The organism is Massilia luteola, from assembly GCF_034420155.1.
GTDB lineage: Bacteria > Pseudomonadota > Gammaproteobacteria > Burkholderiales > Burkholderiaceae_D > Telluria > Telluria luteola.
Genome location: NZ_JAXOFN010000042.1, coordinates 1 through 54,610, shown reverse-complemented (window position 1 = coordinate 54,610; position 54,610 = coordinate 1). Strand labels below are relative to the sequence as shown.

Annotated in this window: 46 protein-coding genes and 1 other RNA gene; 25 read left to right on the top strand and 22 right to left on the bottom strand. The window is 65.2% G+C overall.

The genetic code is table 11. The features are described from left to right. Nucleotides 1-575: 575 nt before the first annotated feature. Nucleotides 576-2,555 (bottom strand): antiviral reverse transcriptase Drt3b, encoded by a 1,980-nt coding sequence (gene drt3b, locus U9J41_RS26640; protein WP_322405196.1) that lies wholly within the window; start codon nt 2,553-2,555, stop codon nt 576-578. Beyond that, complete coding sequence (gene drt3a / locus U9J41_RS26635; protein WP_322405195.1) at nt 2,548-3,783, bottom strand: antiviral reverse transcriptase Drt3a; 1,236 nt, start codon at nt 3,781-3,783, stop codon at nt 2,548-2,550. The genes drt3b and drt3a overlap by 8 nt, the downstream gene beginning before the upstream one ends. Nucleotides 3,784-4,470: 687 nt before the next feature. Here drt3a and U9J41_RS26630 point away from each other — a divergent pair. The 5 genes from U9J41_RS26630 to U9J41_RS26610 all read left to right on the top strand — a co-directional run bounded on the left by U9J41_RS26630 (nt 4,471) and on the right by U9J41_RS26610 (nt 9,476). Further along, complete coding sequence (locus U9J41_RS26630; protein WP_322405194.1) at nt 4,471-6,582, top strand: M3 family metallopeptidase; 2,112 nt, start codon at nt 4,471-4,473, stop codon at nt 6,580-6,582. A 38-nt stretch (nt 6,583-6,620) separates the two neighbouring features. Further along, nucleotides 6,621-7,283, top strand: a complete 663-nt coding sequence (locus U9J41_RS26625; protein ID WP_322405193.1) for a glutaredoxin family protein — start codon at nt 6,621-6,623, stop codon at nt 7,281-7,283. A gap of 175 nt (nt 7,284-7,458) precedes the next feature. Next, the gene (locus U9J41_RS26620; protein WP_322405192.1) at nt 7,459-7,884 is read left to right on the top strand and encodes a DNA polymerase III subunit chi; all 426 of its coding nucleotides are present in this window, start codon (nt 7,459-7,461) and stop codon (nt 7,882-7,884) included. After that, the gene (locus U9J41_RS26615) at nt 7,881-8,246 is read left to right on the top strand and encodes a hypothetical protein (protein WP_322405191.1); all 366 of its coding nucleotides are present in this window, start codon (nt 7,881-7,883) and stop codon (nt 8,244-8,246) included. The genes U9J41_RS26620 and U9J41_RS26615 overlap by 4 nt, the downstream gene beginning before the upstream one ends. A gap of 93 nt (nt 8,247-8,339) precedes the next feature. Continuing rightward, nucleotides 8,340-9,476 carry a branched-chain amino acid ABC transporter substrate-binding protein gene (locus tag U9J41_RS26610; RefSeq protein WP_322405190.1) on the top strand — a complete coding sequence of 379 codons (1,137 nt, stop codon included), beginning with the start codon at nt 8,340-8,342 and terminating at the stop codon, nt 9,474-9,476. A 117-nt stretch (nt 9,477-9,593) separates the two neighbouring features. Here U9J41_RS26610 and U9J41_RS26605 read toward each other — a convergent pair whose 3' ends face one another. Continuing rightward, nucleotides 9,594-9,908, bottom strand: coding sequence for a c-type cytochrome (locus U9J41_RS26605; protein ID WP_056446143.1), 315 nt, complete (start codon nt 9,906-9,908; stop codon nt 9,594-9,596). Nucleotides 9,909-10,082: 174 nt separating this feature from the next. Here U9J41_RS26605 and U9J41_RS26600 point away from each other — a divergent pair, with 174 nt between their 5' ends. Next, nucleotides 10,083-10,307: a TIGR04438 family Trp-rich protein gene (locus U9J41_RS26600; protein WP_322405189.1), complete on the top strand. Its 225-nt coding sequence runs from the start codon at nt 10,083-10,085 to the stop codon at nt 10,305-10,307. A 220-nt stretch (nt 10,308-10,527) separates the two neighbouring features. Here the strand turns inward: U9J41_RS26600 and ilvD are convergent, their stop codons facing one another. Next, nucleotides 10,528-12,213, bottom strand: coding sequence for a dihydroxy-acid dehydratase (gene ilvD / locus U9J41_RS26595; protein ID WP_322405188.1), 1,686 nt, complete (start codon nt 12,211-12,213; stop codon nt 10,528-10,530). A 117-nt stretch (nt 12,214-12,330) separates the two neighbouring features. Here ilvD and U9J41_RS26590 point away from each other — a divergent pair, with 117 nt between their 5' ends. Together U9J41_RS26590 and lgt are read left to right on the top strand one after the other, a co-directional pair. Beyond that, nucleotides 12,331-13,218 carry a LysR family transcriptional regulator gene (locus U9J41_RS26590; RefSeq protein ID WP_322405187.1) on the top strand — a complete coding sequence of 296 codons (888 nt, stop codon included), beginning with the start codon at nt 12,331-12,333 and terminating at the stop codon, nt 13,216-13,218. A 1-nt stretch (nt 13,219) separates the two neighbouring features. After that, nucleotides 13,220-14,032 (top strand): prolipoprotein diacylglyceryl transferase, encoded by an 813-nt coding sequence (lgt, locus tag U9J41_RS26585; protein ID WP_322405186.1) that lies wholly within the window; start codon nt 13,220-13,222, stop codon nt 14,030-14,032. 94 nt (nt 14,033-14,126) lie between these two features. Here the strand turns inward: lgt and U9J41_RS26580 are convergent, their stop codons facing one another. From U9J41_RS26580 to U9J41_RS26565, 4 genes are all read right to left on the bottom strand, one after another. Beyond that, entirely contained in the window at nt 14,127-14,603 is a 477-nt protein-coding gene (locus U9J41_RS26580; RefSeq protein ID WP_322405185.1) for an EVE domain-containing protein, read from the bottom strand. A gap of 69 nt (nt 14,604-14,672) precedes the next feature. Further along, nucleotides 14,673-14,853, bottom strand: a non-coding RNA gene (ssrS, locus tag U9J41_RS26575) — 6S RNA. A gap of 44 nt (nt 14,854-14,897) precedes the next feature. Next, nucleotides 14,898-15,209: a cell division protein ZapA gene (locus U9J41_RS26570; RefSeq protein ID WP_322405184.1), complete on the bottom strand. Its 312-nt coding sequence runs from the start codon at nt 15,207-15,209 to the stop codon at nt 14,898-14,900. Beyond that, nucleotides 15,206-15,433, bottom strand: a complete 228-nt coding sequence (locus U9J41_RS26565) for a hypothetical protein (protein WP_322405183.1) — start codon at nt 15,431-15,433, stop codon at nt 15,206-15,208. Before U9J41_RS26565 ends, U9J41_RS26570 begins: the two co-directional genes overlap by 4 nt. 389 nt (nt 15,434-15,822) lie before the next feature. Here U9J41_RS26565 and groES point away from each other — a divergent pair, with 389 nt between their 5' ends. The 8 genes from groES to U9J41_RS26525 all read left to right on the top strand — a co-directional run bounded on the left by groES (nt 15,823) and on the right by U9J41_RS26525 (nt 21,780). Continuing rightward, on the top strand, nt 15,823-16,113 hold the full coding sequence (gene groES, locus U9J41_RS26560) for a co-chaperone GroES (RefSeq protein WP_036169735.1): 291 nt from the start codon (nt 15,823-15,825) through the stop codon (nt 16,111-16,113). A 38-nt stretch (nt 16,114-16,151) separates the two neighbouring features. Beyond that, nucleotides 16,152-17,798, top strand: coding sequence for a chaperonin GroEL (groL, locus tag U9J41_RS26555; protein WP_056446161.1), 1,647 nt, complete (start codon nt 16,152-16,154; stop codon nt 17,796-17,798). Nucleotides 17,799-17,918: 120 nt separating this feature from the next. Continuing rightward, complete coding sequence (locus U9J41_RS26550; protein ID WP_322405182.1) at nt 17,919-18,416, top strand: hypothetical protein; 498 nt, start codon at nt 17,919-17,921, stop codon at nt 18,414-18,416. A 2-nt stretch (nt 18,417-18,418) separates the two neighbouring features. Further along, complete coding sequence (locus U9J41_RS26545; protein ID WP_322405181.1) at nt 18,419-18,631, top strand: hypothetical protein; 213 nt, start codon at nt 18,419-18,421, stop codon at nt 18,629-18,631. Then, nucleotides 18,628-18,858 (top strand): M13-type metalloendopeptidase, encoded by a 231-nt coding sequence (locus tag U9J41_RS26540; protein ID WP_322405180.1) that lies wholly within the window; start codon nt 18,628-18,630, stop codon nt 18,856-18,858. The genes U9J41_RS26545 and U9J41_RS26540 overlap by 4 nt, the downstream gene beginning before the upstream one ends. A 69-nt stretch (nt 18,859-18,927) precedes the next feature. Beyond that, on the top strand, nt 18,928-19,350 hold the full coding sequence (locus U9J41_RS26535; RefSeq protein WP_322405179.1) for a hypothetical protein: 423 nt from the start codon (nt 18,928-18,930) through the stop codon (nt 19,348-19,350). Nucleotides 19,351-19,512: 162 nt separating this feature from the next. Then, nucleotides 19,513-21,213: a methyl-accepting chemotaxis protein gene (locus U9J41_RS26530; RefSeq protein WP_322405178.1), complete on the top strand. Its 1,701-nt coding sequence runs from the start codon at nt 19,513-19,515 to the stop codon at nt 21,211-21,213. A 117-nt stretch (nt 21,214-21,330) separates the two neighbouring features. Then, complete coding sequence (locus U9J41_RS26525; protein ID WP_322405177.1) at nt 21,331-21,780, top strand: hypothetical protein; 450 nt, start codon at nt 21,331-21,333, stop codon at nt 21,778-21,780. 157 nt (nt 21,781-21,937) lie between these two features. Here the strand turns inward: U9J41_RS26525 and U9J41_RS26520 are convergent, their stop codons facing one another. Beyond that, complete coding sequence (locus U9J41_RS26520; protein WP_322405176.1) at nt 21,938-22,732, bottom strand: AraC family transcriptional regulator; 795 nt, start codon at nt 22,730-22,732, stop codon at nt 21,938-21,940. 81 nt (nt 22,733-22,813) lie between these two features. Here U9J41_RS26520 and U9J41_RS26515 point away from each other — a divergent pair, with 81 nt between their 5' ends. After that, nucleotides 22,814-24,025 carry an MFS transporter gene (locus tag U9J41_RS26515; protein ID WP_322405198.1) on the top strand — a complete coding sequence of 404 codons (1,212 nt, stop codon included), beginning with the start codon at nt 22,814-22,816 and terminating at the stop codon, nt 24,023-24,025. A gap of 284 nt (nt 24,026-24,309) precedes the next feature. Here U9J41_RS26515 and glk read toward each other — a convergent pair whose 3' ends face one another. Together glk and U9J41_RS26505 are read right to left on the bottom strand one after the other, a co-directional pair. Further along, nucleotides 24,310-26,196, bottom strand: a complete 1,887-nt coding sequence (gene glk, locus U9J41_RS26510) for a glucokinase (RefSeq protein WP_322405175.1) — start codon at nt 26,194-26,196, stop codon at nt 24,310-24,312. Nucleotide 26,197: 1 nt separating this feature from the next. Next, complete coding sequence (locus tag U9J41_RS26505) at nt 26,198-27,841, bottom strand: alpha-amylase family glycosyl hydrolase (protein WP_322405174.1); 1,644 nt, start codon at nt 27,839-27,841, stop codon at nt 26,198-26,200. A gap of 202 nt (nt 27,842-28,043) precedes the next feature. On the opposite strand from U9J41_RS26505, the gene U9J41_RS26500 reads away from it, so the two are divergent. Further along, nucleotides 28,044-30,770, top strand: coding sequence for an alpha-1,6-glucosidase domain-containing protein (locus U9J41_RS26500; protein WP_322405173.1), 2,727 nt, complete (start codon nt 28,044-28,046; stop codon nt 30,768-30,770). A 237-nt stretch (nt 30,771-31,007) separates the two neighbouring features. On the opposite strand, the gene U9J41_RS26495 is transcribed toward U9J41_RS26500, so the two are convergent. Continuing rightward, nucleotides 31,008-31,931 carry a LysR family transcriptional regulator gene (locus U9J41_RS26495; protein WP_322405172.1) on the bottom strand — a complete coding sequence of 308 codons (924 nt, stop codon included), beginning with the start codon at nt 31,929-31,931 and terminating at the stop codon, nt 31,008-31,010. A 110-nt stretch (nt 31,932-32,041) separates the two neighbouring features. Between U9J41_RS26495 and leuC the strand changes: the two genes are divergently transcribed. The 5 genes from leuC (at nt 32,042) to U9J41_RS26470 (ending at nt 37,846) form a co-directional block, all read left to right on the top strand. Beyond that, complete coding sequence (gene leuC / locus U9J41_RS26490; RefSeq protein ID WP_322405171.1) at nt 32,042-33,454, top strand: 3-isopropylmalate dehydratase large subunit; 1,413 nt, start codon at nt 32,042-32,044, stop codon at nt 33,452-33,454. Then, on the top strand, nt 33,447-34,100 hold the full coding sequence (leuD, locus tag U9J41_RS26485; protein ID WP_322405170.1) for a 3-isopropylmalate dehydratase small subunit: 654 nt from the start codon (nt 33,447-33,449) through the stop codon (nt 34,098-34,100). Before leuC ends, leuD begins: the two co-directional genes overlap by 8 nt. Nucleotides 34,101-34,130: 30 nt before the next feature. After that, the gene (locus U9J41_RS26480; protein ID WP_322405169.1) at nt 34,131-35,453 is read left to right on the top strand and encodes a 2-hydroxycarboxylate transporter family protein; all 1,323 of its coding nucleotides are present in this window, start codon (nt 34,131-34,133) and stop codon (nt 35,451-35,453) included. Between the two features lie 35 nt (nt 35,454-35,488). Next, nucleotides 35,489-36,250 (top strand): sulfite exporter TauE/SafE family protein, encoded by a 762-nt coding sequence (locus tag U9J41_RS26475; RefSeq protein WP_322405168.1) that lies wholly within the window; start codon nt 35,489-35,491, stop codon nt 36,248-36,250. Nucleotides 36,251-36,328: 78 nt separating this feature from the next. Next, nucleotides 36,329-37,846, top strand: coding sequence for a pectinesterase family protein (locus U9J41_RS26470; protein ID WP_322405167.1), 1,518 nt, complete (start codon nt 36,329-36,331; stop codon nt 37,844-37,846). Nucleotides 37,847-37,893: 47 nt separating this feature from the next. Here the strand turns inward: U9J41_RS26470 and U9J41_RS26465 are convergent, their stop codons facing one another. The 5 genes from U9J41_RS26465 to U9J41_RS26445 form a co-directional block, all read right to left on the bottom strand. Continuing rightward, complete coding sequence (locus U9J41_RS26465) at nt 37,894-38,220, bottom strand: YciI family protein (RefSeq protein WP_322405166.1); 327 nt, start codon at nt 38,218-38,220, stop codon at nt 37,894-37,896. 84 nt (nt 38,221-38,304) lie between these two features. Continuing rightward, the gene (locus U9J41_RS26460) at nt 38,305-38,961 is read right to left on the bottom strand and encodes a YceI family protein (protein ID WP_322405165.1); all 657 of its coding nucleotides are present in this window, start codon (nt 38,959-38,961) and stop codon (nt 38,305-38,307) included. Then, nucleotides 38,958-39,785 carry a DMT family transporter gene (locus U9J41_RS26455; protein ID WP_322405197.1) on the bottom strand — a complete coding sequence of 276 codons (828 nt, stop codon included), beginning with the start codon at nt 39,783-39,785 and terminating at the stop codon, nt 38,958-38,960. Before U9J41_RS26455 ends, U9J41_RS26460 begins: the two co-directional genes overlap by 4 nt. A gap of 55 nt (nt 39,786-39,840) precedes the next feature. After that, nucleotides 39,841-41,706, bottom strand: a complete 1,866-nt coding sequence (locus tag U9J41_RS26450; RefSeq protein WP_322405164.1) for a glucokinase — start codon at nt 41,704-41,706, stop codon at nt 39,841-39,843. 119 nt (nt 41,707-41,825) lie between these two features. Continuing rightward, entirely contained in the window at nt 41,826-43,166 is a 1,341-nt protein-coding gene (locus U9J41_RS26445) for an MFS transporter (RefSeq protein ID WP_322405163.1), read from the bottom strand. A gap of 166 nt (nt 43,167-43,332) precedes the next feature. On the opposite strand from U9J41_RS26445, the gene U9J41_RS26440 reads away from it, so the two are divergent. Further along, nucleotides 43,333-45,459, top strand: coding sequence for an ATP-binding protein (locus U9J41_RS26440; protein WP_322405162.1), 2,127 nt, complete (start codon nt 43,333-43,335; stop codon nt 45,457-45,459). After that, entirely contained in the window at nt 45,456-46,055 is a 600-nt protein-coding gene (locus U9J41_RS26435; RefSeq protein ID WP_322405161.1) for a response regulator transcription factor, read from the top strand. The genes U9J41_RS26440 and U9J41_RS26435 overlap by 4 nt, the downstream gene beginning before the upstream one ends. 96 nt (nt 46,056-46,151) lie before the next feature. Here U9J41_RS26435 and U9J41_RS26430 read toward each other — a convergent pair whose 3' ends face one another. The 5 genes from U9J41_RS26430 to U9J41_RS26410 all read right to left on the bottom strand — a co-directional run bounded on the left by U9J41_RS26430 (nt 46,152) and on the right by U9J41_RS26410 (nt 54,544). Continuing rightward, on the bottom strand, nt 46,152-47,834 hold the full coding sequence (locus U9J41_RS26430; protein WP_322405160.1) for an alpha-amylase family glycosyl hydrolase: 1,683 nt from the start codon (nt 47,832-47,834) through the stop codon (nt 46,152-46,154). A 125-nt stretch (nt 47,835-47,959) separates the two neighbouring features. Continuing rightward, nucleotides 47,960-49,612 (bottom strand): alpha-D-glucose phosphate-specific phosphoglucomutase, encoded by a 1,653-nt coding sequence (locus tag U9J41_RS26425; protein WP_322405159.1) that lies wholly within the window; start codon nt 49,610-49,612, stop codon nt 47,960-47,962. Nucleotides 49,613-49,684: 72 nt separating this feature from the next. Then, on the bottom strand, nt 49,685-51,019 hold the full coding sequence (locus U9J41_RS26420; RefSeq protein ID WP_322405158.1) for an MFS transporter: 1,335 nt from the start codon (nt 51,017-51,019) through the stop codon (nt 49,685-49,687). A 241-nt stretch (nt 51,020-51,260) separates the two neighbouring features. Continuing rightward, a complete protein-coding gene (locus U9J41_RS26415; protein WP_322405157.1) occupies nt 51,261-53,057 on the bottom strand; it encodes a DEAD/DEAH box helicase in 1,797 nt (598 codons plus the stop codon). 161 nt (nt 53,058-53,218) lie between these two features. Beyond that, nucleotides 53,219-54,544, bottom strand: a complete 1,326-nt coding sequence (locus U9J41_RS26410) for an ISNCY family transposase (RefSeq protein ID WP_322402055.1) — start codon at nt 54,542-54,544, stop codon at nt 53,219-53,221. Between the last annotated feature and the right edge of the window lie 66 nt (nt 54,545-54,610).

The window sequence follows — 54,610 nt, the reverse complement described above, 5'->3', positions numbered from 1 at the left end:
CCGGCGATTTACGGTCACCGACACCCGACGTGCGTCCTGAGTGCCGGAAGGCAAAAGAAATACTGCCGACTTGCTGAACAATTGCCTGTGGCCGGGCCAAAAACATCTTTCGAGGTGCCAAGCAACCCGGCCAGCGATCTCGTCGACTTTCGCGCGCGAAAGTGAATTAATCAGCGGCTCCCTAGGGGGATCTGGCACTCCATCGGCATCGCGCAAATTTCGTCGTGGATCGCAGCGAGCCTGGCGCACGACTCGGTCCACCTGCCTTAAGTTCAGCGGATTGTGCAGTCGAGCTGGACGGAAATAATGGAATTGGTTAGCTGCAGTTGTGGCTCGATTGCGAAACAAGCCGCTTTTCTTAGAGCCTAAGAGGTTGCAGAAGCGTAGTTTTAGCATAGTTGAGAGACCGCCTCACTCTAAGTGTGTGCGAACAGACTGCATCCGCTCTCCAATAAGCCAGCGCTTGAACTCCGCATAATGCAGCCGAAGTCCCCGCGCGTCGATATTAAAGTAGTTGCGGAGATGTTCATCCGCTGGAGAGGTTCTTGGCGGCCCCTCCAACGTATAGTAACGGCTCAGTACGCTCTTTTCAACTCTTTTCTCTCAAGCGCATTCAAAAGATCGATCTCGTTCCAATTAACGAACCACGGACGACTAGCACAGGTGCCTACGAATTTATGTATGTCGGCATTTGAGGGAATAGCCAACGGGCTGCATAGCGCAGCATACCGCCGGACCCATTTTGCCTTGCGCTGCTCCTCGATGTATGGACAACTGATTACATCCAAGAAGAGACATGCGAGCTCGGAGTGAACCTCGATTTCAGAGAGATCCGAGAAGTGATTTTCAATTTGCTCAATTACAAGCTTTTTTAGTTCCGAATACTGCGGAAAATCGCGAATATAGAAAAGGCACGAAATTATGTCAAAATATGAAAACCGGTCCGAGCCAAGAAACACGCGACTAACAAGATCTGGCGGCAATAGATAGCCTGCGCCCGACTCGCTTAACGCCAATAAGATATTTACACTTTCTAATCGAATTAGATTTTCAAGCTTGCTATTTCTGGAAAATATTCCAACCTCAAACAATTCAACGCCTAGCTCGTACATCCTTTGCTTTATTGTTTCGGCTTGCTCCTTCAAATGCTTATTTGCAAACCGAATCGTTAGTATTATCGATGCACATAATTTGTATGATGCGCTAACCGAGGGAGATGCCGTATAGAAAAAGAATAGGATTTCTATAATTACGCTCAGTGCAGACTTGTAGTTATCAGAGTCTTCGGTCTGCACTTCAGCTATACTAATTATTCGCTTAATGCGCTCAAAGAAAGCCCCTATGATATACGAAGACACATCATCATAATCAACTGAATTGATGACGCAAACTGATTTCACCGAATCGATAAAGCTTCGCGATAATTTTATCTCTTTGAAAATCTGAGATGGCAGTAAAAAATATTCATCGTCAGATTTTCGCAAAAATTTATCAAAAAAATCATTGATTAGCGCATTTACATCGCTTATTACTTGAGATTTCTTCGTAAAAAAAGGTCGCAAGTACGTTGTTGTTTTTGATTTGTTTACCTGAAGATTGAATTTTTGAAGCTCAGCTGTATAGACTTCAAAAACTTTTTGAGCCGTTTCGTCGTTATTAGCGAAAATATAGATATCATCAACGTAGCGTCTCACCTCGAACTCTGCTTTCTGTTCGATGAGAGTGTCAGAAACGAAATGGCGGGCAACTTGCGCATCGATACGTTGGAATATTATTTCTGCAAATATTCGACTAATTTCCGGACCAATTACTATGCCGTTCGTTTCGTTGTAATTTGATTTCTGCATCAACTCGTCGAAGTCATTGCCGAACGTGGAGAATAAAACCGCCGATATATTCTTTTTAATAAAGGCTTTTTCCTTGGTTGCCCAGGTTATGGAGTGCGTATAAATGCTATCAAAACACTTTGATACGTCCATTGTCCATAGGCGTGACCAGCGTTTTTCAAGTTTAAGAAAGTCATCAGAGTTAAAAAATTTATGTAATCGATCTACTCCGCTATATGCGAAAAATGACGATGAATGTTTGTTGTACAATTCGCCATTACTATCTTGAACTCCACCGTGTTTGTATTGGTTTACGTTAGCCAAGGAGCTCTTTTGAAAGAAACTACTTGCTACTCGGTGCGGTGCCCGGAGGGAGACGGCGTTATTTTCGCAAAAATACGTGATCAGCTTTTCATAGCGTTCATAAAAATTCATCATACGCCACTGCGCAATTGGATGGGTAAGTGCAAGGCGGCGATACTCCAGCGACGTTTTTCTTATTTTATACAGATAAGGGATCGTATAATTCTTGGAAGTTTTTCCCGCCCCCTCAACCAAGCGAGAAAAAACTAATTTATACACTTGATCGGTGCTCGTACGCGCTTCTTTGCTTCGCAGATAGAAGCCGTCATTTGAAAAAATCACAGGTGTCTCATAGGGTATAGTTTCCGTTATTAAGACGCGAAGATAATCTTGTTTGTCTACGGAAATCGATTTTGGCTTAAGCATACTTCCAGCACTCCTGAATATTTTTTAGCTTGGCTCCGGTGTAATGCATAAACACTTTTCCGTGAAAACCTTTTGAAAAGGAAAAAGAGGCAAGGCGTTTACGCTCTGCCGGCGTCGAATTTAGCTTGAACGCCTGAAAGATTGGTCCGCGCCCTGATGTGATGGCGTAATGCAAGAAACGGTCTAGTTCGCTCAAGCCGCAACTTGGACTGGATGGCTGAATCAAATGGTAATTAAAAAAAATTCCTGCAAGTCTTTGACGGCCACGGTCACGATCAGCCAAAGCCAAATTTCCACATAGAAATTGCACGCGAGAAATTAAATCAGCCATATTTTTCGTTTTACAATAATCTTTGATTGCAAGCACGAGCCGTGTCTTTATTTTCTTTAATTTCCCATCGGATATGCCGAGATTAACTTGGCGGCATGTGTTGACGGCGCCTGGATCCTGAACATCAAACTTATAGCCTAAAAATTCGACCGAGAATTTGAACGTTGATGCTTTCGTCGCCTTCGGAACTGTAATAATCTCTTGCTTTTTCCTGCTCAGCTTAAGCCCATCAGGGAGCAAACTGGAAATTAATTTCGTGAACGATGATTGGCACTCGACTGCACTTGTAACTATGACTATGTCGTCGACATATCTTGCATAAAAAAACACGTTGTCCATATGCTTTATGTTTGTGTCAAATTCAGCCATCATTAATTCCGACAAGGTGGAACTTATTGCAAGTCCACGCGGTATTCCCGTTCCGCCCGATGCCGAAAAATGTTTAAATAGATCACGTAGCACCCTTTTTGTTGCGAGGCTTAATATATGGATATCGTCAACGTTTTTTAAAACATGGGAAATGGAAAATGATTCAAAAAAACTTTTCACATCCAGGCGATAAATCCGGTATGAAACTGCTTCCGCTGCAATTCGTGACAAATTGGTAACAATAGAGGTCCTTGCAGGATTCTTAATTTTTCTGAAATGGCGGATATTATTATTTATTTTTCGAATCAAAAGTTCGTCATGGAACTCTGGGAAGGAGTATATATTTTTCCCTTTTAATTTCGATATTTTCAATGGGGGGATATCCCAACCGCCCTTTTCACCAACGGCTACTGCGCGATCAAGTATCGCTGCGCGACAGGCATCATCTCTTAAGTCGAAAACTTGATGAAAATCGCTCCGACGAAGGGCCTTATAAAGAGATTTGCTGTGAATAGATTGATCGTACATTGCTGGCCCTGTATAGCTCGCTTATTAGTCGTTAACCTGTGTATTTGAGGTCACTCTTGTTGCGTAAGCCATCATATGTGACTAGCTGTCAATAGGCAACTTGTTATTAGCCCAGAAGTGAGCGCGCGATGAGGTCGAGGCGAAACTGTCGTGCATGCTATGTTGGTGACAATTGGGGGATTTTCTTTGGCTTGGATTTCCAGATCGATAATGGCGCTGCGGCAGGCTCAAAGAGTCGAAGTTCAACAAGGATCGCTAAGGGCACATCGAAAAACCTCGGCTGTGGCATGATGCCGCTTCCACGAGGTCATTGACAACGTAGCCATGATGAGATCAACCCTATTCGCAGACCAGAAATACGAAGCCAAACGAAACAAAGCTTGGCGATAGGCTGCAGGTGCTAGACTGGGGTGTCGACGTCGCTACGCTGGCGGCCGCGGTCGCTAAATAAAGAAGAAATCTTGTGGAATTCCGAGAAAACCCTTTTGTGAATGTTTAACGCGATGCCGTATCAAAACCATGCGCGACCACGAAGGGCATAGACGGTCGAGCGCTGTGCCCGTTGTACATGGCCAAGGTCTGCACGCGCTGGAGAAAATCCGCACCCGAACACAGCGCAGCGAAGTCGCCGCACGCGAAGTGGCCGGCCCGGTTAAGATATCGATGAACGCATACGTAAGGGATATCATGACGACCAATAGCAGTAGCAACCCCAGCAATCCCCTCCTCGACTTCTCGGGCCTGCCCCGCTTCGACCTGATCCGCCCTGAACACGTGACGCCCGCGATCGAGCAACTGATCGCGCAAGCGCGCGACGCCGTGCGCCAGGCCGAAGCGCCGGCCGCGGGCCCCGTCACGTGGGACAACTTCGTCGTCCCGCTCGAGGAAGCGACGGAACGCCTCGGCCGTGCCTGGGGCATCGTCAACCACCTGAACCACGTGATGGACACGCCCGAGCTGCGTGCCACCTACAACGAGAACCAGCCGAAGATCACCGAGTTCTGGACGGAGCTGGGCCAGAACGAGGCGCTGTTCGACAAATACAAGCAGCTGCGCGCGAGCGGCGACTTCGCGAACCTGGCCCCGGCCCGCAAGCGGATCGTCGAGAACGCCCTGCGCGACTTCCGCCTCGGCGGCGCCGAGCTGCCGGACAAGCAGAAGGAACGCTTCGCCGAGATCCAGGAAGAGCAGGCCAGATTGTCGACGCGCTTCTCGGAAAACGTGCTGGATGCGACCAACGACTACACACTGCTCGTCGCCGACGAAGCCGACCTGTTCGGCCTGCCGGACGACGTCAAGGCGGCCGCGCGCGCGGCGGCCGAGCGCGACGGCAAGACGGGCTGGCAATTCAGCCTGCACTTCCCGTCCTACTTCCCGATCCTGCAATTCGCCGACAAGCGCGCGCTGCGCGAGCAGATCTACCGCGCCAACGCCACCAAGGCGTCCGAGATGGGCGTCGTGTTCTCCGAGCTGGAAAAGTGGGACAACACGGGCAACATCGCCCAGCTGTTGAAACTGCGCGACGAGGAAGCGAAGCTGCTCGACTTCCAGAGCTTCGCGCATGTCTCGCTCGAACCGAAGATGGCGGAAACGCCGGAACACGTGATCGAGTTCCTGGAAGACCTCGCGCGCCGCGCCCGTCCGTACGCCGAGAAGGATCTGGCCGAGCTGCGCGCGTTCGCGCAAGAGGAACTGGGCATCGCCGACATGCAGGCCTGGGACGTGGCATACGCATCGGAAAAACTGCGCGAGAAGCGCTATGCGTTCTCCGCGCAGGAAGTGAAGGAATACTTCCCGGAGCCGAAGGTCGTCGCCGGCCTGTTCGGCCTGATCGCGAAACTGTTCGACGTGACGATCGCGCCGGACGACGCGCCCGTCTGGCATCCGGACGTGCGCTTCTATCGCATCGAAAAGAACGGTCACTCAGGTTCTCAACTTGTCGGGCAGTTCTACCTGGACCTGTACGCGCGTCCCGGCAAGGGCCAAGGCGCGTGGATGGACGACGCGCGCGGCCGCAGGCTCACCACGGGCGGCATCGTGCAGACGCCGATCGCCTACCTGACCTGCAACTTCACGCCGCCGGCTGAAGTCGACGGCAAGCTGCAGCCTTCGCTGTTCACGCACGACGAAGTGACGACGCTGTTCCACGAATTCGGCCACGGCCTGCATCACATGCTGACGGAAGTGGACGAGCTGTCCGTGTCCGGCATCTCGGGCGTGGAATGGGATGCCGTCGAGCTGCCGTCTCAGTTCATGGAAAACTTCTGCTGGGAGTGGGACGTCCTGCAAGGCATGACGGCGCACGTGAAGACGGGCGAGCCGCTGCCGCGCGCGCTGTACGACAAGATGCTCGCGGCGAAGAACTTCCAGTCCGGCATGCAGACGCTGCGCCAGGTCGAGTTCTCGCTGATCGACATGCACCTGCACTACGACTTCGACCCGACCAGCCAGAAGACCGTGCAGGACCTCGTCGACGAAGTCCGCAGCAAGTTCTCCGTGCTGATCCCGCCGTCGTTCAACCGCTTCCAGCATTCGTTCGGCCACATCTTCTCGGGCGGTTATGCGGCCGGCTATTACAGCTACAAGTGGGCCGAGGTGCTGTCGGCGGACGCGTATGCCGCGTTCGAGGAAGCCGTCGAGGCGGGCGGCGGATCGCTGCTCGACGAAACGGGAAAACGCTTCCACCGCGAGATCCTGGCCGTGGGCGGCTCGCGTCCGGCGCTCGAATCGTTCAAGGCCTTCCGCGGCCGCGAACCCACGATCGACGCGCTGCTGCGTCACAACGGCATGCAAGCCTGACGGGGCACGCGCCGCGCGGCGCCGGAATGGGAATGGCGATGAAACGGACATACGGAGCACATCGGGCGGGACGGCAGGTCGCCGTGCTTGCCCTCGGCGCGCTCATCGCCATCGGCGCCGCCGCGCAGGACCGGATCTACAAGTGGAAGGACGCGCAAGGCAGCGTCCACTACAGCGACACGCCGCCGCCGAAGGGGCAGGCGCAGGTGCTGCGCCCCGACAGCCGGCCGGCGGCAGCGCCGGCGCTGCCGTACGAACTGGCGCGCGCCGCGCAGAACCACCCGGTAACGCTGTACACGACGGCGCGCTGCGGCGCCTGCGACCAGGGCCGCGCCCTGCTGCGGTCGCGCGGCATCCCGTTCGCGGAAAAGACGGTGAACACGGCCGAAGACCAGCAGCAGTTGCACCGCATGGGCGGCAAGGACGAGCTGCCGCTGCTCGTCGTCGGCCGCCGCCAGGTGACCGGTTTTTCAGGCGACGCGTGGAACGAAGCGCTCGATTCGGCGTCTTATCCACGCAAGACGATGCTGCCGCCGGGTTACCGGACCGGTACCGTCGAAGCGGCGGCCCCGGCGAGCCTGCCGGCACCGCCGCCCCGCGCGCCGGCGCCGGCCGCGCCGGACGCGGCGGCCGCGCAGGCGGAACGGCAACAGCCCAGGCAGCCGCCGCCGAAAAAGACGCCACCGGATTTCCAGTTTTGAGCGCGATTTCAGTTTTGAGCGCGATATCGGACGGTTACGCTATGCTTCTCCTGCCGCTCACCCAAGCACGTCGCCCCCGCGAAGGCGGGAGCCCAATTTTGCGCAGCCGACGACGCCTGCGAACTTGGGTTCCCGCCTGCGCGGGAACGACGGATTTATTACACTCCGACCGACCATGACCCGGATCGACTTCCACACCAACATCCCCGACAAGCTCACCTACGTCTGCCGCCTCGCGCGCAAGGCGTATGCGGCGCACGCGAAGCTCGTCCTGCTGGCCGACGGCCCGGCCCAGGCCGACGCCCTGAACGAGGCGCTGTGGACGCTGTCCGGGACCGACTTCATCCCGCACGTGATGGCCGGCGATCCGCTCGCGGTCGAGACGCCGGTGATCGTCACGTTCGACGAACAGGTCGAACTGCCGCACCGCGACATGCTGGTGAACCTCACGCACCGCACGCCGGCCGGCTTCGAACGGTTCGCGCGCGTATTCGAAATCATCTCGACCGACGAGGAAGACGCCGCGGCCGGCCGCGCGCGCTACGTCGCGTACAAGAAGCTGTCCTATCCGTTGACGCACTTCGTGGCGGGCCAGTCATGAGCGACATTCCCTTCAACGACGAAAGCATCCCGGTCCTGACCGAGGTCGTGGCCGAGACGGCACCGGCACCGGCCGCCGACGTACCGGCCGACGCCGACACCGCGGCCCCCGAGCCCCGTGAGCTCGACGACGACGCCTGGCGCACGCTCGAGGAACGCATCGTCGCGCGCGTGCTCGACCGCTTGCAGGACCGCGTCGAGCTGGTGCTGGAAGACCAGGTCCGCAGCAGCATGGCGCCCGTACTGGACCACGTGGTGACGCGGCTGGCGACGGAATTGCGCGACGGCCTGCAGCTGACCGTCGAGCAGGTCGTCGCGCGCGCGGTCGCGCAGGAACTGGCGCATCTGCGCACGCGCGGCTGAGCACATCGCACGTCTCTCCGCCGGAACGCTTTGCGCGAACGGCAAATTAGGGTAACTTTGCCGTGCGCACATAACATCCTTCCTGGAGAGAACATGCAGGTCACTACGAAACTCATCCCCTTCGCCATCGCCCTCGCCTTCGCGGGCACGGCCGGCGCGCAGCAGGTCGTCAAGATCGGCCACGTGGCGCCGATCTCCGGCCCCAGCGCCCACCTCGGCAAGGACAACGAGAACGCCGCGCGCATGGCGATCGACGAACTCAATGCGAAGGGCTTCACGCTGAACGGCCAGAAGGCCACGCTGCAGCTGATTTCCGAAGACGACGGCGCCGATCCCAAGCAGGGCACGGCGGTGGCGCAGAAGCTCGTCGACGCCAAGGTCAATGGCGTGATCGGCCACCTGAACTCCGGCACCACCGTGCCCGCGTCGAAGATCTACAACGACGCCGGCATCGTGCAGATCTCGCCCGCCACGACGGCACCCGTCTACACGCGCCAGCACTTCCCGGGCGCGTTCCGCGTCGTCGCCAGCGACGCCAAGCTGGGCAGCGCGCTGAGCAAGTACGCGATCGATTCCCTGCACGCGAAAAACATCGCCGTCATCGACGACCGCACGACGTACGGCCAGGGCGTGGCCGACGAATTCGTGAAGGGCCTGAAAAAGCCGGGCATCAAGGTCGTCGCCCGCGAATTCACAAGCGCGACCGCCACCGACTACACCGCGATCCTCACGTCGATCAAGGGCAAGAAGCCGGACCTGATCTTCTTCGGCGGCATGGATTCCGTCGCGGGTCCGATGCTCAAGCAGATGAAGGCCCTCGGCATCAATGCCGTGTTCATGGGCGGCGACGGCATGTGCACGGACGCGCTGGGCCGCCTCGCCGGCGACGGCCTCGGCGAAGGCCATGTGTATTGCGCGGAAGCGGGCGGCGTCAAGGGCCCGCAAGAGAAAGTGATGGACGACTTCCGCGCCCGCTACAAGAAGAAGTTCAACATGGATGTGCAGCTGTACGCGCCGTACGTCTACGATTCCGTGATGGTGATGGCGAAGGCCATGCAGGACGCCAGGTCGGCCGATCCGGCCAAGTACCTGCCGGTCCTCAAGCACATCAAGTACGAGGGCGTGACCGGGACGATCCAGTTCGATGCCAACGGCGACATCAAGGACGGCGCGCTGACCCTGTTCACCTACAAGGGCGGCAAGCGGACGAAGCTGGACGTCATCCGCTGATTTCGTTTCGCATGAAAAAACGCGCCGTGATCGGCGCGTTTTTTTTGGTACGTGGGTTGGCACTCCGTGTCCACGCGAACGTCACGCGTGGGCTCGGGGAGCCCACCCTACGAGAAATCACTTCTGCGACAGGACCCACTTGACCAGGGTATGGGCTTCCGCTTCGGTGACCTGCGGGTTGGCCGGCATCGGGACCGGACCCCAGACACCCGAACCGCCCTTCATGACTTTCGAGACCAGCTTGCCTTCGGCATCTTTCTGGCCTGCGTATTTGGCGGCGACGTCCTTGTAGGCCGGGCCGACCAGCTTGGATTGCACGGAGTGGCAAGCCATGCAATTCTTCGCTTTCGCCAGGGCGGCCGCGTCTTGCGCGAAGGCGCTGGTCGATGCGACGGCTGCGACTGCAACAAACAACATCAGGGAACGTTTCATCAGCTATTCTCCAGTTGGGGCGTTTCTAATAATTCGATTCTATCGTGTTTCCCGGTCGGGAACGGCAGGGACATAATCAGTAACGGATGATACAGATTGTCGTTGACCAGATGGCAGGAATCCGTTGCTTCACGGCACCACTGTTGTAAGATGGCCGTTCGAAAGGAATACCGTATGCCCCTGATCCTGCTGATCCTCGTCCTCGTCGTCCTGCGCTTCTTCGAGGTCTGGCGCTTTGCCGAACTGTCCTGGTGGTGGATCGTCGGCCTGATGGCGGTCGCCTTCGTCTGGTTCGAATTCATCGAAAAGACGCTGGGCCTCGACAAGCGCAAGGCCCACGCCCTCGAAGACAAGCGACGCAAGGAACGCGTGAAGCAAAGCTTCGGCAAGCGCAAATGAGGCGCCCGGCAGCTTAGCACGGCCGATCAATTGCCGAACATGCCATGTGGCGTATATGGCATGTTCCCGGGACGTATGAACCTATGAACGTGCACGGACGTATGAACGTCGCCCCCGCGAAGGCGGGGGCCCAAGTTGCACGCGTTGCGGCCGCGCACGCAAACTTGGATCCCCGCCTTCGCGGGGACGACGATTCAAAATGTGTCTCTAACTCCCGAATTCAGCAAGTCACCGCCCCCTTGCTCGCCGGCTGCGCCAGCACCGCGAACTTGGCCAGCACGCCGCGGGTGTAGCGCGGGGCCGGACGCACCCAGGCCGCGCGCCGGCGGGCGATCTCGTCGTCCGGCACGTTCAGCTGGATCAGCTGGTGGTGCGCGTCGATCGTGATCGAATCCCCTTCCTGCACGAGCGCGATCGTGCCGCCCTCGAACGCTTCCGGCGTCACATGGCCCACCACCATGCCCCAGGTGCCGCCCGAGAAGCGGCCGTCCGTGATCAGCCCGACGGATTCGCCGAGGCCCTTGCCGATCAGCGCCGCCGTCGGCGCCAGCATCTCCGGCATGCCCGGGCCGCCGCGCGGCCCCAGGTAGCGCAGCACGAGCACGTCGCCCGGATTGATCTGGTTGGCGAGGATCGTGTCCATCGCGCTGTACTCGTCGTCGAACACGCGCGCCGGTCCCGTGATCACGGGATTCTTCAGGCCCGTGATCTTGGCCACGCAGCCTTCCGGCGCCAGGTTCCCCTTCAGGATCGCCAGGTGGCCTTCCTTGTACAAAGCGCGGTCCAGCGGCCGGATGACGTCCTGCCCCGCCGGCGGTGCGGACGGTACGTGCTCCAGCTCCTCGGCCAGGGTGCGGCCGGTGATGGTGATGCAGTCGCCGTGCAGCAGGCCGGCGTCCAGCAGCAGCTTCATGACCTGCGGGATGCCGCCCGCCCGGTGCAGGTCCGTCGCGACGTATTCGCCCGACGGCTTCAGGTTGCAGATCACCGGAACCTTGCGGCGCACGCGCTCGAAATCGTCGAGCGACCATTCCACCTCGGCCGCATGCGCGATGGCGAGGTAGTGCAGCACGGCGTTGGTCGAGCCGCCCGTCGCCATGATCAGCGCGACGGCGTTCTCGATGGATGCGCGCGTGATGATGTCGCGCGGTTTCAGATCGCGCTTGACGGCCTCCACGAGCACGCGCGCGGACTGCGCCGCGGAGCCCACTTTTTCGTCGTCCGGATTGGCCATCGTCGACGAGTACAGCAGCGACATGCCGAGCGCCTCGAACGACGACGACATCGTGTTCGCCGTGTACATGCCGCCGCACGATCCGGACGACGGGCAGGCGTTGCGCTCGATGCCGTCGAAGTCTTCCTGGCTCATGCGCCCCGCCGTGAATTCGCCCACCGCTTCGAACGCGGAGACGATCGTCAGGTCCTTGCCCTTCCAGTGCCCCGGCTTGATCGTGCCGCCGTACACATAGATGCCGGGGACGTTCGTGCGCGCCAGCGCGATCATCCCGCCCGGCATGTTCTTGTCGCAGCCGCCGATCACGACGACGCCGTCCATCCACTGGCCGTTCACGCAGGTCTCGATGCAGTCGGCGATCACCTCGCGCGAGATCAGCGAGAACTTCATGCCCTCGGTCCCCATCGACATGCCGTCGGAAATGGTCGGCGTGCCGAACACCTGCGGATTGGCACCGGCATCGCGGATGGTCGCGATGGCGACGTCGGCCAGTTTCTGCAAGCCGGAATTGCAGGGCGTGATCGTGGAATGGCCGTTGGCGATGCCGATCATCGGCTTGTCGAAGTCCGCCTTTTGATAACCCATCGCGTAGTACATCGAGCGGTTCGGACTGCGGGCGACGCCTTCGGTCACATGGCGGGAACGGCGGTTGTAGCGCGGCTGGTCGGGCATGGCGGGCTCCTGGCGGGACGATCTTTCCAGCATGCCGCGCGGACCGGTTCGCGTCAAATGGGTCGGCAGCCGTGCTTCTGATATGCTGCGCGAATCACAGACATACCACTCATATCGATGAACGTGGAATTGCGCCAGTTGCGCTACTTCGTCACCGTGGCCGAGGAATTGCACTTCGGCCGCGCCGCCGCGCGCCTGCACATGACGCAGCCGCCGCTGTCGCAGGCCATCGCCGCGCTGGAGGACGGCCTCGGCACGGCGCTGTTCCTGCGCAACCGGCGCACGGTCGCGCTGACGCCGGCCGGCAGCGCGCTGCTGCCCGAAGCCCGCCGCATCCTGGGCGAAGCGGCCCTGCTGCCCGAGCTGGCGCGGCGCGCCGCGAGCGGCGAGGCGGGACGGCTGGCGCTCGCGTTCATCACGTCGGCCGACTACAGCGTGCTGCCGCCTTTCCTGCGCCGCTACAGCGAGCGCTATCCGGGCGTGCAACTGAGCCTGCACGAAGCGACGTCCGACGTGCAGGTCGACGAACTGCTGCGCGGTCGCGTCGACGCCGGCCTCCTGATCCCGCCGCTGCCCGACCGCGCGCGCGGGGAGCTCGATTACATGAAGGTGCTGGACGAGCCGCTGATCCTGTGCGCGCCCACGGGCCTGCTGCGCAAGAAAGGACCCGTCGCGTTGCGCAATCTGCCGCATCTGCCGTTGATCATTTTCCCGCGCGAGATCTCACCCGCGCTGCACGACGCCATCCTGTCGTGCTTCCGCGAAGCCGGCATCACACCGGCCGTCGGCCAGCAGGCGATCCAGATGCAGACCATCGTCAGCCTGGTCTCCGCAGGCATGGGGCTGGCACTTGTGCCACAATCCGTGGCTAACCTCATGCGGCCGGGCGTAGAATACCGTGCCCTCGCCGACGCGACCCCATTGGTCGAGACCGGCATCGCATGGCGCCGCGATAATCCTTCGCCGGTGCTCAAGGGCTTCCTGGAACTATTGAGGACTATTTGATATGCTCGTTCACCCGCAACCGAACCCGGTCGCCTTCAGCATCGGCCCCGTCGAGATCCATTGGTACGGGATCATGTACGTGGTCGCCTTCGCCCTGTTCATCCTGCTGGGCCGCGTCCGCATCAAGACGCAGGCCCACGTCGAGGCGCAAGGCTGGACCTACACCGACCTCGACGACATGCTGTTCTACGGCATGCTGGGCGTGGTGATCGGCGGGCGCCTCGGCGAAGTGCTGTTCTACCGCCCCGACTATTATTTCTCGCATCCGCTCGAAATCATCCAGACCTGGCACGGCGGCATGTCGTACCACGGCGGCTTCATCGGCGTGCTGATCGCGATGGCGCTGTGGGCGCGCAAGCGCGGCCGCAACCTGATGGACGTGTACGACTTCATCGCGCCGATGGTCCCGATCGGCTACGCCTGCGGGCGCCTGGGCAATTTCATCAATGCGGAACTGCCGGGGCGCCTGGCCGATCCGAACCTGCCGTGGGCGATGATCTGGCCGGGCGTCGAGGGGCCGCGCCATCCGTCGCCGCTGTACCAGATGCTGGTCGACGGCATCCTCGTGTTCGTGATCATGTGGCTGTTCGCGCGCAAGCCGCGCCCGCGTCTCGCGGTGGGCGCGCTGTACACCTTGCTCTACGGCTGCGCGCGCTTCTTCACCGAGTATTTCCGCGTGCCGGATTGGGAGACGCATGTGATGGGATTGCCGATCACGTCGGGGCAGGTGTTGTCGCTGCCGATGATCGTGGCGGGGCTCATCATGCTCGGGTGGGCGTATTCGGACGCGAACAAGCGCGCGGTGCACGCATAGCCGTCGTTCCCGCGCAGGCGGGAACCCAAGTTTTACGCGTGTCGATAGCGCACGCAAATGCGGCCCCCGCCTCCGCGGGGGCGACGGTGTTGCGTTACGCGGCCAACGCGGGTACGCCCATCAAATCCAGCACCTTGTCCCACTGCCCTTTGGTCACCGGCGAAATCGACAACCGGCTGCCCTTCTGCAGCAGCACCATGTCTTCCAGTTCCGGCACGCCGCGCATTTCCGTCAGCGGCAGATAACGCCCCTCCGCCACCGCCGTCACGTCGACCGAGATCCAGCGCGGCTGTTCCCGCGTGGCTTTCGGATCAAAATAATGGCTGCCTGGATCGAATTGCGACGCATCGGCATACGCTCCGCTGGCCACCTTCGCGATGCCCGCCACGCCCGGCACGGCGCAGCTGGAGTGGTAGAACAGCACGCCGTCGCCCACCTGCATCTGGTCGCGCATGAAATTGCGGGCCTGGTAGTTGCGCACGCCGAACCAGGCGACGGTCTTGCCGGGGGCGTTGACCACGTCGGCGAAACTCACTTCATCGGGTTCGGACTTCATCAACCAGTAGCGCATGTGCGGCACTCCATCGGAAAAAATCAAAAAAAAAGCGGTTGCGACTCATGGTCCGCAACCGCTCGTGTGTTTATCCCCGCCTGTGCCGTTTTTGCCGGCATCCCGAACCTAATGGCTCAAGGTGGTCGCAGTCAGTTCAATTTCGGGTTCGTCGAACTAGCGACGATCGCGCCCACCGAACATGTTCCACAACCTATGCGAAAGAATGGTTCAAGGAATATATGGCAAATCTCGAACACCGCAGGGTAGACGGCAGTTTACTACGATGGACGGGCATGTCAAACGTTTTTGGTCTCAAGCGAGGTTTTCGTCGGCCGAGAGTGCGGCATCCAACACCGTGTGCATCGCTTCCAGTTTCTGCTTGACTTCGAGGATCGTCATGTCCGACAGCGGGCCTTGCGGCGCTTTCACGGACAGGAATTCGGCCGCCACCGACAGCGCCGCCATGACGGCGATGCGGTCAGTGCCGCGCACCTTGCCGGAGTCGCGCAGCGCGCACATTTTGCCGTCGAGATAGGCCACGGCTTCGCGCAAGGTCTTTTCTTCGCCGTCGCGGCACGCCAGGCGATAGGGCTGGCCCATGATGTTCACGTCGAGCTGGATCATTGGGGGGCCTCGGCGTCGTCGGAGGTTATGGGAGCGGGTTCGAGGTTGGCCAGCAGGCCTTCGACGCGCTGCTGGGCCGCGAGCAGCCGGTTCTTGAAGTCGACGTTTTCCGCGCTGAGCAAGGCGTTCGCCTGACGCAGCAGATAGTTCTCGCTGCGCAGCGCCTGGGTCAACTGGGCGAGCCGGTCGATCTTATCGGAGAGGTCTTGGAATTCGGAAATCATCCGTAACTATAGGTTGGAGTTGAATTTTTCGTCAACAGGCGCGCGTTCGCGTGCGCGCCGAGGCCGGCCGGTTCCACCGATCGTGCGCCCGCTGCCGGACGATCGGTGTTACTCTCGCATGATTATGCATTCATCAACCGCCACCCGGCATCTCGTCAGGTGGCGCGCCTGCGCATTGTCACATATCGGTCCTTCCGATTGCGAAGCGACAAAAAAGTCCATCGAAACCCGAACACTGTGGCTTGAAATGCTAAATTATCGTCCCTATAATTAGCACTCGTTAGTAGAGAGTGCTAACAAACCTTTCTACGCCGCTGCGCGCCGATCCCGAGGATGGTCCGCCGCGGTTCTTAGGAATAGCTTGTCAAATCAACCAAAAGGAGTTTTGCATGAACCTTCGCCCATTGCACGATCGCGTGATCGTGAAGCGTCTCGACCAGGAAACCAAGACCGCATCCGGCCTGATCATCCCTGACGCGGCGGCCGAGAAGCCGGACCAAGGTGAAGTGCTGGCTGTCGGCAACGGCAAAGTGCAAGAGAACGGCAACGTCCGTCCGCTGGAAGTGAAAGTCGGCGACCGCGTCCTGTTCGGCAAGTACTCGGGCCAGACCGTCAAGGTCAACGGCGACGAGCTGCTGGTCATGCGCGAAGAAGACATCATGGCCGTCGTGGCCCAGTAATTCGTCCAATAACTTCCTGAAGAATCGGAGAAATCAATATGGCAGCTAAAGATGTAATTTTCGGCGACGTCGCACGCGCCAAGATGGTTGAAGGCGTGAACATCCTCGCCAACGCAGTCAAGGTCACCCTGGGCCCGAAAGGCCGCAACGTCGTGCTGGAACGTTCGTTCGGCGCCCCGACCGTCACCAAGGACGGTGTCTCGGTCGCGAAAGAGATCGAACTGAAAGACAAGCTCATGAACATGGGCGCGCAGATGGTCAAGGAAGTCGCTTCGAAGACCAGCGACAACGCCGGTGACGGCACCACCACCGCGACCGTGCTGGCACAAGCCATCGTGCGCGAAGGCATGAAGTTCGTTGCCGCCGGCATGAACCCGATGGACCTGAAGCGCGGCATCGACAAGGCCGTCGCCGCCACCGTCGAAGAACTCAAGAAGATCGCCAAGCCGACCACGACCTCGAAAGAGATCGCCCAAGTCGGTACCATCTCGGCCAACTCGGATTCGTCCGTCGGCGAGCGCATCGCCGAGGCGATGGAAAAAGTCGGCAAGGAAGGCGTCATCACCGTCGAAGACGGCAAGTCGCTGAACGACGAGCTGGACATCGTCGAAGGCATGCAGTTCGACCGCGGCTACCTGTCGCCGTACTTCATCAACAACCCGGACAAGCAGGTCGCCGTCCACGAGAACCCGTTCATCCTGCTGTGCGACAAGAAGATCTCGAACATCCGTGATCTGCTGCCGGTGCTGGAGCAAGTCGCCAAGGCCGGCCGTCCGCTGGTGATCGTCGCCGAAGACATCGAAGGCGAAGCGCTGGCGACCCTGGTCGTCAACAACATCCGCGGCATCCTGAAGACCGTCGCCGTCAAGGCACCGGGCTTCGGCGACCGTCGCAAGGCCATGCTGGAAGACATCGCCATCCTGACCGGTGGCCAGGTCATCGCCGAAGAAGTCGGCCTGACGCTGGAAAAGGTCACGCTGAACGAACTGGGCCAGGCCAAGCGCGTCGAAGTGGGCAAGGAAAACACCATCATCATCGATGGCGCCGGCGCCGCCGAATCGATCGAAGCACGCGTCAAGATGGTCCGCGTCCAGATCGAAGAAGCGACCTCGGACTATGACCGCGAGAAGCTGCAGGAGCGCGTGGCCAAGCTGGCCGGCGGCGTTGCCGTCATCCGCGTCGGTGCCGCGACCGAAGTCGAAATGAAAGAGAAGAAAGCACGCGTGGAAGACGCGCTGCACGCCACCCGCGCTGCCGTCGAAGAAGGCATCGTCCCGGGCGGCGGCGTGGCCCTGCTGCGTGCGCGCGCCGCACTGCAAGTCAAAGGCGACAACCCTGACCAGGAAGCCGGCATCAAGATCGTCCTGCGCGCAATGGAAGAGCCGCTGCGCATGATCGTCCAGAACGCCGGCGAAGAGCCGTCGGTCGTCGTCGCCGCCGTCATCGCCGGCCAGGGCAACTACGGCTACAACGCCTCGAACGGCACCTATGGCGACATGGTCGAAATGGGCGTGCTGGATCCGGCCAAGGTCACCCGCTCGGCACTGCAGAACGCAGCGTCGATCGCCGGCCTGATGCTGACCACCGACTGCATGGTGTCGGAAGTCGCCGAAGACAAGCCGGCTGCCGGCGGCATGGGCGGCATGGGTGGCATGGGCGGCATGGGCATGGACGGCATGATGTAATCGCCGGACAGGCTGCCGGCCTTGCGCCGGCACCGTTCAAAAAAAGCTCGCAGGGTTCGCGCTCTGCGGGCTTTTTTATTTAGAATCCTCCGCAACGGAACGCACACGAAAGGATGCGGGATGGGACGGTTACGTCGGGCAGCGAGGGCCGCGCTGTGCGGGGTGCTGATGCTGGCGGCGAGCGCCGGCGCGGCGCAGGACAGATCGGGCTTCGACACGGGCGGCATGGACCGGAACGTCCGCCCCGGCGACGACTTCTTCGCCTACGCCAACGGCGCATGGGCGCGGCGCACGCCGATCCCCGCCGACCGCTCGACCGTGGGCACGATCGGCGCGCTCGACGACCGCAGCCGCGCGCAGGTCCGCGCGATCCTCGACGACGCGGCGCACGATCCCGGCAGCCGCATGGGAACCGCGTACCGCGCCTTCCTCGACACCGCCGCCATCGAACGCCTCGGCATGGCGCCCGTCGCGGCCATGCTCGCGCGCCTCCACGCGGTCGGCACGCGCGATGACTACGTCGCCGCGGCGGCCGACGCGGGACGGCGCGGCGCAAGCTCGCGTCGTTCCGCGCGCAGGTGGGCTATCCGGACCGCTGGCACGACGATAGCCCGCTGACCATGCGCGACGGCGACGCGTTCGGGAACGCGCAGCGCGCCGCGGCCTTCCACCACGACTGGGACGCGGCCAAGGTCGGCCGGCCCGTCTATCGCTGGGAATGGAGCGCGACGCCGATGACGGTGGACGCCTTCGCCAATTATCCCAAGGTGGCGATCGTCTTCCCCGCCGCCATCCTGCAGCCGCCGTTCTTCGACGCCGGCGTGGACCCGTGATCGACGGCCTGACGGGCGAGGCGCACTTCTTCCTCGGCTGGGCGCAGATCTGGCGCCTGCGCTACCGCGACGCCGACCTGCGCCGGCGCTTGCTCACCAATCCGCACGCCCCCGCGCCGCAGCGCGTGTGGACCGTGCGCAACCTCGACGCCTTCTATCCGGCGTTCGGCGTCGAGCCTGCCGACCGGCTGTACCTGAAGCCAGCCGATCGCGTGCGGATCTGGTAAAACAGGCAAGCGTGCGAGCCCGCGCGCGCAAGCGTTGCATACTGGCGGCATCGAACGAACGGAGGCACCATGGCGGCAGTCAACCTGGACGAACTCGGACATGCGGCGCTCGTCGTCGACGACGGCGCCAAGGCCCTCGTCGCGCGCGCGACGGGCATGATCCACTTGCTCAATGACGATTACATGGACGAGGAAGCGCCGGTGCCGGCCGATGGCGACGGCAATGGCGATGGCGAACAGGCCTACGTCGTCGTGCCGCCGGCCAGCCTGCTGGGCATCGGCGACCAGCTGGTGTTCCGCTTCGCCGCCGCGCACCTGGCGGACGACCAGGCCGCCGTCCGCGACCTGGTCGACGCCAACGACACCGACGGCTTCGCGCGCCTGCTCGACGAACGGGGCGCAACGGCATCCTGGCAACACTTCCGCAGCGAGGAAACGAGGACGGCACTGCGCCGCTGGTGCGACGAGCACGGCTTGCAGGCAAGAGACTGACACTGTGGCGTGCGCCCACATTACGAGAATTTAATGTTCCGCCGAGCGCGGCGCAATCCTATACTTTCCCCAAGGCACTCACATTTGCCTTGCAGAACGATAGCGCCGAAACCCCGCACTGTCTCTTTTCATCGATTCCCTCGACGCTCGGAGAGGCACACCATGAACGTGAAGAACATGAAAGTCGGTACCCGGCTTGCACTCGGCTATGCCCTCGTCCTCGCCCTGCTTGCCGTCATCGTCGGCTTCGGCCTGCTGAAAATGCAGGAGATGCAGGCCCACCTCAAGCTCATCACCGACGTGAACAACGTCGAAATCGCCCTGATCGGCAAGATGAAGGACAGCGTCAACGACCGCATGATCGGACTGCGCAATCTCGCCATCCTGACCGACGCCAACAAGATGGCGCAAGAAACTGCCGACCTGCGCCAGGCGGAAAACACCTATACGGACGCCAGGGACAAACTCGGCAAGGCGTTCGAGAACCCGGCCTCGACGGCCGAGGAAAAAGCCGCCTTCGCCAAGTTGCAGGACGAGGAAAACGCCGCGCTGCCCCTGATGGCCGAGGCGGAAAAGCTCGGCCTCGCCAACAAGACCGAAGAAACGAATGACCTGCTCATGAACAAGGTCGCGCCGCTGCAGGCGGTCTGGCTCGGCACGATGAAAGCCCTGGGGCGCCTGGAAATCCAGCAGAACGACGACGCCAAACGCGAGGCCAACGACGAATACGAGGCCGCCGTGCGCATGATGCTGGGCCTCGCCGCCGCCGCCCTCGCTGCCGGCAGCGGTGCCGCCGTGCTGGTGACGCGCACGCTGATCCGGCAACTGGGCGGCGAGCCCGATGCGGCCGCGCACGTCGCCGCGCGGATCGCGGCCGGCGACCTCACCGTCGACGTGCCGGTGAAGCCGGGCGACGACGCAAGCCTGATGCTGGCGATGCGCGACATGCGCGACAGGCTGGCCACCATCGTCGCCGAAGTGCGCTCGGGCACCGACGCCATCGCCACCGCGGCCGGCGAGATCTCGGCCGGCAACCTGGACCTGTCGAGCCGCACCGAACAGCAGGCCGGGTCGCTGGAAGAAACCGCGTCGTCGCTGGAAGAGCTGACGTCGACCGTGCGCCAGAACGCCGGCAATGCCCAGCAGGCCAACGACATGGCCGCGTCCGCGTCCGACGCGGCCGTCAAGGGCGGCCAGGTCGTCGCGCAGGTGGTCGACACGATGGCGGCGATCGACGCGTCGGCCAGGCAGATCGTGGACATCATCGCCGTCATCGACGGCATCGCGTTCCAGACCAACATCCTCGCGCTGAATGCAGCCGTGGAGGCCGCGCGGGCCGGCGAGCAGGGCCGCGGGTTCGCCGTCGTCGCCGGCGAGGTGCGCAACCTGGCGCACCGGGCCGGTTCGGCGGCGAAGGAGATCAAGGCCCTCATCGACGCGTCCGTCCACAGGGTCGGCGTCGGCTCGGCGCTCGTCGGCGATGCCGGCGCCGCGATGAGCGAGATCGTCGGCCGCGTGCAGGGCGTGACCGGCGTCATGGCCGAGATCTCGGCCGCCAGCCGCGAGCAGAGCACGGGCATCGAACAGGTGAACCAGGCCGTCGCGCAAATGGACGAGGTGACGCAGCAGAACGCGGCGCTCGTCGAACAGGCCAGCGCCGCGTCCCAGGCGATGCAGGAACAGGCCGCGCGGCTCGCGCGGCTGGTCGGCACGTTCACCCTGGCGGGCGGCGGCGCGGCGGCCGCGCGTCCAGCGTCGGTGGCTCGTCCCGCCGCGCGGCCGCAGCTGGCCAGGCAGATGCCGCGGCCGGTCGTCAGGACGGCCGTGGCGGCGGGCGTCAGCGCGGACTGGGAAACGTTCTGACGCCGCCGGCGGCGGCATGATTTGCGCGATTTTCAGGGCTTGTTCTTTCCATTACAGACAAGTTGCCGGGTAACACCAACTGGTTTAGACTGGTTCTTTGCCTTCCATCGAGCCGCCATGTCCGCACGCCCCGTCCGCCTGCTGAGCGCCACCCTCCTCGCCCTGGCCGCGCTCGCCGCCTGCAAGGGCGAAAAGCCGGCGCCGCCGCCCCGGCCGGCGGCCGTCCAGGCACCGGCCGCGCCGGCGCGCACGCGCGACCAGGCGATCGCCGAACTGATGGCGCTGCCGGAACTCAAGACGTGGTCGGACGAGATCGAAAAGCGCTCGCACGGCGCGGCCCACGGCGCCGTCATCGAGGACGACCCGAACCCGCGCATCCTCGAAGGCAAGGCGTATTACCAACTGAGCTTCGTGGAAGACCGCAAGCAGGACGTGCACCGCCGCGCCAGCTTCCTCGTGGCGCACCAGGGCGACGAGATCCTCGTCGAGGACACGGACAACGACACCGTGCAGTCGCTGGCCGAGTGGCGGCGCAATATCCGCAAGATCGAACTGAAGTCGGGTTGAGCCGGGTCATTCGCTCTCATTGATCGGGCACAAACCAAGGAAAATCCGACGCGCCTATCGTGGACGCTGCCGCTGACCGTGCGGCGCCGTCATCCACGCCGCGTGGACGGTGGCGCCACTCCTCCCCCGGTCGGCGGCGCCTCCCTGCCTCATCGCCTCAAGCCCGCGCCCGCCATTCGGCCAGATAGTGCTGCGGCGTCTTGCCCAGCAGCTTGCGGAACATGCTCGTGAAGGCGCTGGGGCTGGCATAGCCGAGCGCCTGCGCGACGGCGCCCACGCTCTCGCCGCGCGCCAGCATCTCGAACGCGTGCGCCAGGTGCACCTGCTGCACCCACTGGCGGTAATGCAGTCCCGTCTCGCGCGGAAACAAGCGGATCAGCGTGCGCGCGCTGGCGCCCGCATCGAACGCGTAGTCGTCCAGCCGGCGCAAGCTGCCGGGATGCGCCATGACGTCCGCGCACAGCGCCTGCAGGCGGCGGTCGCGCGGCCACGGCACGGCGATCGGCACCGTCTCCATCGCCGCCAGCTCCGACAGGATCAGCCGCGCCAGCGCTTCGCCGCGCCCGCCGGGCGGATAGTCGACGGGTTCGAGCGACAAGGCCAGGATCAGCTCGCGCAGCAGCGCGCTCACTTCCAGCACCCTGCAACCGTCGACCAGCGTGCCGGCGGCAGCGGGCTCGATGTACAGCGCACGCATGTTCACGCGGCTGAGCATCGTCAGCTCGTGCACGATGCCGGGCGCGATGAGCAGCGCCCGCCGCGGCGGGATGATCCACACGCCCAGTTCCGTGCGCACCCGCATCACGCCCTCGCTGGCGTACAGCAGCTGGACCCACGGGTGGCTGTGGGCTTCGACCAGTTCGCCGTGCTGCACTTCGGACGGCACGGCCGTCACGCTGCGCGGCAGCTGGCGGTATTTCTGGCGATAGCGGGGCGATGGCGAGAGTGTCACTTGGGCGACGAAAAATGGAATATGCGTTCGAATATACGATATTACACTGGTCCGCCATTCATCGAGAACAACACCATGACCATGCCCACCTCGCCCGCCGTCACGGCAGCCGGGCCGGCCAGCGCCGCGCCCGGGGCCGTCCTCCAGATCCTGTTTTCCGTCGCCTTCGTGCACCTGCTGAACGATTGCGTGCAGGCCGTGCTGCCGTCGATCTATCCGCTGCTGAAGGACCAGTTTGCCCTCAGCTTCACGCAGGTCGGCCTGATCACGCTGACGTTCCAGTGCACCGCGTCGCTGCTGCAGCCGTGGATCGGCCTGTATACCGACAAACGCCCGATTCCCTTCCTGCTGCCGGCCGGGATGTGCGTGACCCTGGGCGGCGTCGCGCTGCTGGCCGTCGCGGGCAGTTTTCCCATGCTGCTGCTGGCGGCCGGCATGATCGGCGTCGGCTCGTCGACCTTCCACCCGGAAGCCTCGCGCGTGGCGCGGCTGGCGTCGGGCGGACGCTTCGGCTTCGCACAGTCGCTGTTCCAGGTCGGCGGCAACCTCGGCTCCGCGTTCGGCCCGCTGCTGGCCGCCGCCATCATCGTCGGCCGCGGCCAGGGCCGCATCGCCTGGTTCATGCTGTTCACCCTCGTCGCCGTGATCGTGCTCGTGGGCGTGGCCCGCTGGTATGGCAGCCACCTCAAGACCGTCACGCGCAAGGCGGCCGCGCACGCCGGCCCGGCGCTGCCGCGTGCGACCGTCGTGCGCGCGCTGGCCGTGCTGGCGATGCTCGTGTTCTCGAAATACGTCTACATGGCGAGCCTGTCGAGCTATTACACGTTCTACCTGATCGAGAAATTCCACGTCCCCGTCGGCACCGCGCAGCTGTACCTGTTCGTGTTCCTGGCGGCCGTCGCCGCCGGCACGTTCGCGGGCGGCCCGATCGGCGACCGCATCGGCCGCAAGCGCGTGATCTGGGTGTCGATCCTCGGCGCCGCGCCGTTCACGCTGGCGCTGCCGTACGCGGACCTGCCCTGGACGGGCGTGCTGTCGGTGGTGATCGGGCTCGTGATGTCGTCCGCGTTTTCCGCGATCGTCGTGTTCGCGCAGGAGCTCGTGCCGGGCAAGGTCGGCATGATCGCGGGGATCTTCTTCGGGTTGATGTTCGGCGTCAGCGGCATCGGCGCCGCGGCCATGGGACATATCGCCGACGTGGCGGGGATCGAGACGGTGTATCGGCTGGCGTCGTTCCTGCCGTTGCTGGGGATTCTGGCGGCGTTCCTGCCGAAGATCGAAGCGCGTAAATAAACCGCCGCGTTAAAAAAACATCGCTCGCGTAAATAAACCGCTGCGTTAAAAAACATCGCTCGCGCAAATAACCGCTGCATAAAAAACCGTCGCCCCCGCGCAGGCGGGGGCCCAAGTTCGGCGTTGCCACGATGCCGGCAAATTGGGTCCCTGCCTGCGCAGGGACGACGTTGAATATGCCGCTGCCTTAAAAAGCCGTCGCCCCCGCGCAGGCGGGGGCCCAGGTTCAGCGTTGCCACGATGCCGGCAAATTGGGTCCCTGCCTGCGCAGGGACGACGTTGGTTTAGCTGTCGAGGTGAGAAATGAGAGCGCGCCGTCCCTCTCCCTCGCCTTCCACCGCCGCCGGCGCCAACGCCCGCGCATGATGCACGTCGACGGAGATACCGACCGCCATGATGTCGATGAGGAGCAGCTGCAGGATCCGCGAAATCATCGCGAGGAAGTGCGTGCTGTCTTCCGCATGGTCGACGGCGAGCAGCACGTCCGCGCGGCGCGCCAGCGGCGACTGGCTGTTGCAGATGGCGATGACGTCGGCACCCGCCGCGCGCGCTGCCTCCACCGCCGCCAGCAGGTCCGGCAGGCGGCCCGAGTTCGAGATCGCCACGACCACGTCGCCCGGTCCCAGCAGCTCGGCCGCCAGCTTGAACAGGTGCGAGTCGCCGTACAGCGCCGTCGGGATGCGGAAGCGGAAGAACTTGTGCTGGCCGTCCAGCGCCACCACGCGCGAATTCCCCATCGCGTAGAACTCCACGCGCCTGGCGCGGCTCACCAGTTCGATCGCGCGGTCGATCGCGCGCACGTCCAGCTGGTCGCGGAATTGCAGGATCGCCGAGATCGTGTTGTCGATGACCTTCGCCGACAGGTCGTGCGTGCTGTCGCTGCCGCGCACCTGGCTGTGGCGCACCGGGATCGACCCCGTCAGGCTGCTCGCGAATTTCAGCTTGAAGTCGGCGAGACCGAGGAAGCCGAGCGAGCGGCAGAAGCGGATCACGGTCGGCTGGCTCACGTCCGCCAGTTTGGCGATGCCGGCGATCGGTTCGTTCAGCACGAGGCGCGGCTGTTCCAGCACGAGGCTCGCCACGCGCTGCTCGGCGGGCGTCAGTTCCGACTGCAGTTTATGGATGCGGTCCATCAGCGTGTTGCCGCCGCTGCGTCCGCGCAGGTGTTCCGAGAGGATGTTCGCGACGCCGTCGAACGCGACGTGCGGCGTCGAGATCACGTACGTCGGGATGTCGGACAGGTAGCTGGAAAAACGGCCCTTCGCTTCGAAGCGCGTGCGGAACGGCGACGTCCGGAACCACTCGCCCAGGCGCGGCACGATGCCCCCGCCGATGAAGATGCCGCCGAACGCGCCCAGCGTCACCGCCAGGTTCGCCGCCGCGCCGCCCAGCATGCCGCAAAAGCATTCCAGCACTTCCAGGCACAACGGATCGTTGTCGTCGAGCGCACCGGCGATGATCTCGGCCGACGTGCGCGCGGGCGCATCGCCTGGCAACTGGACGCCGTTGCGTTCCGCCAGCGCACGATAGATGATCTCCATGCCGGGGCCGGAGATCAGGCGCTCGTTCGACACGTGGCTCCATTCGCGCCACGCGGCCTGCAGGATCGCGAATTCGCGCTCGTCGCTGGGCGCGAAGTTGACGTGGCCGCCCTCGCTGCCGAGCGTGACGAAGCCGTCGACGGTCGGAATGCCGCCCGAGACGCCGAGGCCCGTGCCCGGTCCGAGCACGCCCAGCACGGCGCCCGGCACGGGTTTGCCGGGGCCCACCTGCATCAGGTCGGACTCCTTGAGGCCGGGGATCGCCATCGCCAGCGCCGTGAAGTCGTTGACGATCAACAGCGTGTCCAGGCCCAGTTCGCGCCGCACCGCGTCCGTGGAGAATTCCCACGGGCGGTTCGTCATGTGCACGTAGTCGCCGTCGACTGGGTTCGCGAGCGCGAGCGCACCGTGGTGCAGGCGCGCGTCCGCGTGCTCGTCGAGGTAGAAACGCAGCATCGGAACGATGCCCGCGAAGTCGTCGCACTTGAGCACGCGCACCGAGCGATAGCTGCCGGGCGCGGTCTGCAGCGCGAAGCGCGCGTGCGTCGCGCCGATGTCGGCCAGCAGGCGCGCGCCGTCGGCGAACGCGGTGCGGGCGGGCTTGTTGTCTCCGTCGAGTTGTTCTTCCATATCAGGCGATTGTAGTACCGAACCAGGCGCCGTAGGGCGGCAGCGTGACGGTCGTGCCGTCCACGTCGCCCGGCAGGCCGTGGCCTTCCAGCCTGTGCGCGCCCGCCGCTTGCGGCCAATCGAAACGCAAGGGTGCGTTGGTCACGTTGAACACCGCGAGCACGGACGGGTGGCCGTCGAGGTCGCGGCGCAGCGCCAGCGCCTGTTCCGGCACGTCGAAGAACACGATGTCGCCGCGCGTCAGTGCCGGCTGCGTGCGGCGCCAGTGGATGACCTTGCGCGCGAAGTTCAGCGTCGACTGCGGGTCCTGTTCCTGGCCTGCCTCGGCCAACGCCGCGTGCTCGGGCGGCACCGGCAGCCAGGGCGTGCCCGTCGTGAAGCCGGCATGCGCGCCGTCGTTCGTCCACGGCATCGGCGTGCGGCAGCCGTCGCGGCCCTTGAACTCGGGCCAGAACGTGATGCCGTACGGGTCCTGCAGCAGTTCGTACGGGACGTCCGCTTCCGGCAGCGCCAGCTCGTCGCCCTGGTACAGGCACGGCGTGCCTTTCAGCGACAGCTGCAATGCCAGCACCAGCTTGGACAAGGACGCGCGCGACGCGGGCGTCGCTTCGGCGCTCGCCCAGCGCGTGGCGACGCGGATCGAATCGTGGTTACCGACCGACCACGACGCCCAGCCATCCTTCACGCGCGCATTGAATTCCTCGACCTGGCGGCGGATATGGCGGCTGGAGAACTGGGGCGTCAGCAGGTTGAAGCTGTATGCCATGTGCAGCTTGTCCCCGCCGGACGTGTAGTCGGCCATCACGGCCAGCGAATCGTCGGCCCCCACTTCGCCGATCGCGACGGCGCCGAATTCGTCCAGCAGCTTGCGCAGCTTTTGCAGGAACGCGATGTTCTCCGGCTGGGTCTTGTCGTGGATGTGGGCCTGCATGCCGTACGGGTTCACGTCCGTGACGGTCGACGTGTCGCGCACGAGCGCGGGCGGATTGCTGCGCAGTTCACGGTCGTGGAAGTGGAAGTTGCAGGCATCCATGCGCACGCCGTCGACGCCGCGTTCGAGCCAGAAGCGCAGCGCGTCCAGATGCGCCTGCTGCACCCGCGGGTTGTGGAAGTTGAGCTGCGGCTGGCTCACGAGGAAGTTGTGCATGTAGTACTGCTTGCGGCGGCTGTCCCACTGCCACGCCGAGCCGCCGAACACCGACAGCCAGTTGTTGGGCGGGTTGCCGTCCGCGAGCGGATCGGACCACACGTACCAGTCGGCCTTCGGGTTGTCGCGGCTGGAGCGGCTTTCGGCGAACCACGGGTGGTTCTCCGCCGTGTGCGCCATCACCTGGTCGATCATGATCTTGAGGCCCAGGCCGTGCGCGCGCGCGACCAGCGCGTCGAAGTCCGCGAGGGTGCCGAACAGCGGATCGACGTCGCAGTAGTCCGCGATGTCGTAGCCGAAGTCCTTCATCGGCGACTTGAAGAACGGCGAGAGCCAGACGATGTCGACGCCCAGGCTGGCGATGTAATCCAGCTTGGCGGTGATGCCCGGCAGGTCGCCCACGCCGTCGCCATTCGTATCGAGATAGCTGCGCGGATAAACCTGGTAGATGATGGCTTCGCGCCACCACGGATTCTTGTCGTGCGAAGAAGTGGTCATCTGGTGTCCCTCTAGTAATTTTTACGCAATATACAGGATCGAGGGCATGATGACAATCGTCGCAAAAATAGGGAAGCTAGATTAAATGTTCATTTAAATCATTGACTTACGTGTTTTCACACAAAACTGAATCGCTTCTTGTGGTAGTCAAACTACATCAAAGAATGTTAACCTGTCGCGCCAACCGGACACTCGCACGACCATGACAAGACGAACTCTCCACGCCAGCGGCGCCCTCTTTTTCATCCTGGCCGGCGCCGGCGCCCATGCCGCCATCGGACCGGACGCCTGCGACGGCAAAAGCTTCCAGACCGTGCTGCACCCGGCCGCCGCGCGCTTCGATGCGCGCGCCGTCTGGCTCGACGGGCGGCTCGTCATCTGGCCGGGCAGCGCGTCCGGCGGCGTCTTCAAACTCTATCGCTCGGCGCGCGGCGCGATCGCCGCGCCGGCGGGCGGTACGGTGAGCGGCGCGGACGGCGCGATCCGCCTCGACGTCTTCGCCGGCACCGTGCCGCCCGCCGCGGCCACGCGCTTCAACTACCTGGCCGGGGGCCCCGTGCTGCGCGTGCGCGACGCCGACGCCGCGTCCCTGCCCGGCCTGCACCGCGGCCAGCTCGTGCTCGTGCGCGAGGACGCGACGGGCCGCGTGCTGGACGCCACGCGCGTCCAGGCCGCGGGCGCCCTCGACGACCTGTATGCGCCCGCCGCCGACCTGCCGCAGCTGGGCGTGGACGTCAGCGCCGGCCGCACGCGCTTCACGGTGTGGGCGCCGACCGCGCAACAGGCCGCCGTCTGCGTCTACGACGGCGGCACCGGCGGCGTGCGCGCCGTGTACCAGATGGACTTCGACGGCCGCACGGGCGCCTGGCACGCCGCGCTGCCGGGCGACCTGACCGGCAAGTACTACAAATATGCCGTCGACGTGCCGGTCGACGCGGGCATCGTGCGCAACCTCGTCACCGATCCGTACTCGATCAGCCTGACGACCGATTCGAAGCGCAGCTACATCGCGCGCCTGGATGCGCCGCACCTGAAACCGGCCGGCTGGGACACGACGCCCGCGCCGCAAACGATCAGGCATCAGACCGACATGGTCGTCTACGAACTGCACGTGCGCGATTTCTCGCGCGACGACGCGAGCGTGCCCGCCGCCCATCGCGGCAAATACCTCGCCTTCACGGACACCGGTTCGGACGGCATGAAGCACCTCGCGGCCCTCGCGCACAGCGGCCTGACGGACGTGCACCTGCTGCCCGTGTACGACATCGGCAGCGTGCCGGAAACGGGATGCGCGCTGCCGCAACCGGCCGGCAGCGCCGACGGCGACACCCAGCAGGCGCTCGTGAAACGCACGGCCGAAACGGATTGCTTCAACTGGGGCTACGACCCGTTCCACTACAACGCGCCGGAAGGCAGTTATGCGACCGATCCGGCCGACGGCGCCCGCCGCATCGTCGAGTTCCGCCAGATGGTGCAAAGCCTGCACAAGACAGGCCTGCGCGTGGGCATGGACGTCGTGTTCAACCACACGTTCATCGCGGGACAAAACGAGAAGTCCGTCCTCGACCGCATCGTGCCCGGCTATTACCACCGCCTGAACGCGAGCGGCGCCATCGAGCGTTCCACATGCTGCGACAACACGGCGACGGAAAACCGCATGATGGGCAAGCTGATGATCGATTCCGTCGCGCTGTGGGCGACGCAATACAAGATCGATTCGTTCCGCTTCGACCTGATGGGCCACCAGCCGCGCGCCGTGATGGAAGCGTTGCAGCGCACGGTGAATGCGGCGGCGGGCCGCAACGTCCAGCTGATCGGCGAAGGCTGGAACTTCGGCGAGGTGGCGGACGGCGCGCGCTTCGTGCAGGCCTCGCAGCTGTCGCTGAACGGCAGCGGCATCGGCACGTTCAACGACCGCCTGCGCGACGCCGTGCGCGGCGGGTCCGCGGGCGATTCGGGCGAAGCGATGTTCGGCCGCCAGGGCTGGATCAATGGCCTCGTCTACGATCCGAACGCGCACGCCGGCGACCGGCCCGCCGCGGACCTGCTGAAAACGGCGGACCTCGTGCGCGCGGGGCTCGCGGGTTCGATCCGCTCGTATCCGCTGCACACGTTCGACGACAAGACCGTGCCGCTCGCGGCCATCGACTACAACGGCCAGCCGGCCGGCTATGCGAGCGAGCCGGGCGAGGTCGTGAACTACGTCGAGAACCACGACAACCAGACCCTGTTCGACATCGACGTCCTCAAACTGCCGCTCGCGACGTCGAGCCAGGAACGGGCGCGCGTGCAGGTGCTGGGCATGGCCGTCGACGCGTTCGCGCAGGGCGTCGCGTACTATCACGCGGGCATCGACGTGCTGCGCTCGAAATCGCTGGACCGCAACAGCTTCAATTCCGGCGACTGGTTCAACCGCATCGACTGGACCTACCGCGACAACCACTTCGGCACGGGCCTGCCGCCGGCCGACGACAACGGCCGCGACTGGCCGCTGCTGAAGCCCCTGCTGGCCGACGCCGCGCTCAAGCCCACGCCGGCCGACATCGCGTTCGCGCGCGACGCGTTCCGCGACCTGCTCGCCATCCGCGCCAGTTCCACCCTGTTCCGCCTGCCGACGGCGGCGGACATCAGGCAGCGCCTGCGCTTCTTCAACACCGGCAGCACGCAGGTCCCGACCGTGGTCGCTGCGCACCTGGACGGCCGCGGCCTGGACGGCGCGGGATTCGCCGGCATCGCGTACGCCATCAACGTGGACAAGGTCTGCCACACGGTGACGGACCCGGACGCCGTCGGCAAGCGCATGCACCTGCATCCCGTGTTCCTGTCCGGGCACGCGGCCGACAAGCGCGCGACGCAGGCCACGTTCGACGGCGCGACGGGCGCATTCACGATCCCGCCGCGCACGGCCGTCGTGTTCGTCGAGGACTGAGGCGGGCTAGCGTCGATCTGACTGATACGAGGTGAAAAGCGCAATTTCCGGAATCCTTGGCACGTCGTCATTAGCACGTCCGGAATCCTTTTGGCACGTCGTCATTAGTACGTCGTCGTCCCCGCGCAGGTGGGGACCCAATTTTGCGCGGGCGGCCTCTCAAACTTGGGTTCCCGCCTCCGCGGGAACGACGTAAGAATTGATGCCGCGGGCCTTTAATCGATCCAAGAATAGAACCTAGACGGCTTCGTGACGCGGCTGTGTCCACGCCGCGTCCCGCCCGAACCATTCGACGAGGAAATCGATGAAGGCGCCGACCTTGGCCGACAGGTTCGCGCGTTCGGGATACACGGCATAGACGTCGGCGCTGGGCAGCGTCCAGTCCTTCAGCACCGGCACCAGGCGGCCCGCGGCGATGTGCTGGTGGATGTCCCACTCCGAACGCATCAGGATGCCGAAGCCGGCCAGCGCCCACTGCACGCCCGTCTCGCCATCGTTCGTGCTCAAGGTGCCGCGCACCTTCACCGTCTCTTGCCGGCTGCCCCGTTCGAGGTGCCAGGTGCCGTAGGCCGTGTCGCTCTCGCGCAGCACGATGCAGCGATGCGTCTGCAGGTCGCGCGGCGTGGCCGGCATGCCGTGCTCCGCCAGGTAGCCGGGAGCCGCGCACAGCAGCCGGCGGTTGCGCACGACGCGCCGCGCGACCATGCGCGAATCGGGCATCGTGCCGAACCGGATGCCGATGTCGAACGCCTGGTCGGCGAGGTTGACGGCGCGGTCGGTCAGGTCCAGCTGCACCTCCACCTGCGGATAGCGGCGCGCGAACGCCACCACGGCCGGCGCGATGTGGCGGCGCCCGAATCCGAACGTCGCGTTCACGCGCAACAATCCCTTGGGCACGGCCTTGCTGTTCGAGACCGACTGCTCCAGCTCCTGCAATTCGGCCAGCAGGCGCGCGCCCGTTGCCAGGTAGACCTCGCCCTCGTGCGTGACGCCGATGCGCCGCGTCGTGCGGTTCAGCAGGCGTACGCCGAGCCGTTTTTCCAGCTGCGCCAGGCGCGCCGTCACGGCGGGCGGCGTCACGCCCATCTCGCGCGCCAGCGCCGCCAGGGAGCCCTGCTGCACCAGGCGCACAAAGAATTCGAGGTCGGACAAGCGGTCCATTATTCAGTTCATCTTAAGAATAGATAAAAGTATTCTGCATTATAAAGCCATACGAAACGCCTACACTTTCTCCACCGGCGGCATCCACGTGCCGCCCCATCGGAGGAACCATGGCAACCACGCTGTACCAGAAACTCGTCGAATCGCACACGGTGGCGCGGCTCGACGCGCAGAACGTGCTCCTGTACGCCGACCTGCACATCATGAACGAATACACCAGCCCCCAGGCCTTCGCCGGCCTGCACGACGCGGGACGGGGCGTCGCCGCGCCCGGCCGGCAGATGGCGGTGGTGGACCACATCATCCCGACCCACCCGGTGGCCGCGCGCGTCATCCAGGACCCGCCGTCCGCGCTGCAGGCGACGAACCTGGCGCGGAACTGCCGCACGCACGGCATCGTCCTGTTCGACACCAACGACGCGCTGCAAGGCATCGAGCACGTGATCGCGCCCGAACTGGGCATGATCCGGCCCGGCATGGTCGTCCTGTGCGGCGACAGCCACACGACGACCTATGGCGCGCTCGGCGCCCTGGGCTTCGGTATCGGCACGTCGGAAGTCGAGCACGTGCTCGCGACCCAGACGCTCGTCTACCGGCTCGCGCAGGACATGCGCATCCGCGTCGACGGCACGCTGGCGCCGGGCGTCACGGCGAAGGACCTGATCATGCACATCATCGCCCGCATCGGCGCCCAGGGCGCGCGCGGCTATGCGGTGGAATTCTGCGGCGCCGCCATCGACGCGCTGTCGATCGAGGCGCGCATGACGCTCTGTAACATGGCGGTGGAGGCCGGCGCGCGCGGCGCGCTGATAGCGCCCGACGCCAGGGCGGTGCGCTACGTGCTCGAACGCGCGCCCGACATCGCGGGCGTCGTGCTCGAAGCCGCCCGCGCCGACTGGGCCGGCCTGCGGTCCGATGCCGGCGCCCGCTTCGACGCCGAACACGTGTTCGACGCGCGCGCCGTCGCGCCATACGTCACCTGGGGCACGAGCCCGGACCAGGCCGTGCCCATCGACGCCGTCATTCCCCTGCCGGCCGCACTGGACGGCACCGCGCGCGCGGCGGCCGAACAGGCGCTGCGCTACACGGGCCTGGAAGGCGGCATGGCCGTCGAAGGCGTCGCGGTACAACGCGTGTTCATCGGTTCGTGCACCAATGCCCGCATCGAAGACCTGCGCGCCGTCGCGGGCATCGTCCGCGGCCGCAAGGTCGCCCCCGGCGTACGGGCAATGGTCGTGCCGGGATCGGGCGCGGTGCGGCGCCAGGCCGAAAGCGAGGGCATCGCGCAGGTGCTGATCGACAGCGGCTTCGAATGGCGCCAGCCCGGCTGTTCGATGTGCCTGGCGATGAACGACGACGTCCTGGCGCCGGGCGAGCGCTGCGCCTCGACCACCAACCGCAATTTCGAAGGCCGCCAGGGACGCGGCGGCATCACCCACCTGATGAGCCCTGCGATGGCCGCCGCGGCCGCGGTCACGGGCCGCATCACGGACGTCCGCCAACTTGGAGAAACCCATGCGTGACACACACCCCGACACGACCAGGATCGAAGGCATCGCCGCCCCGCTGCCGGCGCCGAACCTCGACACCGACCAGATCATGCCCAAGCAGTTCCTGCGCGGGATCGACAAGTCCGGCCTGGGCCGCGGCCTGCTGTACGACCTGCGCTTCGACGCCGCGCACCGGCCGCGCCCGGACTTCGTCCTGAACCGTCCCGAGTACCGCAACACCCGCATCCTCGTCGGCGGCAGCAATTTCGGTTGCGGGTCGAGCCGCGAACACGCCGTCTGGGGCCTGCAGCAGTACGGCATCCGCGCCGTCATCGCGCCCAGCTTCGGCGAGATCTTCTACAGCAACGCGATGAACAACCGCCTGCTGCTCGTGATGCTGCCGGAGGACGTCGTGCAACGGATCATGGCCGACGCCGGCGACCCGGCCACCGCTGCGGTCGCGATCGACGTGGCGGCGATGACGGTAAGGAGCCACGGCATCGAGGCGGCGTTCAGCCTGTCGGAACGCCACCGTCACATGTTCCTGGAAGGGCTGGACATGATCGGCGCGACGCTCGCGCTGGACGAACGCATCCGCGATTTCCAACGCCGCCACGAAGCCGCCAGGCCGTGGCTGAAGGACGTCGCGCGCGTGACCCGCGCGCGCCTGGACGCCTGACGCGACCCAAACAACACCAAGGAGACAAGCATGGAAGCAGCAAGCACGCACGCACCCGTCGCGCCGACGGGCAAATGGCAGGCGCTGATGCGCCACCGGATCGGGCCCCTGCCGGTGCCGGTCTACGCCGTCATCGCCACCGTCACGGTCGCCGCGGCGGCGGCCGGCAAACTCCCGAACGACGTCATCGGCGGCCTGGCCGTGCTGATGCTGGCCGGCTTCCTGCTCGGCGAGATCGGCAACCGCATCCCGGTGCTGCGCCAGATCGGCGGCGCGGCGATCCTGTGCCTGTTCGTGCCGTCGGCGCTGATCGGCTACAAGCTGCTCGACCCCGGCATGCACAAGGCCATCACGACGACGATGAAGACGGCCAACCTGCAATACCTGTACATCGCGGGCCTCGTTGCCGGCAGCATCCTCGGCATGCGCCACCGCGTGCTCGTGCAAGGCTTCATGCGCATGTTCGTGCCGCTGCTGGCGGGGACGTTCGCAGCCATCGTGGCCGGCGTGTCCGTCGGCCTGCTGTTCGGCTACGATCCGCTGCACACGTTCTTCTACATCGTCGTGCCGATCGTCGGCGGCGGCATCGGCGAAGGCATCCTGCCGCTGTCGATCGGTTATTCGGAAATCCTCGGCCAGCCGCAGGCGGACCTGGTCGGGATGCTGGTGCCGGCGGCGCTCGTGGGCAACGTGGTTGCCATCGTGGCCAGCGGCGTGCTGCGCTGGATCGGCGACCGGCGCCCCGCCCTGAACGGCAACGGCCTGCTCGTGAAATCGGGCGACGACGCCGAGCTGCTGAACGACACCCGCGGCAGCGAGCCGCTCGACCTCGGCCTGATGGGCGCGGGCCTGCTGATCGCCTGCGCGTTCTTCATCCTCGGCGCGCTGCTGTCGACGTTCACGGGAATCCCGGGGCCGATCCTGATGATCGTCAGCGCCGCGCTGCTGAAGGTGTTCAAGGTCGTGCCGCCGCAGATGGAACTGGGCGCGTACCAGATGTACCAGTTCTTCTCGAAGAACCTGACGTTCGCGATCCTCGTCGGCCTGGGCACGCTGTTCGTATCGTGGAAGGACCTGGCGCATGCGTTCACGCCGGGCTATGTCGCGATCTGCGCGGCCAGCGTCGGCGCGCTCGTGGCGACCGGTTTCTTCGTCGGCAAATGGCTGAACATGTACCCCGTCGAAGCGGGCATCGTGACGGCCTGCCACAGCGGCCTTGGCGGCACCGGCGACGTCGCGATCCTGTCGGCCTCGAACCGCATGGGGCTGATGCCGTTCGCGCAGATTTCGACCCGCATCGGCGGCGCCGCGATGATCGTGTGCGCGACGCTGCTGCTCAAGGCATTGCACTAAACCGTTTATACTGCCCGGCTTTACCGGATCCACACGTGCACAACCCGTTATTCGCTTGCGTCTTCAACCTCGGCCTGGGCGCCGTGCTCGGCGTGGCCGGCGGCCTGCTGGGCATCGGCGGCGGGCTGATCGCCATCCCCGTCCTCGGCTATCTGTACGGCATGGACCAGCACCTGGCCCAGGGCACCGCACTCGTGATGATCGCGCCGAACGTGCTGATCGGCTTCTGGCGCTACCACCAGAAGCACCGCGTCGAACTGCGCGCGGTGGCCGCGATCGCGCTGTTCGCGATGGCCAGCAGCTACGTGGCCGCGCGCCTCGCCGCGGGCATCCCCGCCAGCGGGCTGCACACCGCGTTCGCCGTGTTCCTGGTCGTACTCGCGCTGTATTTCGGGGCGCCGTCGCGCAACCGGGCCGACGCGCCGCCTGCCAGGCCGGTGCCGCGGGCCGTGCTCCCGCTGCTCGGCATCGCCAGCGGCGCCATGTCCGGCATCTTCACGGTGGGCGGCGGCCTGGTCGTCGTGCCGGCGCTCGTGAGCCTGTTCGGCATGCAGCAGACGCGCGCGCAGGGCATGGCGCTGGCCCTCGTCGTGCCGGGCGCGCTGGTCGCGCTGCTGGCCTATGCCCAGGGCGGCAACGTCAGCTGGGCGACCGGGCTGCCGATGGCGGTGGGCGGCGTGCTGAGCGTGTCGTGGGGCGTGGTGCTGGCGCATAAGCTGCCGGCCGCGCGCCTGCGCCTGCTGTTCTGCGTCGTCCTGCTCGGCACGGCCGCGGCGATGCTGCTGGCGCCCCGCTGACGCGCTGGCTGGACCACTTGCCGCGCCGGTCCAACCACTCTACAATGGTCCGATGACAGGCCGCCCTCCACGGAGACCATGAACCGCCCACTTCTCGCCGTCCTCGCCCTTGCCGCCTGCACGTCGGCCGGGGCCGCCACCCGATCGCCCGCCAACGGGGCCGCCAACGTCAATCCGGACACCCACCTGGTCCTGCGCTTCGCCGGTCCGCCGCACATCGGCAATGCCGGCACGATCCGCATCTACGACGCGGCCGACGACCGCCTGGTCGACGTGCTCGACATGAGCATCCCGGCCGGCCCCACCGAACGCGCATCGGGTCCGTATCCGCCCTACCTCGCCGCGCCATACGACTACGGCGGACCGCGCCGGACCAACGCCGACACCACGCCGGGCACGCCGTCCGCTCCGGGCATCCAGCCGGCTGCGGGCCGCTACCAGCTGACGATCATCGGCGGCTTCACGGACGGCTTTCATTTCCATCCCGTGATCGTGCACGGCAACGCCGCCACGATCTATCCGCACCACGACCTCCTGCGCTACGGGACAACGTATTACGTGCAGATCGACCCGGGCGTGCTGACGGTGGCCGACGGCAGCTTCCGGGGCGTCGCGGGCAAGCGTGGATGGCGCTTCGCGACGAAGGCGCGCGGACCGGCCGCGGACGCGCGCCGCGTGACCGTGGCGGCGGACGGCAGCGGCGACTTCGACACCGTGCAGGGCGCACTCGACTTCGTGCCGGACGACCACGCGGGCCGGGTCACGATCTTCGTGAAGAACGGCGACTACGAGGAAATCGTCTACGCCCGCAACAAGCACGACATCACGCTGCGGGGCGCGAGCCGCGACGGCGTGCGCATCCATTACGCGAACAACGAGGTGTTCAATCCGCACCCGCCGAACGTCGGCACGAACGAGTTGCCGGGCACCTTCCCGTCGCGGCGCGCGGCGTTCGCCCTCGACCACGTGCACGACGTCGCACTGGTGAACCTCACCATCGCGACGACCTTGGGCGGCCAGGCGGAAGGCCTGCTGCTCAACGGCGAGCGCGACATCGTGAAAGACGTGACGATCCTTGGTGCCGGCGACGCGCTCCAGACGAACGGCAGCGCGTACTTCGAGAACATCCGCCTGACGGGTACCGGCGACACGATCCTCGGCCGCGGTCCCGCCTACTTCCGCCACTGCGAGATCGAATCGCGCGGCGCGTTCATGTGGATCCGGAATCCGCAGGCGAACCACGGCAACGTGTTCGACCACTGCACGTTCCGCGCGACCGGCGGCGCAGCCGTCCTCGCGCGCCTGCCCGAGAACAAGGGCCGGAACTACCCGTATGCGGAAGCGGTGCTGCTCGACGCGACGCTGGAGGGCATCGCGCCCGCCGGCTGGGGGCCCATCGAGGGCGATGCGTCGCACGTGCGTTTTTGGGAATTCAACAGCCGGGATGCGAACGGCAAGCCGGTGGACGTGAGTGCGCGACATCCGGCGTCGCGCCAGCTCGACAAGGATCGCGATGCCGAGACGATCGCCCATTATCGCGATCCGGCCTGGGTGCTGGGCGGCATGGTGGCGCGCCGGAAAGCGTCCAGGCGCTGATCGGCTGCACAACCTGGCCCGCCTTCGCGGGCCTTTTTTTGCCATCGTTACTCTTCCAACGGCCAGACCTCTACGGTCCCATGAGCAACGGCGCAAGGCGACGCCGACACCAGTGCGATCGCCTCCGCCATGTCGGCGGCCTCGATGATCGCGAACCCGGCGATCGGCAGCTGTGCCGACATAAAAGGCGCATTCTCCGTCACGACACCGCGCGCATCCGGGTTTCGCACCTGGACGGGTGCGCCTGCGATGCCGATCAGGGCCCCGCGCCGTTTCAGCGCCTGGTCGTTGGCGTGAGCCGCGTCGCGTACTGCAGGGTCGGTGCGGTCATAACCGGCCCGGTCACCATAACCGATCGTCACGAATCTTGGCATACCCCCTCCTTGGACAAGACCTGTCCTTATGACACCGAAAGTATGCTAGCAGCGGGAGGGTTGGGATGACAAGCGCGGATTCGCTCATGCCGGATCCCGGCGCCGCGCGACGATGTGGTAATGCACCTCCAGCTCATCCTGCACCGACAGCAGCCCGGCGCCCACCGAGAATGGCGCGATGCCGAAATCGGTCTGCTTCAGGTGCGCCGTTCCACGCGCGCTCACCACTGCCGCGTCGACCTCGACCGCGACCGGCAGCGCCAGCCAGCGCGTGACGCCGTGCAGCGTGACGGCGACGCGCAGCCGGCCCTCGGCCAGCCGTTCCGCATGCAGCGTCACCACCGGATAGCGCTGCGCGTCGAGCACCGGACCGAGCATGTTCTTGCGCGTGCCCTCGACCGCTTGCGGCGACCGCTCCGTGGCGATGCCCGCGTCGCGCAGCAGCGGCGGCTCGTCGACGGTCATCTGGTCGGCACGAAACGAGACATCGGCGCGGTCGACGCCGGGCGCGACGTAGCCTGCCAGGGTGTGACTGGCCACCACGTGGTCGTGTCCGAGCCGCGCCATCAGGCCCGCGCGGCGCACCGTGACGGTCAGTATCGAGGCGCCCGAGTCGACTGCGTAGACGCCGGCATCGGACGCCGTCACCGCGCGATATGCGTCGAGGCCGGCCTTTGGGCCGGGCGCCAGCGGCTGCCCGCAGCCGGCCAGCAGCAACAGCAACGGCAGCACGCGCTTCATGGCGACCGGCTCCGCTTGCGCGCCCGATCCGTCAACACGAGCGCGATCCCGCCCAGGATCGCGACGACGGCCACCGCAAGCCGCGGCGTGAACGCCTCGTCCAGCCACAACGTGCCGCCGCACGCCGCGATCACGGGCACGGACAGCTGCACGCTCGCGGCCTGCAGCGCCGACAGCCCGCGCAGCGCCGCATACCAGATCACGTAGCCGAGTCCCGACGTCAGCGCGCCGGACGCGATGGCGAGCAGCACCCCGGTGGCATCTGCATGCGCGCGGGCGATGAAACAAAGCCCCAGCAGCAGCGCCAGCGGCAGCGCCCACAAAAAATTGGACGCGGTGGCCGCGAGCGGATCCGGGACGCCGCGCCCGCGCAGCGAATACGCGCCCCATGCGGCACCGGCAACGGCCATCAGCGCGGCGCCACCCGGCGGCGGTGCGGCAACGCCCGGCAGCACGAGCACGACGAGGCCTGCGGCCGCCAGCGCCAATCCCATCCAGCCGGGCAGCGCGAACCGCTCGCCGCCCGCGAGGCCGACGGCGAACATCGTCAGCTGGACGGCGCCGAACAGGATCAGCGCGCCCGTCCCCGCCGGCAGCGTGAGGTAGGCAAACGAGAATGCGGCCACGTAGGCGAACAGCATGGCGGCCGCGCGCCAGTCCGCCTTTGCCGCGGGACGCGACTTGACGCGCATCGCGCAGGCCAGCACGAGCGCGCCGGCCGTCACGCGCACGGCGCCGAACGTCGCGGGGTCGATGTGGCCGTCGCGCAGGGTATCGCTCAAGGCAGCGCGGCACAGCAGCGAGTTCGCCGCGAATGCCGCCATCGCGAGCGCGGTCAGGACGATCGTGGCCGATGTCGCGCGCGCCACGATGGTCCGGTCAGATGTCGAGGTGGGAGATCAGCAGGCGGCGGCGTTCGCTCTCGGCCACCGCTTCGCCGGCCGGGCCGAGCGAGATGCCGACGGCCATGATGTCGATGAGGAGCAGTTGCAGGATGCGCGAGATCATCGACAGGAACGTCGTGCTGTCCTCGCTGTGGTCGACGGCGAGGCATACGCTGGCCTTGCGCGCCAGTGCCGATTTGCTGCTCGTGATGGCGATGACGTCGGCGCCGGCGGCGCGCGCCACGTCGACGGCGTCGAGCAGTTCCGGCAACTGACCCGTCGTCGAGATGGCGATGACGACGTCGCCCGGCCCCAGCAGCTCGGCCGCCAGCGCGAACAGGTGCGAGTCGCCGTACGACGACGTCGGGATGCGGAAGCGGAAGAATTTATGCTGGCCGTCCAGCGCCACGACGCGCGAATTGCCCATCGCGTAGAACTCGACGCGCTTGGCGCGGCGCAGGATGTCGATGGCGCGGTCGATCGAGTTCACGTCCAGCTGGTCGCGGAACCGCAGGATCGCGGACACCGTGTTGTCGATGACCTTCGCGGACAAATCGTGGGTGCTGTCCGTCATGCGCACCTGGCTGTGGCGCACGGGGATCGTGCCTGTCAGGCTGCCGGCGAATTTCAGCTTGAAGTCGGCCAGGCCCGCGAAGCCGAGCGACCGGCAGAAGCGGATCACGGTCGGCTGGCTGACGTCGGCCAGCTTCGCGATCTCGGCGATCGGCTCGGACAGCACCTTGCGCGGATGTTCGATCACGAGCTGCGCCACGCGCTGCTCGGCCGGCGACAATTCGGCGTGCAGGTGCTGCACCCGCTCCATCAGCGTGTTGGCGCCGCTGCGGTTGCGCAGGTGTTCCGACAGGATGCTCGAGACGCCGTACAGGGCCGGCGTCGGCATCATGATCACGTAGGTCGGGATCTGCGCCAGGTAGCTGGAAAAGCGGCCCTTCGCTTCGAAGCGCGTGCGGAACGGCGACGTCTTGAACCACTCGGCCATGCGCGGCACGATGCCGCCGCCGATGAAGATGCCGCCGAACGCGCCCAGCGTGACGGCCAGGTTGGCGGCGGCGCCGCCCAGCATGCCGGCGAAGCATTCCAGCACTTCGAGGCACAGCGGATCGTTGTGTTCGAGCGCGCCCGCGACGATGGCGGCGGCGTCGCGCGCCGGCGCTTCGACGCCGTTGCGCAGCGCCAGCGCGCGGTAGATGATTTCCATGCCGGGGCCGGAGATGAGGCGCTCGTTCGACACGTGCTGCCATTCGCGCCAGGCGTATTGCAGGATCGCGAATTCGCGCTCGTCGGCCGGGGCGAAGTTGACGTGGCCGCCCTCGCTGCCGAGGGTGACGAAGCCGTCCAGGGTCGGGATCACGCCCGACACGCCCAGGCCCGTGCCCGGACCGAGCACGCCCGACACGGCATTCGCCACCGGCTTGCCGCCGCCGATCTGCAGCAGGTCTTCCGGCTTGAAGCCCGGCAGCGCCATCGCCAGCGCGGTGAAGTCGTTCACGATCAGGAGCGTCGTCAGGCCGAGCGTGCGGCGTACTTCCTCGGTCGAGAACTGCCAGTCGCGGTTGGTCATGCGGATGAAATCGCCGCTGATCGGGTTCGCGAGCGCGAACGCCGCGTGGGTGATGCGGGCGCCGCCGCTCTGGGCCTGGGTCTGCGCCAGGTAGGCGTTCAGCAGCGGGGCGATGCCGGGGTAGTCGTCGCACAGCAGCACGGCCACGTTGCGCAGCACGCCCGGCGCGATCTCCAGGGCAAAGCGCGCGTGGGTCGCGCCGATGTCGGCCAGCAGGCGCGGGCCGTCGGAATAGGCGGCGCGGGTGGGCTTCTGCGGGGTATCGGGCTCAAGCGTCATGGTCGCACTTCTTGGGAATATCTTGTCTATTGCGCCAAGGATACCATTGATTGAAATGCACAAAGGGCGGTTTCGCGCGAAACCGCCCCTCGTGTGCCCTTCCTGTCGTGCCGCCGCGATTATTGCCCGCGCGCCTCCGCATCGATCCTGGATTGGGCCCCGGTATCGCGCATGAAGCAGCAGACGATCAGCGTGCAGGCGACCACCGCCGTCGCGTACCAGTAAAAGCCGCTTTCCAGGTGGATCGACTTGAACCACAGGGCCAGGTACTCGGCCGTGCCGCCGAACACCGACACCGCGAACGCATATGGCACGCCGACGCCGGTGGCGCGGATCGTGGCCGGGAACAGCTCGGCCTTGACGAGGGCGTTGATCGACGTGTAGCCGGACACGATCATCCAGGCGCAGGCGATGAGGCCGAACGCCTCCCACGGGCCGCTGGCGTTGCGGATCGCGCTCAGGAGGGGCACGGTGAACAGGGTGCCCAGCAGCGCGAAGCCCACGAGCAGCGGACGGCGGCCGATGCGGTCGGACAGCGCGCCGTACAGCGGTTGCAGGCACATGGCGAACAGCAGCGACGCGGCCGAGACGGCGGTGGCCTGCGAATCGGTCAGGCCGACGGACAGGCGCAGGAATTTCTGCATATAGGTCGTGTAGACGTAGAAGGTCAGCGTGCCGCCCATCGTCAGGCCGACCACCAGCAGCACTTCACGCGGATGCTGGGCCAGCTGCCTCAGGCCACCCATCGATTTCGCTTTTTTACGCGCGGCCTCGAACGATTGCGTCTCCGGCAGGTCGTGGCGCATGCGCAGAGCCAGCAGCGCGAGGCAGGCGCCGACGAAGAACGGAATGCGCCAGCCCCAGGCGCGCAGCTGCTCGGCGTCGAGCAGGAATTTCTGCAGCACGAGCAGCAGGATCAGCGCCAGCAGCTGGCCGCCGATCAGCGTCACGTACTGGAAGCTGGTGTAGAAGCCGCGGTGCTTCGAGTCCGCCATCTCCGACAGGTAGGTCGCGCTGGCGCCGTATTCTCCGCCCAGGCTGAGGCCTTGCAGCAGGCGCGCCAGCAGCAGGATGCAGGGCGACAGGATGCCGGCGGCGGCGTACGTGGGCGCGCAGGCGATCAGGAGGGAGCCGAAACACATGAGCAGCACGGACGTCATGAGAGCCTTCTTGCGGCCCAGGCGGTCGCCGATGTGGCCGAACAGGACGCCGCCGATGGGACGCACGAAGAAGCCCAGCGCGAAGATGCCCGCCGTGGACATCATCTGCGCCGTCGGGTCCTGCTTGGGGAAGAACGAGCTGGCGAAGTACAGCGCGAACGCCGAATAGCAGTAGAAATCGAACCACTCGACGAGGTTGCCGGCCGAGCCGATGAAGATGGCCTTCAGGCGCTTGCCGGAGATGCGTTCGCCGGCGTCGGCACGCGGGTCGGCGGTGGTCTTCGTTGTGACTGTGTTCATGGTTTGTCTCCTTATGATCGACGGGAGATCCGCATGGCACTCCCGTCTCTAGGTCTCCACTATCCCAGCCGGCCGGCGCGCGCACATCCGCAACTTCGGCGTGCCCTTCTCCGTAAAATTACGGAGGCGGTTCATTTCCGTCCGGGTAGCTGCTATCGTTGTTCCCATGCGCACCCTGCTCACCCCTCGCACCTTTCGCCGCCTCCTCGTCGCCGCCGGCGCGCTGGCCGTCATCGCGGCGTCGGGCAACTGGGCCGAACGGCACGAGCTGCAGACCAAGACGGAGGGCCTGCGCCAGGCCGCGGCGGCGCACGTGCTGGGACTGCGCGGCCTGGTCGAACGGCACGATTTTTTGCCGCACGCGGCGGCCCGCCACCCCGACGTGCAGGCCCTGCTGCGCGCCCCGCGCGACGCGGCGCTGCGGGCGCGCGTCGACGATTACTTCGCCGACCTGCAGGCGACGACCGGCGCCGCCGCGCTGTTCCTCGTCGACCGCGCCGGCCTGACGCTGGCCGCCAGCAACTGGAACCTGCCGTCCAGCTTCGTCGGCCAGTCCTATCGCCAGCGGCCCTATTTCGAAGACGCCGTGCAGGGCCGGCGCGGCCTGTTCTATGGCCTCGGCCTCACGACGGGCCAGTCCGGCCTGTTCATCGCGGAGCCCGTGCGCGCGGACGGCGCGATCCTCGGCGTGGTCGTCGTCAAGATCAGCCTGGAGCCGCTGCAGGCCACGTGGATGCGCGGCGCCGATCCGGTGGTGCTGCGCGACAGCCACGGCATCGTCTTCCTGAGCGCCGTGCCGGAATGGCTGTTCCACGGCATCCGGCCGGTGTCCGCCGCCGAGCTGCGGTGGGTCGCCGCGCACCGCCAGTACGGCAACCGCGACCGCTTCCCCGTGCTGCCCTGGACGATCGAGTCGCGCCGCGCCACGCCCGCCTTCGTGCTGCACACGAGCGTGCAGGGACTGCGCACGAACCTGCTCGCGCTGGACACGCCGCTGCCGGAGCTGGGCTGGACCCTCACCGTCACGACGGACATGAAGGAAGTCGTGCAGGCGCGCCAGCTGGCGCTGATGCTGGCGGCGCTGGCCGTCGCGCTGCTGCTGCTCGGCGTGCTGTACTGGCGCCTGCGCGAAAAGCGCTTCATCGAACAGCGCACCGCCCGCATCGAGCTGGAACGGCGGGTCGAGGAGCGCACCCGCGACCTGGAAGAAGCGCACGCGTTCCGCAAGGCGATGGAAGACTCGCTGCTCGTGGGCATGCGCGCGCGCGCGCCGGACGGCACGATCATCTACGTCAACCCGGCCCTGTGCGCGATGGTGGGCTACAGTGCGGACGAACTGCTCGGCCGCCGGCCTCCTTACCCGTACTGGCATCCGGACGACCTGGAAAAGCAGGCGCGCGAAAGCGCCGACGCGCTGCAGGGACGCGCGGCGCCGCACGGCTTCGAATCGCGCATCCGGCACAAGGACGGCCACGACGTGATCACGATGGTCTACACCGCGCCGCTGGTCGACGCGCAGGGCGTGCACCGCGGCTGGATGAGTTCGGTCGTCGACATCACCGCGCAGAAGCAGGCCGAGGCCCGCCAGCGCGACCAGGAAGTCCGCCTGCAGCGCAGCGCGCGCCTGGCGAGCGTGGGCGAGATGGCGTCCACCCTGGCGCACGAACTGAATCAGCCGTTGATGGCGCTGTCGAATTTCGCCGTGGCCGCACGCGCCCTCGCCGCGCAGTCGGCGCCGCGCGAGATGCTGGCCGGCGCGCTGGACGAGATCGTCGAACAGAGCAAGCGCGCCAGCGAAATCGTCAAGCGGGTGCGCGCCTTCATCAATCCGCAGCGGGCCCAGTACGAAAGCCTGACGATCGCCAGCGTCGTCACGCACGCGGCGGCGCTCCTGACGCCGGAGCTGCGGCGCGACGGCCTGGCGCTGCGCCTGACCCTCGACGACGACGACGTGCGCGTGCGCGGCGACCGGGTCCTGCTCGAACAGGTGCTCGTCAACCTGATCCACAACGCGATGCACGCCATGCACGACCGGCCGCGCGGCAGCATCGAGCTGGCCAGCCGGCGCGTCGACCAGGGCGTGCGCATCAGCGTCATCGACGAAGGCCCGGGCATCCCGCCCGAGCAGCTCGACCAGATCTTCGCCCCGTTCTTCACGACCCGCCCCGACGGCCTGGGGCTGGGCCTGAACATCTGCCGCACCATCGTCGAGGCCCACGGCGGTGCCATGACCGTCGACAACCGCCCCGGCGGCGGCGCCGCCTTTTCCTTCACGCTTCCCACCGTGCCATGAAAGACATCCCACTGACGCTGTACGTCGTCGACGACGACGAGGCCCTGCGCCGCTCGCTGCTCCTGCTGCTGTTTTCGCAGGGGCTGGCCGTGCAGGCCTTCGAATCCGGAGAAGCGTTCCTGGAGGCGGTCGACATGCGCCAGCCGGGCTGCGTGATCCTCGACCTGCGCCTCGGCGGGATGAGCGGCCTGGCCGTGTTCGACCGCCTGCGCGCTGAACACAGTCCGCTCGTCACGCTGTTCCTGTCCGGCCACGGCGACATTCCGACCGCGCTCGAGGCGGTCCGGCAAGGCGCCTACGACTGGGTGGAGAAGCCGGACACGCAGCACCTGCTCGACAAGCTCCCGGCCGCCATCGCCGAGGCGCGTGCGCGCGCGCAGGCGCTGAAGTCATGGGCCGAGCTGACGCCGCGCGAACGGGAAGTGGCGCGCCTCGTCGGCATGGGGCAGCCGAACAAGGAGATCGCGCGGGTGCTCGTGCCGCCGTGCGGGCCGCGGTCGGTGGAGACGCACCGCGCGAACATCTTCAGCAAGCTGCAGTGCGCCAACGATAACGAGCTGGGGCGGTGGCTGGGGGCGCATCCGTGGCTAGGATGATGGACACAACAAACCGCATGGGTCACGCGTGGGCACGTTTCGTTTGAGGCCCCCGGCCTCAAACGCCCACCCGACGGCCGGATACGTATTTCGCGATCAATCCTGCGCGATCAGCGCCACCGGCGCGCGCGTATCGAACTGCACCTTGCCACCCGCGACGACGGCCGTGCGGCCCGTGTACGCATCGCGCACCGTCTGGCCATCGCCGAACACGCCGGCCACGGAGATCGGCACCGTGCGGTCCTGCGGCAGGTCGAGGGCGACGACGACGCGGTCGGAAACGCCCTCCTTCTCGTACGTGCGCTTGAACGTGTACGGGCTGGACGCGATCATCTGGTGCACGCCCGCGCCCACGGCCGGATGCGCGTGGCGGAAGCGGATCAGGCGCGCCCAGTAGTCGCGCACCTCGGCCACGCCGTGCAGGCCGATGCGCGCATTGGTTTTCAACTGGTCCCAGTTCATGAAGGAACGCAGGTTGGCGTCGCCCACCGCGCCGTCGATCTTCAGCACGCGCGCCGTCTCATCGCCGTAGGTGACCTGCGCGGCGCCCGGCGTCAGCAGCAGCTTGTTCGCTTCCTCGAACGGGTGCTCGCGCATGGCCTCGAACGGATGGCCGTCGTCGTGCGAATCGATGTAGTTCAGCACCGAGACGCCTTTCAGGGGGCCGTTCAGCAGGTTCGAATAGCTGGAGAACAGCGCCTCGTAGCCCTGGCTCGCGTCGTGCGGCAGGGTGAAGTTGATCATGCTGTCGAAACCGTTGTTGAAATAGTCGACCTTCGTGCCGTCGTCGTACGCGAACGTGCGGCCGTTCTCGATCGCGTAGTTGAATGCCTCGGCCGTCATGTAGAACGGCTTGTTGCCGATCCGGTCGACGGCCTCCTTGCCGGCCGGCGTGCGCTTCCAGTCCTCGTACGCCTGGCTCGCGACCTTCTTGAGGTCCTTCCACACGCCCGGTTCGGTGTGCTTGACGGTGTCGCCGCGGAAGCCGTCGAAGCCGTACTTGCGCACCCAGTCGGCGTGCCATTTCATCAGGTAGTAGCGCGGCGCGCGCGGGTAGCCCGTGCGCTTGAAGAAGTCGTCGAGCTCCTTCACTTCGCGGTCGTAGCGCCCTTCCTTCTTCCATTTCGCGACGAGGAAAGGCGGCAGGGCGACGTTCGCATTGCTGTCGGTGCGGAAGTCCGGCAGGTTCTTCACGAGCGTGCAGTCGACCGTGCCCTTGACGTCCTTGAAGGTACAGGCCGGCGACGTGCGCACCCAGTCCGCCGGCCACACGGTGTCCTCCGCCGTGACGGGACCGGTATGGTTCATCACGACGTCGAGCAGCACCCGGATGCCGCGCGCGTGCGCCGCCTCGACCAGGTCGCGCACGTCCTTCCCGGTGCCGAGGTTGGCGTCGACCGCCGTGAAGTCGCGCGCCCAGTAGCCGTGGATGGCGTAGCTGATGCCCGTGCCTTCGTCCGTGGAACCGTGGATCTGTTCCACCGGCGGCGAGATCCAGATCGCATCCACGCCCAGGTCCGTGAAATACCCGTCCTTGATCCTGGCCGTGACGCCGGCCAGGTCGCCGCCCATGAAACCGCGCGCGACCGCCGCATCGTTCTTGCGGCCGTACGCATGGTCGTTCGACGGATCGCCGTTGTTGAAGCGGTCGATCATGAGGAAGTAGACGGTCGCGTTATCCCAGGTGAACGGCTTGCCCTTGACCGGCGACAGGTCGGGCGCGGCGGAGGCGGCGCCGAAGGCGAGCATCAGGGAGGCGGCGAGAACGGGGAGTTTCATGCGGGGTCCTGTTTAAGTCGTTAATGGAACGTCGTTCCCGCGGAGGCGGGAACCCAAGTTGCGTGCGCCGTCGAGACGCATGCGAAATTGGGTCCCCGCCTGCGCGGGGACGACGGTGGGGTGAGTCACGTGATCACGCTCGGCTGCTCCCGGCCCGTGCGCGCCTTGAGCTCCGACACCTGTTCGGCGATGGCGATCAGCGGCGCCAGCGCGTGCTGGGTGTCGAGGTTGTGGCGGGCCGGATCGGCTTCGTAGCGTTCCAGGTACAGGCGCACGGTCGCGCCCTCGGTGCCGGTGCCGGACAGGCGCAGCACGATGCGCGAGCCGTCCGTCATGATGATGCGCACGCCCTGGCGCGTGGCGACGGACTGATCGACCGGGTCGGTGTAGGTGAAATCGTCGGCCAGCTGCACGCGGTAGTTATTCTCGCCTTCGCCCAGGCCCTGGCCGGCCAGGCCGGCGAGCTTGCCGCGCAGCGCGTCCATCATCGCGTTGGCGGACGCGGCGTCGACGGCTTCGTAGTCGTGGCGCGAATAGTAATTGCGGCCGAAGCGGGACCAGTGGTCCTGCACGATCTCGTTGACCGACTTGCCGCTGGCCGCGATCAGGTTCAGCCAGAACAGCACGGCCCACACGCCATCCTTCTCGCGGATGTGCGCCGAGCCGGTGCCGTAGCTCTCTTCGCCGCACAGCGTCGCGAGGCCGGCGTCGAGCAGGTTGCCGAAGTACTTCCAGCCGGTCGGGGTCTCGAAGCACGACACGCCCAGCGCGGCCGCCACGCGGTCGGCGGCCTGCGAGGTCGGCATGGAGCGCGCGATGCCCTTGATGCCGTCGCGGTAGCCCGGCGCGGCAGCCGCATTCGCCGCGATGATGGCGAGGCTGTCCGACGGCGACACGGCCAGCTTGCGGCCGACGATCATGTTGCGGTCGCCGTCGCCGTCCGACGCGGCGCCGAAGTCCGGCGCGTCCGGGCCGTCCATCAGCGCGATCAGTTCGGCCGCGTTGACGGGGTTCGGGTCCGGGTGGTGGCCGCCGAAATCCTCCAGCGGTTCGGCGTTGACGACGGTGCCGGCGGGCGCGCCCAGCATGCCTTCGATGATGGCCTTCGCATACGGGCCGGAGACGGCGTACATGCCGTCGAAGCGCATCGTGAAGCCGCGCGCGAACAGGGCGCGGATGGCGGCGAAGTCGAACAGCCCGGCCATCAGCTCGGCGTAGTCGGACACGGAATCGATCACCTCGACTTCCATGTCCTCGATGCGGATGCTGCCGATGTCGTCCAGGTCGACCGGACCGGCGTCGCTGATGCGGTACGAGGTCAAGGTCTTCGTATGTTCGTAGATCGCCTCGGTGACCTTTTCCGGCGCCGGGCCGCCGTTGTCGATGTTGTACTTGATGCCGAAGTCGCCGCTTGGCCCGCCCGGGTTGTGGCTGGCGGAGAGGACGATGCCGCCCAGCGCCCCGTGCTTGCGGATCACGCAGCTGACGGCCGGCGTCGACAGGATGCCGCCGCGGCCGACGAGCACGCGGCCCACGCCGTGGGCGGCGGCCATGCGCAGGATGGTCTGGATGGCGGCGCGGTTGAAATAGCGGCCGTCGCCGCCGAGCACCAGGGTGCGGCCCCGCACGTCACCCAGCTCGCCCAGCGTCAGGAAGATGGCCTCGACGAAGTTTTCCAGGTAGCCGGGACGCTGGAACTCCGTCACCTTCTTGCGCAGGCCGGACGTGCCGGGGCGCTGCCCGGCGAACGGGGTCGTCGCGATCGTCTGAATCGTCATGTGTTGCTCCTGTCGGGGGGTTGTTGTCAAACCCGTAAGGATACGACACTCCCCCCGACTGTGGCGCCGCTTTTAGTGGGCGGCGCGCTCCGGACGGTCGGTGACAAACACCGCGAGCACGGCCGCGATGAGCATCGAGACACCGCCCAGCACCAGCGTGAGCACGGCGTGGTTGCCGAACAAATGCTTGGTGGCGTAGCCGAGCACGAGGCCGCTGACGACCTGAGGAATGACGACGAAGAAGTTGAAGAGCCCCATGTAATAACCCATGCGGTTGGGCGGCAGCGCCGCGGCCAGGATCGCATACGGCATCGTGAGGATGCTCGCCCACGCCACGCCCACGCCCAGCATCGGGATCAGCAGCAGGTGCTTGTCGTGGAAGAAGAACACGCCGACCAGCGACAGGCCGCCGATCGCGAGGCACACGGCGTGGCAGGCCTTGCGGCTCGTGCGGCGCGCCAGTACGGGCAGCACGAACGCGGCCAGCGCGGACATGCCGTTGTAGACGGCGAACATCACGCCGACCCAGTTGCCCGCGTCCTGGTAGCCGGCCGACAGCGGATCGGTCGTGTTGTAGACGTTGTCGGCGATCGCGGGGCCGGTGTAGATCCACAGCGCGAACAGCGCGATCCACGAGAAGAACTGGACGAACGCGAGCTGCACCATCGCCTTCGGCATGTGCGCGAAACCGCCCACGATCTCGCGCAGCGCGACGCCGACATTGCGCGAATGCTTGCGCTGCGCCGCGAAGCGGTCGAGGTCCGGCGGCGGCAGTTCGGCCGACGTGAACACGGTCCACGTCACGGCCAGCAGGAACGCGGCGCCACCGATATAGAACGAGTAGCGCACCGAATCCGGCACGGCGCCGTTGATGGGCATGTTCGAGACGCCGAGGACGTCGGTGAACAGTTTCGGGAGCAGCGACGCGATCACGGCACCGCAGCCGATGAGGAAGGTCTGCATCGCGAAGCCGGCGGTCTGCTGCGACGTATCGAGCTTGTCGCCGACGAAGGCGCGGAACGGTTCCATCGACACGTTGATCGATGCGTCCATCAGCCACAGCACGGCGACGGCCATCCACACGGCCTTCGAATTCGGCATCAGGAACAGGGCCGTCGCGGCCAGCACGGCGCCGAGGAAGAAGAACGGACGGCGGCGGCCCCAACGCGGGTGCCACGTGTTATCGCTGAGGTAACCGATCACCGGTTGCACGAACAGGCCCGTGACGGGCGCCGCCAGCCAGACGAGGGCCAGGTCGTCCATCGAGGTGCCGAGCGTGGCGAAGATCCGGCTGGTATTCACGTTTTGCAGCGCGAGGCCGAACTGGATGCCGAAGAAGCCGAAGCTCATGTTCCACAGCTGCCAGAAGGTCAGCCGCGGCTTGAGCGTGTGAGTTTGCATTTCCATCTATGTCCCCTAACGCGCCTGGACTCGTGCCAGGCTGCCACATGTAGCAAAGTAACATGGGGTTTTCTGGGTGTCAATGAAGAACACCCCGTGGGAAGCGATGAAATGTAGTCAAACAACATGTTGGGTGGGCACCCCGTGCCCACGTGTGCGTCGCTGGTATGCGTGCGTCCGGTGGGCATTCGACGGCGGCGGCACACGGATCCCCGGGACGACCCGGTATGCGCGCCAGTCCGAGCGATTATTTGCGGGGCTTCTTGTCGGCGAACTTGCGCTTCGCCGGTTTCTGCGCCGGCGGCTCCTGGCCGTCGCGCGTGATGCCCAGCTGCTGGCCCGCCACCCACACCTTCTTCAGGTGGTCGATCAGGTCTTGCGGCAGGTCGGCCGGCATGTCGAGCGTGCTGAAGTCGTCGTAGATCTCGATGCGGCCGATCTCCTTCGACGGCACGCCGCCCTCGTTGGCGATCGCGCCCACGATGTTGCCCGGCTTGACGCCGTGGAAGTGGCCGACTTCGATACGGTACGTCGCCATGCCCGGCTCCGGCGCGCGTTCCACCCGCTCCTTCTTGAATCCGTCGCGGCCGGCGCGTGGCGCACGCTCGTCGCCGAAGCTTTCGCGACCGGCGCGTGGCGGGCGTTCGTCGCCGAAGCTTTCGCGGCCTGGGCGCGCCGGGCGCTCGTCGCGCTCGCGGAATTCCGGCTTCGGTTCGCGGTCCGGCTTTTCGAGCAGCAGCGGCTCGTCGCCGCGGTACAGCTTGGCCAGCGCGGCCGCGATGTCGATGGCCGGCACGTTCTGTTCGCGCTCGTACTCTTCGATGAGGGAACGGAACACGTCCAGGCCGCCCGCTGCCAGGGTCTGGCCGATCTGCTCCTTGAAGCGGGTGATGCGCACCTCGTTGACGGCCTTGATGGTCGGCAGCGACAGTTGCGCCACCGGCTGGCGCGTGGCGCGCTCGATCGCCTTCAGCAGGCCGCGCTCGCGCGGCGTGATGAACAGGATCGCGTCGCCGCTGCGGCCCGCGCGGCCCGTGCGGCCGATGCGGTGCGTGTAGCTTTCCGGGTCGGACGGCACGTCGTAGTTGATCACGTGGCTGATGCGCTCCACGTCCAGGCCGCGCGCGGCCACGTCGGTGGCGACGAGGATGTCGATCTTGCCGTTCTTGAGCTGCTCGATCGTGCGTTCGCGCTGTTGCTGGGCCATGTCGCCGTTGATGGCGGCGGCCGCGAAGCCGCGCGCCTGCAGCTTGGCCGCCAGCTCCTCGGTGCCCAGCTTCGTGCGCGCGAACACGATCATGCCGTCGAACGGCTCGGCTTCCAGGATGCGCGTGAGCGCGTCGAGCTTCTGCATGCCCGCGACGAGCCAGTAGCGCTGCGTGATGTTGGTGGCCGTCGTCGTCTTGGCGGCGACCGTCACTTCGGTCGGTTCGCGCAGGTAGGTCTTGGCGATGCGCTTGATCTGCTGCGGCATCGTGGCCGAGAACAGCGCCGTCTGGCGTCCCTCGGGCGTCTCCTGCAGGATGCGTTCGACGTCGTCGATGAAGCCCATGCGCAGCATTTCGTCGGCTTCGTCCAGGACGAGGGTCTTCAGCTGCGAGATGTCGAGCGAGCCCTTGTCGAGGTGGTCGATGACGCGGCCGGGCGTGCCGACGACGACCTGCACGCCGCGGCGCAGCGCCGACAGCTGCGGGCCATAGCTCTGGCCGCCGTAGATCGGCAGCACGTGGAAGTTCTTGAGGTGCGAGGCGTAGCTCTGGAAGGCTTCGGCGACCTGGATCGCCAGTTCGCGCGTGGGCGCGAGCACGAGGGCCTGCACGGCCGGGTTCTTGACGTCGATGCGCGCCAGCACGGGCAGCGCGAAGGCGGCCGTCTTGCCGGTGCCGGTCTGCGCCTGCCCCAGTATGTCGCGGCCTTCCATCAGGAGGGGAATGGTGGCCGCCTGGATCGGCGACGGCGTCTCGTAGCCGACCTCCTTCAGTGCCTTGAGGATGGGGGCCGGGATGCCGAGGTCGGCGAACGTCTGGAGCGGGGTGTCATGCATGGAGGGAGTCTTCAAAAATCGTAAGCAAACCTCCAGTTTACTCCTTTAGGCGCCAAGGTTGAGGATTATTTGCGTGCAGGGCACCTGAAAACGCAAGGTGTGTAAAGGCAAAGTTAAAATGTCCGCTTTGAGCAAAGTTGAAATGTCCGTCATGTGACATTTCAAATGCGCTTCTGAGCGGACGTTTTCCTTGCCGTCATCACCCCCTGCACGACGGCGGCGGCAACTCGATCTTCGCGGTAGTTGCGATTGCGTTTCTTCTTGTCGAGAGTTGCGTGCAGCGTTTTGCTATCCACGTCGACATCCTTCGCCCGCAGCGGTTGCTCCATACGGATATAGGCGAGCACGTTGCCGTTAGCGCGCATTTCAACTCGACCATCAGCATAGGTATGGATGTTGATGGACTGACCGATCAGCTTGCGAAGCTCAGGCTTATCGTCAAACCGATACGGTACGCCGCCGTGATGCAAGGTGAGTTTGGCGCTGAGTTTTCGGCTGTCGCAAATGGCCAGGATCAGATCCAGGTTGTAAGTTGAGTTAAGGGCGACATGCAGGTCAAGCGGATTGCCCGGCTCGACTGAAAAGCGTGCGTTGTAGTTCTGGATGAAATCACCGCACCAGGCGTTTGCGGTCTCGATGTCGTTGATGCCGTCCAGTCGCAAGGTTTTAACCAGACGGTCTTGCAACGTACGGTTAGCCCGCTCCACGCGGCCCTTCGCTTGAGGAGAGTTGGCACAGATTAGCTCGATGCCAAGTTCATCGAGCGCACGCTGGAACTGGGTCTTCGTCTGGTTCGTTGCTGATGGTGAGCGAAAGACCGCTGCACGGTCGGCATAGAACGCTTGCGGTCTGCCGTGCTGCTCGATGTATCGTCGAGTCGCCTCAAAATAGCTGGCCGTCGTTTCTGTCTCGGCAAAGTGCAGATGCTGAATCCTGCCCGTCGCATCGTCGATATACACTAGCAAGGTGCAAGCGTCGCCACGTTTCTCGAACCAGTGATGACGACTGCCGTCTATCTGGACCAACTCTCCGATGCACCGACGTCGTTCTCGCGGCTGATAAAGACGGCTCTTGTGGGCAGATTTCGTGACCCATAGCCCGGCCTTGATCATCAAGTTGCGCAGGGTTTCCTTCGACAGTTTCAAGCCATGCCGCTCGCGTAGTTGCTCGCAAGCCAGCGTCGGCCCAAAGTCGGCATAGTGATCACGTAGCAGTCCCAGCGCCTTCTGCGCCACCTCAGGCGCAAGCCGATTGTTGCTCGGCTTGCCCCGCTGCCTGGATATCATCCCGCTCTGGCCTTCTTGTTCAAAGCGTTTTTGAAGACGGCGTATTTGACGCGTCGTTATCCCCAGCCGCCTGGCCGCAATGACCGCCGTGATCTCGCCCTTGATACTGGCGCCGATGACCCCGGCGCGTTCCAACTCCTCCATCGTAATGCTCCCGATTTTTCCCACGCTCGACTCCAAACCGTTCGGAATCGACAGCATGAGCTATCTAGCAAAAGCGGACATTTCAACTTTGCTAAATGCGGACATTACAACTTTGCCCTAACA

Coding starts and splice junctions, on each gene's coding strand:
- drt3b (WP_322405196.1), bottom strand. CDS start 2,555: ATGCTTAAGCCAAAATCGATTTCCGTAGACAAACAAGATTATCTTCGC.
- drt3a (WP_322405195.1), bottom strand. CDS start 3,783: ATGTACGATCAATCTATTCACAGCAAATCTCTTTATAAGGCCCTTCGT.
- U9J41_RS26630 (WP_322405194.1), top strand. CDS start 4,471: ATGACGACCAATAGCAGTAGCAACCCCAGCAATCCCCTCCTCGACTTC.
- U9J41_RS26625 (WP_322405193.1), top strand. CDS start 6,621: ATGAAACGGACATACGGAGCACATCGGGCGGGACGGCAGGTCGCCGTG.
- U9J41_RS26620 (WP_322405192.1), top strand. CDS start 7,459: ATGACCCGGATCGACTTCCACACCAACATCCCCGACAAGCTCACCTAC.
- U9J41_RS26615 (WP_322405191.1), top strand. CDS start 7,881: ATGAGCGACATTCCCTTCAACGACGAAAGCATCCCGGTCCTGACCGAG.
- U9J41_RS26610 (WP_322405190.1), top strand. CDS start 8,340: ATGCAGGTCACTACGAAACTCATCCCCTTCGCCATCGCCCTCGCCTTC.
- U9J41_RS26605 (WP_056446143.1), bottom strand. CDS start 9,908: ATGAAACGTTCCCTGATGTTGTTTGTTGCAGTCGCAGCCGTCGCATCG.
- U9J41_RS26600 (WP_322405189.1), top strand. CDS start 10,083: ATGCCCCTGATCCTGCTGATCCTCGTCCTCGTCGTCCTGCGCTTCTTC.
- ilvD (WP_322405188.1), bottom strand. CDS start 12,213: ATGCCCGACCAGCCGCGCTACAACCGCCGTTCCCGCCATGTGACCGAA.
- U9J41_RS26590 (WP_322405187.1), top strand. CDS start 12,331: ATGAACGTGGAATTGCGCCAGTTGCGCTACTTCGTCACCGTGGCCGAG.
- lgt (WP_322405186.1), top strand. CDS start 13,220: ATGCTCGTTCACCCGCAACCGAACCCGGTCGCCTTCAGCATCGGCCCC.
- U9J41_RS26580 (WP_322405185.1), bottom strand. CDS start 14,603: ATGCGCTACTGGTTGATGAAGTCCGAACCCGATGAAGTGAGTTTCGCC.
- U9J41_RS26570 (WP_322405184.1), bottom strand. CDS start 15,209: ATGATCCAGCTCGACGTGAACATCATGGGCCAGCCCTATCGCCTGGCG.
- U9J41_RS26565 (WP_322405183.1), bottom strand. CDS start 15,433: ATGATTTCCGAATTCCAAGACCTCTCCGATAAGATCGACCGGCTCGCC.
- groES (WP_036169735.1), top strand. CDS start 15,823: ATGAACCTTCGCCCATTGCACGATCGCGTGATCGTGAAGCGTCTCGAC.
- groL (WP_056446161.1), top strand. CDS start 16,152: ATGGCAGCTAAAGATGTAATTTTCGGCGACGTCGCACGCGCCAAGATG.
- U9J41_RS26550 (WP_322405182.1), top strand. CDS start 17,919: ATGGGACGGTTACGTCGGGCAGCGAGGGCCGCGCTGTGCGGGGTGCTG.
- U9J41_RS26545 (WP_322405181.1), top strand. CDS start 18,419: ATGCGCGACGGCGACGCGTTCGGGAACGCGCAGCGCGCCGCGGCCTTC.
- U9J41_RS26535 (WP_322405179.1), top strand. CDS start 18,928: ATGGCGGCAGTCAACCTGGACGAACTCGGACATGCGGCGCTCGTCGTC.
- U9J41_RS26530 (WP_322405178.1), top strand. CDS start 19,513: ATGAACGTGAAGAACATGAAAGTCGGTACCCGGCTTGCACTCGGCTAT.
- U9J41_RS26525 (WP_322405177.1), top strand. CDS start 21,331: ATGTCCGCACGCCCCGTCCGCCTGCTGAGCGCCACCCTCCTCGCCCTG.
- U9J41_RS26515 (WP_322405198.1), top strand. CDS start 22,814: ATGCCCACCTCGCCCGCCGTCACGGCAGCCGGGCCGGCCAGCGCCGCG.
- glk (WP_322405175.1), bottom strand. CDS start 26,196: ATGGAAGAACAACTCGACGGAGACAACAAGCCCGCCCGCACCGCGTTC.
- U9J41_RS26505 (WP_322405174.1), bottom strand. CDS start 27,841: ATGACCACTTCTTCGCACGACAAGAATCCGTGGTGGCGCGAAGCCATC.
- U9J41_RS26500 (WP_322405173.1), top strand. CDS start 28,044: ATGACAAGACGAACTCTCCACGCCAGCGGCGCCCTCTTTTTCATCCTG.
- U9J41_RS26495 (WP_322405172.1), bottom strand. CDS start 31,931: ATGGACCGCTTGTCCGACCTCGAATTCTTTGTGCGCCTGGTGCAGCAG.
- leuC (WP_322405171.1), top strand. CDS start 32,042: ATGGCAACCACGCTGTACCAGAAACTCGTCGAATCGCACACGGTGGCG.
- leuD (WP_322405170.1), top strand. CDS start 33,447: ATGCGTGACACACACCCCGACACGACCAGGATCGAAGGCATCGCCGCC.
- U9J41_RS26480 (WP_322405169.1), top strand. CDS start 34,131: ATGGAAGCAGCAAGCACGCACGCACCCGTCGCGCCGACGGGCAAATGG.
- U9J41_RS26470 (WP_322405167.1), top strand. CDS start 36,329: ATGAACCGCCCACTTCTCGCCGTCCTCGCCCTTGCCGCCTGCACGTCG.
- U9J41_RS26465 (WP_322405166.1), bottom strand. CDS start 38,220: ATGCCAAGATTCGTGACGATCGGTTATGGTGACCGGGCCGGTTATGAC.
- U9J41_RS26460 (WP_322405165.1), bottom strand. CDS start 38,961: ATGAAGCGCGTGCTGCCGTTGCTGTTGCTGCTGGCCGGCTGCGGGCAG.
- U9J41_RS26455 (WP_322405197.1), bottom strand. CDS start 39,785: ATGGCGGCATTCGCGGCGAACTCGCTGCTGTGCCGCGCTGCCTTGAGC.
- U9J41_RS26450 (WP_322405164.1), bottom strand. CDS start 41,706: ATGACGCTTGAGCCCGATACCCCGCAGAAGCCCACCCGCGCCGCCTAT.
- U9J41_RS26445 (WP_322405163.1), bottom strand. CDS start 43,166: ATGAACACAGTCACAACGAAGACCACCGCCGACCCGCGTGCCGACGCC.
- U9J41_RS26440 (WP_322405162.1), top strand. CDS start 43,333: ATGCGCACCCTGCTCACCCCTCGCACCTTTCGCCGCCTCCTCGTCGCC.
- U9J41_RS26435 (WP_322405161.1), top strand. CDS start 45,456: ATGAAAGACATCCCACTGACGCTGTACGTCGTCGACGACGACGAGGCC.
- U9J41_RS26430 (WP_322405160.1), bottom strand. CDS start 47,834: ATGAAACTCCCCGTTCTCGCCGCCTCCCTGATGCTCGCCTTCGGCGCC.
- U9J41_RS26425 (WP_322405159.1), bottom strand. CDS start 49,612: ATGACGATTCAGACGATCGCGACGACCCCGTTCGCCGGGCAGCGCCCC.
- U9J41_RS26420 (WP_322405158.1), bottom strand. CDS start 51,019: ATGGAAATGCAAACTCACACGCTCAAGCCGCGGCTGACCTTCTGGCAG.
- U9J41_RS26415 (WP_322405157.1), bottom strand. CDS start 53,057: ATGCATGACACCCCGCTCCAGACGTTCGCCGACCTCGGCATCCCGGCC.
- U9J41_RS26410 (WP_322402055.1), bottom strand. CDS start 54,544: ATGCTGTCGATTCCGAACGGTTTGGAGTCGAGCGTGGGAAAAATCGGG.